General features: G+C 72.6%; 43 protein-coding genes and 2 pseudogenes. 14 read left to right on the top strand and 31 right to left on the bottom strand.

Going from position 1 to position 48546, the window contains the following annotated elements; genetic code table 11:
• A pseudogene (locus QM626_RS00025) lies at nt 1-331 on the top strand (monooxygenase); the annotation flags it as partial.
• 14 nt (nt 332-345) lie between these two features.
• On the opposite strand, the gene QM626_RS00030 reads toward QM626_RS00025, so the two are convergent.
• Nucleotides 346-1788, bottom strand: a complete 1443-nt coding sequence (locus QM626_RS00030; RefSeq protein WP_415072587.1) for a helix-turn-helix domain-containing protein — start codon at nt 1786-1788, stop codon at nt 346-348.
• A 121-nt stretch (nt 1789-1909) separates the two neighbouring features.
• On the opposite strand from QM626_RS00030, the gene QM626_RS00035 reads away from it, so the two are divergent.
• The gene (locus QM626_RS00035) at nt 1910-3775 is read left to right on the top strand and encodes a phosphoenolpyruvate carboxykinase (GTP) (protein WP_415072588.1); all 1866 of its coding nucleotides are present in this window, start codon (nt 1910-1912) and stop codon (nt 3773-3775) included.
• A gap of 104 nt (nt 3776-3879) precedes the next feature.
• Here the strand turns inward: QM626_RS00035 and QM626_RS00040 are convergent, their stop codons facing one another.
• The 8 genes from QM626_RS00040 to ribD all read right to left on the bottom strand — a co-directional run bounded on the left by QM626_RS00040 (nt 3880) and on the right by ribD (nt 11513).
• On the bottom strand, nt 3880-5781 hold the full coding sequence (locus QM626_RS00040) for an ABC transporter ATP-binding protein (protein WP_415072590.1): 1902 nt from the start codon (nt 5779-5781) through the stop codon (nt 3880-3882).
• Between the two features lie 32 nt (nt 5782-5813).
• Nucleotides 5814-6026 carry an AsnC family protein gene (locus QM626_RS00045; RefSeq protein WP_415072592.1) on the bottom strand — a complete coding sequence of 71 codons (213 nt, stop codon included), beginning with the start codon at nt 6024-6026 and terminating at the stop codon, nt 5814-5816.
• A gap of 177 nt (nt 6027-6203) precedes the next feature.
• Nucleotides 6204-7589, bottom strand: coding sequence for an MFS transporter (locus tag QM626_RS00050; protein ID WP_415072594.1), 1386 nt, complete (start codon nt 7587-7589; stop codon nt 6204-6206).
• A gap of 47 nt (nt 7590-7636) precedes the next feature.
• The gene (locus QM626_RS00055; RefSeq protein ID WP_415072596.1) at nt 7637-7990 is read right to left on the bottom strand and encodes a Fe-S protein; all 354 of its coding nucleotides are present in this window, start codon (nt 7988-7990) and stop codon (nt 7637-7639) included.
• A gap of 103 nt (nt 7991-8093) precedes the next feature.
• Nucleotides 8094-8570 (bottom strand): 6,7-dimethyl-8-ribityllumazine synthase, encoded by a 477-nt coding sequence (ribH, locus tag QM626_RS00060; protein ID WP_415072598.1) that lies wholly within the window; start codon nt 8568-8570, stop codon nt 8094-8096.
• Nucleotides 8567-9841: a GTP cyclohydrolase II gene (gene ribA, locus QM626_RS00065; RefSeq protein WP_415072600.1), complete on the bottom strand. Its 1275-nt coding sequence runs from the start codon at nt 9839-9841 to the stop codon at nt 8567-8569. Before ribA ends, ribH begins: the two co-directional genes overlap by 4 nt.
• Nucleotides 9838-10476 (bottom strand): riboflavin synthase, encoded by a 639-nt coding sequence (locus tag QM626_RS00070; RefSeq protein WP_415072602.1) that lies wholly within the window; start codon nt 10474-10476, stop codon nt 9838-9840. The genes ribA and QM626_RS00070 overlap by 4 nt, the downstream gene beginning before the upstream one ends.
• Nucleotides 10476-11513, bottom strand: a complete 1038-nt coding sequence (gene ribD / locus QM626_RS00075) for a bifunctional diaminohydroxyphosphoribosylaminopyrimidine deaminase/5-amino-6-(5-phosphoribosylamino)uracil reductase RibD (RefSeq protein ID WP_415072604.1) — start codon at nt 11511-11513, stop codon at nt 10476-10478. The genes QM626_RS00070 and ribD overlap by 1 nt, the downstream gene beginning before the upstream one ends.
• A 432-nt stretch (nt 11514-11945) precedes the next feature.
• Here ribD and QM626_RS00080 point away from each other — a divergent pair, with 432 nt between their 5' ends.
• Complete coding sequence (locus tag QM626_RS00080) at nt 11946-13643, top strand: glycerol-3-phosphate dehydrogenase/oxidase (RefSeq protein WP_415072606.1); 1698 nt, start codon at nt 11946-11948, stop codon at nt 13641-13643.
• A 7-nt stretch (nt 13644-13650) separates the two neighbouring features.
• On the opposite strand, the gene QM626_RS00085 is transcribed toward QM626_RS00080, so the two are convergent.
• On the bottom strand, nt 13651-14787 hold the full coding sequence (locus QM626_RS00085; RefSeq protein WP_415072608.1) for a tetratricopeptide repeat protein: 1137 nt from the start codon (nt 14785-14787) through the stop codon (nt 13651-13653).
• A 179-nt stretch (nt 14788-14966) separates the two neighbouring features.
• Between QM626_RS00085 and QM626_RS00090 the strand changes: the two genes are divergently transcribed.
• From QM626_RS00090 to glpK, 3 genes are all read left to right on the top strand, one after another.
• Nucleotides 14967-15230, top strand: coding sequence for a helix-turn-helix domain-containing protein (locus QM626_RS00090; protein ID WP_415072610.1), 264 nt, complete (start codon nt 14967-14969; stop codon nt 15228-15230).
• Between the two features lie 79 nt (nt 15231-15309).
• Nucleotides 15310-15693 (top strand): DUF6907 domain-containing protein, encoded by a 384-nt coding sequence (locus QM626_RS00095; protein ID WP_415072612.1) that lies wholly within the window; start codon nt 15310-15312, stop codon nt 15691-15693.
• Between the two features lie 44 nt (nt 15694-15737).
• The gene (gene glpK, locus QM626_RS00100) at nt 15738-17267 is read left to right on the top strand and encodes a glycerol kinase GlpK (RefSeq protein WP_415072614.1); all 1530 of its coding nucleotides are present in this window, start codon (nt 15738-15740) and stop codon (nt 17265-17267) included.
• Between the two features lie 5 nt (nt 17268-17272).
• On the opposite strand, the gene QM626_RS00105 is transcribed toward glpK, so the two are convergent.
• The 3 genes from QM626_RS00105 to QM626_RS00115 all read right to left on the bottom strand — a co-directional run bounded on the left by QM626_RS00105 (nt 17273) and on the right by QM626_RS00115 (nt 20080).
• Entirely contained in the window at nt 17273-18148 is an 876-nt protein-coding gene (locus QM626_RS00105) for an Fpg/Nei family DNA glycosylase (RefSeq protein ID WP_415072616.1), read from the bottom strand.
• Nucleotides 18149-18248: 100 nt separating this feature from the next.
• The gene (locus tag QM626_RS00110; protein WP_415072618.1) at nt 18249-18803 is read right to left on the bottom strand and encodes a GNAT family N-acetyltransferase; all 555 of its coding nucleotides are present in this window, start codon (nt 18801-18803) and stop codon (nt 18249-18251) included.
• Between the two features lie 20 nt (nt 18804-18823).
• Nucleotides 18824-20080 carry an alpha-hydroxy-acid oxidizing protein gene (locus QM626_RS00115; RefSeq protein WP_415072620.1) on the bottom strand — a complete coding sequence of 419 codons (1257 nt, stop codon included), beginning with the start codon at nt 20078-20080 and terminating at the stop codon, nt 18824-18826.
• Between the two features lie 101 nt (nt 20081-20181).
• Between QM626_RS00115 and QM626_RS00120 the strand changes: the two genes are divergently transcribed.
• Nucleotides 20182-20913 carry a FadR/GntR family transcriptional regulator gene (locus QM626_RS00120; RefSeq protein WP_415072622.1) on the top strand — a complete coding sequence of 244 codons (732 nt, stop codon included), beginning with the start codon at nt 20182-20184 and terminating at the stop codon, nt 20911-20913.
• Nucleotides 20914-21088: 175 nt separating this feature from the next.
• Here QM626_RS00120 and trpS read toward each other — a convergent pair whose 3' ends face one another.
• The 7 genes from trpS to sdhC all read right to left on the bottom strand — a co-directional run bounded on the left by trpS (nt 21089) and on the right by sdhC (nt 27886).
• Nucleotides 21089-22093, bottom strand: a complete 1005-nt coding sequence (gene trpS, locus QM626_RS00125; RefSeq protein ID WP_415072624.1) for a tryptophan--tRNA ligase — start codon at nt 22091-22093, stop codon at nt 21089-21091.
• A 63-nt stretch (nt 22094-22156) separates the two neighbouring features.
• Complete coding sequence (locus tag QM626_RS00130) at nt 22157-23005, bottom strand: exodeoxyribonuclease III (RefSeq protein ID WP_415072626.1); 849 nt, start codon at nt 23003-23005, stop codon at nt 22157-22159.
• A 34-nt stretch (nt 23006-23039) separates the two neighbouring features.
• On the bottom strand, nt 23040-24245 hold the full coding sequence (locus QM626_RS00135) for a YihY/virulence factor BrkB family protein (protein ID WP_415072628.1): 1206 nt from the start codon (nt 24243-24245) through the stop codon (nt 23040-23042).
• A gap of 113 nt (nt 24246-24358) precedes the next feature.
• The gene (locus QM626_RS00140) at nt 24359-25132 is read right to left on the bottom strand and encodes a succinate dehydrogenase iron-sulfur subunit (RefSeq protein ID WP_415072630.1); all 774 of its coding nucleotides are present in this window, start codon (nt 25130-25132) and stop codon (nt 24359-24361) included.
• Nucleotides 25132-26961 (bottom strand): succinate dehydrogenase flavoprotein subunit, encoded by a 1830-nt coding sequence (sdhA, locus tag QM626_RS00145; protein WP_415072632.1) that lies wholly within the window; start codon nt 26959-26961, stop codon nt 25132-25134. Before sdhA ends, QM626_RS00140 begins: the two co-directional genes overlap by 1 nt.
• A gap of 42 nt (nt 26962-27003) precedes the next feature.
• Entirely contained in the window at nt 27004-27450 is a 447-nt protein-coding gene (locus QM626_RS00150; protein ID WP_415072634.1) for a succinate dehydrogenase hydrophobic membrane anchor subunit, read from the bottom strand.
• Nucleotide 27451: 1 nt separating this feature from the next.
• Complete coding sequence (sdhC, locus tag QM626_RS00155) at nt 27452-27886, bottom strand: succinate dehydrogenase, cytochrome b556 subunit (protein WP_415072636.1); 435 nt, start codon at nt 27884-27886, stop codon at nt 27452-27454.
• Nucleotides 27887-28109: 223 nt separating this feature from the next.
• Between sdhC and QM626_RS00160 the strand changes: the two genes are divergently transcribed.
• The 4 genes from QM626_RS00160 (at nt 28110) to QM626_RS00175 (ending at nt 32231) form a co-directional block, all read left to right on the top strand.
• A complete protein-coding gene (locus QM626_RS00160; protein WP_415072638.1) occupies nt 28110-29225 on the top strand; it encodes a mannose-1-phosphate guanylyltransferase in 1116 nt (371 codons plus the stop codon).
• Nucleotides 29222-29623: a cytidine deaminase gene (locus QM626_RS00165; RefSeq protein ID WP_415072640.1), complete on the top strand. Its 402-nt coding sequence runs from the start codon at nt 29222-29224 to the stop codon at nt 29621-29623. Before QM626_RS00160 ends, QM626_RS00165 begins: the two co-directional genes overlap by 4 nt.
• 169 nt (nt 29624-29792) lie before the next feature.
• Nucleotides 29793-31085: a thymidine phosphorylase gene (locus QM626_RS00170; protein WP_415072641.1), complete on the top strand. Its 1293-nt coding sequence runs from the start codon at nt 29793-29795 to the stop codon at nt 31083-31085.
• 30 nt (nt 31086-31115) lie between these two features.
• A complete protein-coding gene (locus QM626_RS00175) occupies nt 31116-32231 on the top strand; it encodes an adenosine deaminase (RefSeq protein ID WP_415072643.1) in 1116 nt (371 codons plus the stop codon).
• Nucleotides 32232-32315: 84 nt separating this feature from the next.
• Here the strand turns inward: QM626_RS00175 and QM626_RS00180 are convergent, their stop codons facing one another.
• The 7 genes and pseudogenes from QM626_RS00180 to QM626_RS00210 form a co-directional block, all read right to left on the bottom strand.
• Nucleotides 32316-33005: an alpha/beta hydrolase gene (locus tag QM626_RS00180; protein ID WP_415072645.1), complete on the bottom strand. Its 690-nt coding sequence runs from the start codon at nt 33003-33005 to the stop codon at nt 32316-32318.
• Nucleotides 33006-33073: 68 nt separating this feature from the next.
• Nucleotides 33074-34222: a mannitol-1-phosphate 5-dehydrogenase gene (locus QM626_RS00185; RefSeq protein ID WP_415072647.1), complete on the bottom strand. Its 1149-nt coding sequence runs from the start codon at nt 34220-34222 to the stop codon at nt 33074-33076.
• Nucleotides 34219-34650 (bottom strand): PTS sugar transporter subunit IIA, encoded by a 432-nt coding sequence (locus QM626_RS00190; RefSeq protein ID WP_415072649.1) that lies wholly within the window; start codon nt 34648-34650, stop codon nt 34219-34221. Before QM626_RS00190 ends, QM626_RS00185 begins: the two co-directional genes overlap by 4 nt.
• 155 nt (nt 34651-34805) lie before the next feature.
• Nucleotides 34806-36452: a PTS mannitol transporter subunit IICB gene (locus QM626_RS00195; protein WP_415072651.1), complete on the bottom strand. Its 1647-nt coding sequence runs from the start codon at nt 36450-36452 to the stop codon at nt 34806-34808.
• Nucleotides 36453-36474: 22 nt separating this feature from the next.
• A complete protein-coding gene (gene ptsP / locus QM626_RS00200; RefSeq protein ID WP_415072653.1) occupies nt 36475-38148 on the bottom strand; it encodes a phosphoenolpyruvate--protein phosphotransferase in 1674 nt (557 codons plus the stop codon).
• 5 nt (nt 38149-38153) lie between these two features.
• Nucleotides 38154-38425: pseudogene (locus tag QM626_RS00205) on the bottom strand (HPr family phosphocarrier protein).
• Nucleotides 38422-38730: a PTS sugar transporter subunit IIB gene (locus QM626_RS00210; protein ID WP_415072655.1), complete on the bottom strand. Its 309-nt coding sequence runs from the start codon at nt 38728-38730 to the stop codon at nt 38422-38424. The pseudogene QM626_RS00205 and the gene QM626_RS00210 overlap by 4 nt, the downstream one beginning before the upstream one ends.
• A 355-nt stretch (nt 38731-39085) precedes the next feature.
• Between QM626_RS00210 and QM626_RS00215 the strand changes: the two genes are divergently transcribed.
• A complete protein-coding gene (locus QM626_RS00215) occupies nt 39086-40969 on the top strand; it encodes a BglG family transcription antiterminator (RefSeq protein WP_415072669.1) in 1884 nt (627 codons plus the stop codon).
• A gap of 26 nt (nt 40970-40995) precedes the next feature.
• On the opposite strand, the gene QM626_RS00220 is transcribed toward QM626_RS00215, so the two are convergent.
• Nucleotides 40996-42651: a phospho-sugar mutase gene (locus QM626_RS00220; RefSeq protein ID WP_415072657.1), complete on the bottom strand. Its 1656-nt coding sequence runs from the start codon at nt 42649-42651 to the stop codon at nt 40996-40998.
• On the bottom strand, nt 42648-43472 hold the full coding sequence (locus QM626_RS00225; protein WP_415072659.1) for a purine-nucleoside phosphorylase: 825 nt from the start codon (nt 43470-43472) through the stop codon (nt 42648-42650). The genes QM626_RS00220 and QM626_RS00225 overlap by 4 nt, the downstream gene beginning before the upstream one ends.
• 143 nt (nt 43473-43615) lie before the next feature.
• Here QM626_RS00225 and QM626_RS00230 point away from each other — a divergent pair, with 143 nt between their 5' ends.
• Complete coding sequence (locus tag QM626_RS00230; RefSeq protein ID WP_415072661.1) at nt 43616-45067, top strand: NAD(P)H-quinone dehydrogenase; 1452 nt, start codon at nt 43616-43618, stop codon at nt 45065-45067.
• 129 nt (nt 45068-45196) lie between these two features.
• Here the strand turns inward: QM626_RS00230 and QM626_RS00235 are convergent, their stop codons facing one another.
• Complete coding sequence (locus QM626_RS00235; protein ID WP_415072663.1) at nt 45197-46963, bottom strand: acetyl/propionyl/methylcrotonyl-CoA carboxylase subunit alpha; 1767 nt, start codon at nt 46961-46963, stop codon at nt 45197-45199.
• A gap of 78 nt (nt 46964-47041) precedes the next feature.
• Nucleotides 47042-47689, bottom strand: a complete 648-nt coding sequence (locus QM626_RS00240) for a Maf family protein (protein WP_415072665.1) — start codon at nt 47687-47689, stop codon at nt 47042-47044.
• Between the two features lie 253 nt (nt 47690-47942).
• On the opposite strand from QM626_RS00240, the gene QM626_RS00245 reads away from it, so the two are divergent.
• A partial coding sequence (locus tag QM626_RS00245; protein WP_415072667.1) for a TRAM domain-containing protein occupies nt 47943-48546 on the top strand: 604 nt, incomplete at its 3' end.

Consider the following 48546-nt stretch of genomic DNA (forward strand, 5'->3'; position numbering starts at 1 on the left):
GCTCGCCTGGCGTGCGGCGCCGGGCGACGCCGCACGCCGCGAGGCGGCGGCCGCGGCGGGCCTCGCCGAGATCCGCACCGCGCAGGCGCAGTCCTTCGCGACCGGTGCGGTGCAGCAGCTGACCTCGCGGCTGTTCGACGCGCTCGCGGCATCCGCCACCTCGACGACCAAGGGGCTCGACCGCTACTGGCGCAACGCCCGCACCGTGTCCAGCCACAACCCGGTGCTGTTCAAGAACCGGTGGATCGGGGAGTGGGTGCTCGGCGACGTGCTGCCCGACCCGCTGTGGGGGATCGGCGTGGACGCGGCCCGCGCCGCCCCCGCACGCTGACCCGCGCCGCCGGCTCAGCTCTGGGCGTGCCGGTCGAGGAACGCGTACACGTCGTTGTCGTCGACGCCGGGGAAGGCGCCCGAGGGCAGCGGCGAGAACATCTGCATGTGCACCCGGGCGCTCGGCCACGCCTTGCCCGTCCAGCGGGCGGCGGCCTCGCCGGAAGGACGGCGGCAGCACGACTCGTCCGGGCAGGTCGAGACGGCGCGCTTGGTGGTCTCCCGGCCGCGGAACCACTTCGCGTCGTCGAACGGCACCCCCACCGTGATCGAGAACTCGCCGTCGGAGGTCGTCCCGGTCTGCGACGAGCACCAGAAGGTGCCCGAGGGCGTGTCGGTGTACTGGTAGTGCTCGGTCGTGCGGTTCTGCTCCTCGAACGCGGAACGGGCCGCGAACCAGCGGCACACGATCTGGCCCTCGACCGCCCCGGTGACGTCCATCGGCAGCGGCAGCTCGTCGTTCTCGTACACCCGCGAGATCGCGCCCGATCCGTCGACGCGCAGGAAGTGCAGCGGGATGCCGAAGTGCTCCGTCAGCAGGTTCGTCATCCGCATCCCGGCCGCCTCGTGCGTCACCCCGAACGCGTCGCGGAAGTCCTCGACCGCGATGTCGCGGTCGCGCTTGGCCTCGTGCAGGAAGGCCAGCGCCGCGCTCTCGGGCATGAGAGCGCAGGCCGCGTAGTAGTTGATCTCCAGGCGCTGCTGCAGGAACTCCGCGTAGTCGGCCGGCGGCTGGTGGCCGAGCAGCCGGTGCGCCATCGCCTGCAGCGCCATGGACCGCAGGCCGTGACCGCCGGGGATGGACGCCGGCGGCAGGTAGATGCGCCCGTTCTCCAGGTCGGTGATCGACCGCGTCGAGTGCGGCAGGTCGTTCGCGTAGATCAGCTCGAAGCCGAGCTGACTCGCCATCACGCTGACGGTGCGGTGGGTGAGGGCGCCGGAGCCGTGCCCCGCGGCCTTCAGGTGCTTCTCGGCGAGCCTCTCGATGTCGGGCAGGTAGTTGTTCTTCTCCCGCATCCGCAGCCGCAGCTCGGTGTTGGCACGGCGTGCCTCCTCGGGGGTGGCGATCGCCTCGCTCTCACGACGGGCGAGCTCGCGGTGCAGCCCCAGGATCGTCTCGAGGGTCTCGTCGCTCAGCCCCTTGGACACCTTGACCGGCGCGACGCCCAGGCGCCGGAACACCTGGCTGGACTGCGCGCGCTCGAGCTCGATCTCCAGGGCCGCTCGCCGGCTCGGCGGCTCGCGGGACAGCAGCTGCCCGAGGTCGATGCCGGTGGCGGTCGCGATCTCCTGCAGCAGCGACAGCTTGGGCTCGCGCTTGCCGTTCTCGATGAGGCTCAGATGGCTGCCCGCGACTCCCACGCGCGCGCCGAGCTCGTCGAGGGTGAGCCCGCTTTCCAGCCGGAAGTGCCGGATGCGGTGGCCGAGGGTCGCGAGCTCGATCGTCGAGGGGGGCATTCCTTGAGCATACCGAAAGAATTCAAGTATTTTCACCCTGTGCGGCCGGAAAGACTCCGGCACACCCGGCGATAGTGGAGGAGAACCACCGTTCTCACCTGCTTGCCGACAAGGAGCACCCATGGCCATCGCCGACACCGCGCCTCGCACCCACACCGGACCGCTGAACGTCGCCTACGGCGCCCGCCCCGACGTGCAGGGCCCGGGCATGGACGCCCTTTTCGCCTGGGTCGACGAGATCGCCGCGCTCACCCAGCCCGCCCGCATCCACTGGGTCGACGGCTCCCGCGGCGAGAACGAGGCCCTCCTGCGGGAGATGGTCGAGGAGGGGAAGATCATCAAGCTCAACCCCGAGTGGCGTCCGGGCTCCTACCTCGCCCGCTCGCACCCGAGCGACGTCGCCCGCACCGAGGCGCGCACCTTCATCGCCGCCGAGAAGGAGGAGGACGCCGGCCCCACGAACAACTGGATCGCGCCGGCCGAGATCCGCGGCACCCTCGACGGGCTGTTCGAGGGCTCGATGCGCGGACGCACGATGTACGTCGTGCCGTTCTCGATGGGACCGGTGGGCGGCCCGCTCTCGCACATCGGCGTGCAGGTCACCGACAGCGCCTACGCGGTCGCCTCGATCGGCATCATGACCCGCGTCGGCGCCGGCGTGCTCGACCAGATCGCCGCCGGCGCCCACTGGGTCAAGACGGTGCACTCGGTGGGCGCCCCGCTCGAGCCCGGCCAGCGGGATGTCGCCTGGCCCTGCAACGACGAGAAGTACATCGTCCACTTCCCGGAGACGCTCGAGGTCTGGTCGTTCGGCTCCGGGTACGGCGGCAACGCGATCCTGGCCAAGAAGTGCTTCGCGCTGCGCATCGCCTCGGTCATCGGCCGCGACGAGGGCTGGCTCGCCGAGCACATGCTGCTCATCCGCGTCATCAGCCCGGAGGGCAAGGCGTACCACGTGGCGGCCGCGTTCCCGTCGGCCTGCGGGAAGACGAACCTCGCCATGCTGCGCCCGACGATCCCCGGCTGGCGCGTCGAGACCCTCGGCGACGACATCGCCTGGCTGCGGCCCGGCGAGGACGGACGCCTGTGGGCGATCAACCCGGAGGCCGGATTCTTCGGCGTCGCGCCCGGCACCGGCGAGTCGACCAACGTCACCGCGGTCGAGACGCTGTGGGGCAACACGATCTTCACGAACGTCGCGCTGCGCCCGGACGGCGACGTGTGGTGGGAGGGACTGACCGACGAGGCGCCCGCCGAGCTCATCGACTGGGAGGGCAACCCCTGGACACCGGACTCCGGCCGCCCCGCCGCGCACCCCAACTCGCGCTTCACGGTCGCGGCGTCCCAGTGCCCGCAGATCGCGGCCGACTGGGACGCCCCCGCCGGCGTCCCGCTGGACGCGATCCTGTTCGGCGGTCGCCGTGCGACCAACGTGCCGCTCGTGGTCGAGGCCACCGACTGGACCCACGGCGTCTTCCTCGGCTCGACGATCTCGTCGGAGCGCACCGCCGCCGCCGAGGGCACCGTCGGCGAGCTGCGTCGCGACCCGTTCGCCATGCTGCCGTTCTGCGGCTACAACATGGCCGACTACTTCGGTCACTGGGTGCGCGTCGGTCAGAAGCTGCGTTTCGACCGGGCCCCGCGCGTCTTCCAGGTGAACTGGTTCCGCAAGGGCGCCGACGGACGCTTCCTGTGGCCGGGCTTCGGCGACAACGCCCGGGTGATCGACTGGATCATCCGCCGGGTGGAGGGCAAGATCCCCGCGGTCGAGAGCCCGATCGGCCGGCTGCCGCGCGTCGAGGACCTCAACCTCGCGGGGATCGAGGTGCCCGCCGAGGACCTCGCCGAGCTGTTCGCGATCGACCGTGAGTCGTGGCTGGCCGAGGCGGACCTCACCGAGGAGTTCTACGACACCTTCGGCGACCGCGTGCCCTCCTCGCTGCGCGCCGAGCTCTCCTCGCTGCGTTACCGCCTCAAGCAGGCCTGACCCGAGCGCGGACGACGGATGCCCCGGGGCGATCGCCCCGGGGCATCCGTCGTCCCGCGCGCGGCGGTCGCAGACCCGGCGGGCCGGGGAGAGCCGAGCCGCCGTCACACCAGCAGCTGGTGCTTCGCGAGCTCGCGGTACAGCGGCGTCGAGGCGACGAGCTCGGAGTGCGTGCCGGCACCGACGACGCGCCCGTGGTCGAGCACGACGATGAGGTCGCTGTCGACGACGGTCGAGAGCCGGTGCGCGATGACCAGCAGGGTGCGGCCCGCGGCGACGGCGTCGATGGCCTCCCGCATCCGCTGCTCGTTCAGCCCGTCCAGCGACGACGTCGACTCGTCCAGCAGCAGGATCGGGGGAGCGGCCAGCAGCGCACGCGCGATCGCGAGACGCTGACGCTCGCCGCCGGAGAGCATGACGCCGCCCTCGCCGACCTGCGCCTGAAGGCCGAGATCGCTGCGGTCCAGCACGTCGCCGAGGTTCACCTCGCGCAGCACGCGCTCGCACTCGGCGTCCGACGCCGTGGGCGAGGCGAGTCGCAGGTTCCCGGCGATCGTGCCGGCCAGGGTCGGCGCGTCCTGCTCGACGTAGCCGAGGCGGGCGCGCAGGTCGGCCCGGTTCTGCGCGCGGACGTCCACGCCGTCCACGAGGATCGCGCCGCCGGTCGGGTCGTAGAAGCGCTCGATGAGCGCGAGGGTCGTGCTCTTCCCGGCGCCGGACGGGCCGACGAGCGCGACCCGCGACCCGCGTGGCACGCGGAACGAGACGCCGCGCAGCACCTCGCGGTCGTCGTCGGGCTCGTCGATCGCGTCGAGGGGGGCGACGTCGATGCGGGCGTCCGCGAGCGCGGCGCGGGCCTCCGACTCGGCCTTCTGCCGCGCGGTGACAGCGGCCTCCGGATACCGGAAGCGCACCTCGCGGAACTCGATCGCGGCATCCGGGGCCGGTATGACGCCGGCTTCGCGCGCGGCCGCGGCGATCGGCGCGTCGTCGGCGGTCTCGGCGGGGAGGTCGAGCACCTCCTGGATGCGGCCGAGCGCGCCGAGCGCCTGGTTCACGGAGGTGAAGGCGCCGAAGAAGGTGCCCAGCGGCGCGACGAGCATGAACAGCAGGATCACGAAGGTGACCAGGCTCGCGATCGTCAGGTCGCCGGCCGCCACGCGCACGCCGCCCACCCCCAGGACGACCAGCAGCGACACCTGCAGCGCGATGCTGGCCACCGGCACGACGAGCGCGGAGACCTTGGCGATGCGCACGCCGACGCGGTAGCTCTCCTGCGCGAGCCCGGTGATGGCGGCCTCCTCGCGCTCGCCGGCGCCGGCGGCGCGCACGGTGCGGATCGACCCGACGGCGCGCTCCACCCCCGAGGCGAGCTCGCCCACCTTCTCCTGCTGTTCGCGCGTGGCCTTGCGGATGCGACCGCTGAGCGCGCCGACGACCGCGATCGAGGCGACGATCACGACGAGGATCAGCAGCAGCAGCACCCCGTCGATGATCGCCATCGCGACGAGCGCGCCGAGGAAGATGAGGACGTTCCCGACGGCATCCGCGAGGCCCTGCGTCAGCACCGCGTACAGCAGCGTGGTGTCGGTGCCCACGCGCGAGACCAGATCGCCGGTGCGGCGAGCGTCGAACTGGGCGATCGGCAGGTGCAGGATGCGGGCGATGAGCCGGCGCCGGCTGGAGTAGACGACGGCCGTGCCGGTGCGCTGCAGCAGGTAGTGCTGATAGCCGGAGATCAGCGAGGACAGGATCACGAGCGCCACGAGCGCCCACACCAGCAGCCCGAGCGTCTCGCCCGACTGCACCCGCGTGATCACCTGGCTGACCACGAGCGGCTGCCCCAGGGTCGTGGCGGCGCCCAGGATGCTGAGCACGACGACGACGCCGAGCACGCGCCTGTGCTCGAAGACGTAGGGCAGCAGCTGGCGCAGGCTCGCGCGCGGCCCGTCGTCCTTCGACGGTCGGGCGAACGGGCTGCGGCGCGCGGGGGCGCTCGCGGACATGGCTCTCCTTCGGGATGGGGCGGCCGGACGGCTCACCGTCGACCGAACTTCTTGTGCGCTGCCTGTTTGCTGACTCCGAGCGCGCTGGCGATGGCGACCCAGGCGTAGCCCTGGAGGCGTGCCCGGCGCACCTGCGCCTCCTCGAGGCGGGCGATCTCGCGACGGAGCTCGCCGATGCGACGCAGCTCGGCGAGCGGCTCACCGCCGCCGACCGCGTCGATCGCGGTACGGATCTGGTCGGACATCCTGCCTCCTCTCGGCAGGTCAACGCTAGTTGACGCCGTCACGGCTGTCAACTCTCATTGACGTCCGCCGGGTCCTCTCCCGCGAGACCGCATGCCGGCGCCGAGGGAGTGGGGTCTCGCCACCGTCTCGGCGCCGGAATGCGGTCTCGCGGAATGCGGGGGCGGGCGACCGCGGGGTCAGAGCGAGCCGGTGGCGCCGAGGCCCAGGTCGCCGGAGTAGTCGACGTCCCGGGTCTCCCGGGACAGCAGCAGCGCGACGAGGGTCAGGACGCCGGCGCCCGACAGGTAGACGCCCACCAGCCACGGGGATCCGCCCGCGGCGGCCCACAGCGCGACCGCGACGATCGGGGCGAGCGCCGCGCCGAGGATCGAGGAGACGTTGTACGCGATCGCGGAGCCGGTGTAGCGGACGTTGGTGGGGAACAGCTCCGGCAGGAGGGCGCCCATCGGACCGAACGTGGCCCCCATGAGCACGAACCCGAACACGAGGAAGGCCTGCACCAGGGCGCCCGTGAACTTCGGGTCGGCGTAGGGGAGCAGGAACACGGTGAACAGGAGGCCGAACACGATGATGCCGCCCGTGACCCACAGCAGCAGCCGGCGGCGTCCGATCGCGTCGGCGAGCGGTCCCGACAGCAGGGTGAAGACCCCGAAGAAGACCACGCCGATGATCTGCATCACCACGAAGTCGGTGTAGGCGAAGCCGAGCCCCGGCACCGCGGCATCCGTCTTCGCCGTCCCGTACGACAGGGTGAAGCTCGTCATCAGATAGAACAGCACGTACGTCGCCAGCATGATGAACGTGCCGAGGACGAGCTGCTTCCCGTAGCGGCGCAGGACCTCGCCCAGCGGGAAACGGCGGATCGCGCCGACCTGCTCCGCCTTCGTGAACGTCGCCGACTCGACCAGGCGCAGCCGCACCCACAGGCCGACGATCACCATCACCGCCGAGAACCAGAACGGGACGCGCCATCCCCACGCGAGGAACTCCGCCGACCGCTGCGCCGTGCCGTCCGGGTGCGGCAGCGCGAAGTTGATGATCAGGAAGATCGCGTTCGCGATGATGAACCCGACCGGCGCGCCCATCTGCGGGAACGTGCCGTACCAGGCGCGCTTGCCGGCCGGCGCGTTCTCGGTCGCGACCAGCGCCGCCCCCGACCACTCGCCGCCGAGCGCGAAGCCCTGCGCCAGGCGCAGCGCGAGCAGCAGCAGGGCCGCCCACCAGCCGATGTCCTGGTAGGTGGGCAGACAGCCGATGAGGAACGTCGCGATGCCCATCGTCAGCAGCGAGGCGACGAGGGTCGCCTTGCGGCCGAACCGGTCGCCGAAGTGGCCGAACACCACGGCGCCGACGGGACGCGCGACCATCGCCGCGCCGAACACCGCGAACGAGCTCAGCAGCGCGGTGGTGTCGTCGCCGGTCGGGAAGAACAGCGACGGGAAGACCAGAACCGCCGCCGTCGCGTACGCGTAGAAGTCGTAGAACTCGATCGTGGTGCCGACCAGGCTCGCGAGGATGACGCGCGAGCGCGGATTGGCGGGGGCGGTGACGGCAGTGGACATGGACGCACCCTACCGTGGGAGGGCGCCGCGGCTCGGGCGGCGCGGCCTCACCGCCAGATGACGGCGATCGCGGCGTTCGCCAGGGTCAGGATGCCGATGAGCCAGAAGATCACCGGCGACAGGCCGCCGGCGCGGCGCTGACGGGCCGAGCCGATGCCGAGCAGGGCCGCGATCACGAGCAGGATGACGAGCTTGACGCCGAGCTTGACGTAGTCGAGGTCGTAGGAGATCCCCCACGGCGCCGCGAGCGCGAGTCCGGCCACGGCGGCGATCGTCATGCCCACCGTCATCAGGCGCGTGACGCGGACGCGGCGCGCGACGGCTTCGACCAGCCACGACCCGAACAGGATCGCGAAGCCGGTGATGTGGACGAGGACGACGACGCTGCGCAGGATCTCCATACCCTCAGCATAGCTGAAGGTATGGGTCTTCCCTCCGTCCATCTCCGTGGAAGTGTGCGCGGTCGGGCTCTCCGTGCCCGTCCACGGAGACGAAGCGTGGGGGTCAGGCGCGCAGCGTGCGCAGCACGAGCGCGGTGCGCACGGCCGCGTCGGCGGCTTCGGCGCCCTTGTCCTCCTTCGAGCCGGGGAGCCCTGCGCGATCGAGGCCCTGCTGCTCGTCGTCGAGGGTGAGCAGGCCGAAGCCGACCGGTCGCCCGGCGTCGAGGGCGACCCGCGTCAGACCGTCGGTGGCCGCGGCCGACACGTACTCGAAGTGCGGCGTGCCGCCGCGGACGATGACGCCCAGCGCCACGACGGCGTCCGCGCCGCCGGCGAACGCCGCCTGCGCGGCGACGGCCAGCTCGAACGAGCCCGGCACGCGCACGAGCGACCAGTCCGCTCCGGCGGCGTCCAGCGCGCGCGCCGCGCCCGCGATCAGGCCGTCGGTGATCCGCTCGTGCCAGGTGCCGGCGACCACGACCACGCGCACGTCGGCGGCGCCGTCGATCGTCCGCGCCTCGGGCGCTCCCTTGCCGCTCACTGGGCGTTCTCCTTCATCTTCTCCAGCGCGGCGGCGAACTCGGCGTCCGGGATGACGTGCCCCATGCGGTCGCGCTTGGTCTGCAGGTACTGGTGGTTGTTGGCGCCGACGCCCACCAGCAGCGGCACCTGCTCGACGACGTCCAGGCCGAGGTCGCGCAGCTGCGCGACCTTGTCCGTGTTGTTGGTGAGCAGTCGCACCTTCTCGATGCCGAGGTCGGCGAGGATGCCGGCCGCCGCCGCGTAGTCGCGGGCGTCGGCGGGCAGCCCCAGGGCCAGGTTCGCGTCCACGGTGTCCAGTCCCCGCTCCTGCAGGCTGTACGCGCGCAGCTTGTTGATCAGGCCGATGCCGCGACCCTCGTGGCCGCGCATGTAGACGACGACGCCGCCGTCCTGCTCGATCGCGTCCAGCGCGGCCTCGAGCTGCGGGCCGCACTCGCACTTGAGCGACCCGAAGGCCTCCCCGGTGAGGCACTCGGAGTGCACCCGCACCAGCGGCGCCTCCTCGTTCAGCTCGCCGGAGACGATCGCGAGGTGGTCGGTGCCGGTGGTCCGGTCCTTGTACGCGAGGAAGCGGAACACGCCGTGCGAGGTCGGCACCGTGGACTCGGCCCGCAGGCTCACCCGGCGCCGGTGCGCCGTGACGGCGCTGTTCTCGCGCGGCTCGGTCTCCTCCAGGTACGCGACCAGCTGCTCGATCGTGATGACCGGCAGGTCGTCGCGCTCGCCCAGCTCGATCAGGCCGGGCAGGCGCATCATGCTGCCGTCCTCGGCGACGATCTCGCAGATCGCGCCGACCGGCTGGAGCCCCGCGAGGCGCATCAGCTCGACGGCGGCCTCGGTGTGACCGCCGCGCTCGCGCACGCCGCCGTCGACCGCGCGCAACGGCAGCACGTGCCCGGGACGGATGACGCTGGTCGGCGTGGAGTCCGGGTCGGCCAGCACGTTCAGCGTGTGCGCGCGGTCGCCGGCGGAGATGCCGGTGGTCACCCGGTCCGCGGCGTCCACGCTGACGGTGTAGGCGGTGCCGCGGGCGTCCTCGTTGACGGCGACCATGGGGGGCAGGTCGAGCCGGTCCGCCCAGTCGGCGGGCATGGGGGCGCAGATGAAGCCGCTGGAGTGGCGCACGATCCAGGCGATCCACTCCGGGGTCGCCAGCTCGGCCGAGATGATCGCGTCGCCCTCGTTCTCACGGTTCTCGTCGTCGGCGACGATGACGGGACGGCCCGCGCGCAACGCGTCGAGGGCCGCGGGGATGGTGGACAGGCTCATCGCGAGCCTCCTTCGATGGGGGTGGGAGCCGGCGCGAACGCATGCAGCCGCTGCACGTGCCGGGCGAGGATGTCGGTCTCGAGGTTCACGGCGTCGCCGACGACGCGGCCGCCGAGGGTCGTGGCGGTGAGGGTCTCCGGGATGAGGGAGATCTCGAACCAGTGGCTGCCGGCATCCGCCGGGCTCACCGCGCTCACCGTGAGCGAGACGCCGTCGACGGTGATCGAGCCCTTTTCGACCACGAGCGGCGCCAGCTCGGCGGGAAGGGAGACGCGCACCACCTGCCACTGCGCGCCGGGACGCACCTCGAGCACGCGGCCGGTGCCGTCGACGTGCCCCTGCACGATATGACCGCCCAGGCGGCCGTGCGGGCTCATCGCCCGCTCGACGTTGACGGTGCTGCCCGCCGCCAGCGCGCCGGTGGTCGCGCGCTCGAGGGTCTCGCGCATGACGTCGGCGGTGAACCAGTCCGCGCCCTGCTCGATGACGGTCAGGCACACGCCGCTGATCGCGATCGAGTCGCCGTGCCCGGCGTCGGACACCGCGGTCTCGGCCTGCACGGTCAGCCGCACGCCGTCGCCCGACGGCGTCACGGCGGTCACGGTGCCGATCTCCTCGATGATCCCGGTGAACATCAGTCGTCTCCTTCGGTTCGGACGGGGGCCAGGCGCCCCACCACCAGCAGGTCGTCGCCCAGTCGTTCGATCGCGGCCACGGTCAGCCGTCGCGCCTGCGCGATCGTGTGCACCCCGATCTCGGTCAGCGCCGGGCGGGTGCCGCCCAGCAGCACCGGCGCGACGTAGGCGAGCACCTCGTCGGCCAGTCCGTCGCGCAGGAACGCGCTGGCCAGCGTCGGGCCGCCCTCCACGAGCACGCGCTGGACGCCCGTCTCCCGCAGCGCCTGCAGGACGGCGGTGAGGTCGTGCGTCGGGTAGACGAGCGGGGTGAGCGGATGCCGGTGCACCGCCGCGTCCGCCGGCACCGGGCTGCGCCCGATCACCACCGGGGCCGGCTGGTCCGGCAGCAGCGATCCGTCGGCGGCGCGCGCGGTCAGCGCCGGGTCGTCGGCGAGGACGGTGCCGGTGCCGACGACGATCGCGTCGGCGGCCGCGCGGCGACGGTGCACGTCGGCGCGGGCCTCGGGCCCGGTGATCCACTGGCTCGTGCCGTCGGCGGCGGCGGCGCGCCCGTCGAGGCTCTGCGCCCACTTCACGGTCACGTGCGGACGGCCGAGGCGCTGCACCCTCACCCAGGAGGCGAGCAGGTCGTTCGCCTCGCTCGTGCGCACGCTGCCGATCACCTCGACGCCGGCGGCGCGCAGCCGCTCGGCGCCGCCGGTGGCCACCGGGGTCGGGTCGTCGACGGCGTAGACCACGCGGGCGACGCCCGCCTCGATGAGGGCCTGCGCGCACGGTCCGGTGCGGCCGGTGTGGTTGCAGGGCTCGAGCGTCACCACCGCGGTGGCGCCGCGGGCGGCGCCCTGCGGCAGCTGGGAGAGCGCGTCCACCTCGGCATGCGGCGTGCCGGCGCCGCGGTGCCAGCCCTCGGCCAGCACCTCGCCGGCGGGGGAGAGGATGACCGCGCCCACCTGCGGGTTCACGCCGCGCGGGCCGCGGCGCGCGAGCGTCAGCGCGCGCGCCATCGCGCGCCGCTCTGACTGTGTCGCCGGCATCCGCTCTCCCTGGTCCCGTCCGGGGCACGGTCGACCAGCGGCGCGTCGGGCGACGCGCGTGCTGCCTCCCATCCGGACTCGCGATGCTGTCGCATCGCATCACCGTCGGTTCCGGAATTCCACCGGATCGGCATCGCATCCCTGCGGGGGACGCGACACTCGCGGACTGTCACCGCCGGTTCGGATTCTCACCGACCCCGGAGCACGTTGTTGCACTGATCCTAGTCAACGTGTCCGGGCCCGGTTCATTCCCCGCGTCATGCGGCGCAAAACGCAGGACGCGGGGGTCGACACGCCGCGACGACCCGGCTGGACGCCGGCATTGACCGTGTCGTCCTGTGTCCTGCGCCAGGGGGAGGAGCGCGGGTCCGCGAGCGGCGGCGCATGGGAGCATGGGAGAGGCGGCACAGGAGTGCCGGAGAGAGGCGCGACATGGCGGCGGATGCGGCGGCCCGGCCGGAATGGCGCGCGCTCGCCGAGCGGCCCCACGCCGACGTGCTCGTCATCGGCGGCGGCATCAACGGCATCGCGATCCTGCGGGACCTCGCGCTGCAGGGCGTCGACGTGCTGCTCGTCGAGCGCGGCGACATCGTCTCGGGCGCCTCGGCGGCGTCCTCCCACATGATCCACGGCGGCATCCGGTACCTCGAGAACGGCGAGTTCCGGCTCGTGCACGAGGCCGTCACCGAGCGCAACGACCTGTTGCGCACCGCACCGCACTACGTGCGCCCGCTGCCGACGACCATCCCGATCTTCTCGACGTTCTCCGGGGTGCTGGCAGCTCCCCTGCGGTTCCTGCGCCACGGCACCGGGCGCCCGCACGAGCGCGGCGCGGTGCTGATCAAGGTCGGCCTCCAGATCTACGACTCCTTCTCGCGCGGCGGCGGTCGCGTGCCGCGGCACGCGTTCCACGGACGGCGGCGGTCGCTGCAGATCCTGCCGGCGCTGAACCCCGGCGTGCGCTACACCGCGACATACACCGACGCGTCGCTGCGCGATCCGGAGCGGCTCGCGCTCGACGTGCTGCGGGATGGGCTGGACCCCGGTGGCCGGGCCGTCACCTACGCGGCCGCGGTGGGCGAGCACGACGGCGGCGTGATCGTCCGCGACGCCGAGACCGGAGCCGAGGTGCGGGTCACGGCATCCGTCGTCGTCGGCGCGACCGGCCCGTGGACGGACCTCACCAACGAGGCGCTCGACGAGCCGACCCGGTTCATGGGCGGCACGAAGGGCTCGCACATCGTGCTCGATCACCCCGAGCTGCTGGCCGCGACCGGCGGCCGGGAGATCTTCTTCGAGCACGAGGACGGCCGCATCGTGCTCGTCTACCCGCTGCGCGGGCGGGTGCTGGTCGGCACGACCGACCTCGAGCACGACATGGCCGACCCGGTCCGTTGCACCGAGGCCGAGGTCGATTACTTCTTCGAGCTGGTACGGCACGTGTTCCCCGCGATCGAGGTGACCCGCGAGCAGATCGTGTACCGGTTCGCCGGGGTGCGGCCGCTGCCGGGACACGGCGATCTCGCCCCGGGCTTCGTCTCCCGCGACTACCGCATCGAACGGCGGACGCTTCCCGGCGGCACCCCGGTGCTGAGCCTCGTCGGCGGCAAGTGGACCACGTTCCGCGCCTCCGCCGAGCGGGTCGCCGACCGTGTCCTCGACGAGCTGGGCCGGCACCGGCGATGCTCCACGTTCGGCCGGGCGATCGGCGGCGGCCGCGGCTACCCGCGCACCCAGCGCCGGCTCGCGCAGTGGCTCGACGCGCACGCGGGCGCCGTAGGGCGGACGCGCGCGGCGGCGCTGCTGGAGCGGTACGGCACGCGCGCAGCCGGGGTCGTCGCCGCGATCGAGGCGGATGCCGACGACGCGGCCCTGCAGACCGCCCCGGCGTACTCGACCGGCGAGCTGCGCCACCTCGCCCGCACGGAACGGGTCGTGCACCTCGCCGATCTGCTGCTGCGTCGCACCGGCCTGGCCTTCGAGGGCGCGGCGGTCGCCGCGGCGCGCGAGGTCGCCGAGACGGTCGCGGACGTGCTCGGCTGGGACGCGGCGCGGGTCGACGCCGAGGTGGACGCCGCGGTCGCGGCGGTGCGCGCGGCCGAGCCGGACGCGGCATCCGTGGTCCGCTGAGCGCCGGTCAGGCCCGCTCGGCCGTCGCATCCGGCTGCAGGCCGGTGCGTCGCACCGGCTCCGGCGCGTGCGCGCGTGCCCACCGCCAGCCCGGCACCCGATGGCTCGTGACGAACACGGCGGGGATGACGATCACGGCGGCGGCGCAGGACAGCGCGGCGAGCCATGCCGTGGCCGCTCCGGACCACACGAGCGCGAACGCGACGACCGCCCCGGTCAGCGCCGCGGACAGCGCGGCGAGGTAGAGCACGATGTCCGGCGAGGTGTGCCATCCGATCCGCTCCGCCTCGTCGACGGCCCGGGCGAGCCGGTCGACACGACGCTCGAGGCCCGGGTCGTCCACGCGCAGCTCCCGGATCCGACGCAGGTTTCTCCGGGAGGCGTCGAGCTGCGCCTCGTTGAGGATGCGCGGGGTGCCGTCGGCCTGCCGGGACCACAGCTGCGTCGTCACCGCCGCGAGCGCGGTCGCGTAGGAGAGCCGGGCCAGATCGTCGGCGGGGTCGGCTCGCACCGCCCGCTCCAGGACGGGCAGCGCGACGTCCGCGTCGCCGCGCGCGCAGGCCATCGCCGCGAGGGCGACGCGACAGTAGGGGCTGCGGGGATCGAGGTCGCCCGCGCGGCGATAGGCCGCCTGCGCGGCGGCCGGCAGCGCGGCGGCGGCGTAGAGGTCGCCGAGCTCGCAGTGATACGCCGGCTCGGCCGGGTCGAGCCGGATCGCCTCGGAGAGGGCGGACTCCGCGTCCGCCGTGTCGCCGAGCGCGTGCGAGGTGAGGCCGCGCAGATACCAGGCGTCCGGATCGGCGGGGCTTCTCGTCGTGGCGGCGTGGGCGGCCCGGCTCGCCGCCGCCACGCGTCCCGCGCGCAGGAGCTCCCACCCGTCGCGCCCGTGCGGGCCGACGATCATGGCCGCCGTCTCGTCCTCGGCGACCCGACCGTCGTACGCCCGGCGTCGCTCGACGTGGAGCAGCACCTCCTCGGCGCGGGCGATGTGTGCGCACACCTGCTCCGCGACGGCGCGCGTCCGGGCGCGGGGATGCCGGGCCCGGCGACGCCAGGCGTAGCGCTGCAGCCGGATCGCCTCCGCCACGGTCTCCGGATCGGCATCCGGTGCGATCCGGAGGAGCTCGTAGTAGTCGACGAACATATGGTGTGGTCGCGGGCCGCGTGAGCGCCGCCGGTGGCTCGCGGTGCTCCGCAGAGCGCACAGCCTGCCGCCTCCTCCGCCCCCAAGGCCTGGGAATTCCGCGCTCCGGCCGCCATAGTAGTGGAAATGAGCATGTTTACATGCCTATGTGCGAGATATGATCTTGCCAGGCTGGACGGATGCCGGGTTCGACGGATGTCTGGGAGCGTTACGCGCGCGAGCTGGGGGTGCGGCTGCAGCGCGCGCGAGCGGCGCGGGGGATCAGCCAGGAGCGCGCCGCCTATGCCGCCGGGATATCCGTGTTCACGTATCGCAAGCTGGAGAAGGGCGAGTCCAACCCGGGCACGCCGGCGAACCCCCGGCTGCGGACGCTCATCGGTCTGTGCGAGGTCCTCGGCGTCGCGCCCGCGGATCTGCTTCCCCCCGACCTCCCGACAGGGTGACCGGGCGCGGAAGATGTCGGTGGGCGCTGGTGTAATGACCGTGTGCCCGACCGACTCGCCCGACATGTGAGGGGTCCCGATGAGTCCGACGTGGCAACGCACCCCCTGTCCGCCATGGTGCGCCGGCGGACACCGCGAAGACGACCATCCCGAGGACCGGGTGCACCGATCGGCGGGCCTGACCGTCCCCGTGGTCAGCCGTCGCGTCCTGAGCGTCGATCCGATGCGATATCAGGTCGTGGCGCAGGAGTTCGAGGTGGGGCTCTCACGGCCTGACGACTCGGCCACGACCTGGCTGTACCTCGGGGCGGGCCCGGGCGAATGCGTGGAGGTCTCGCTGGGCAGCTGCGCGGATCTGGTGCGAGCGCTCGAGTCCACGGTGCGCCGGGCCGGGGTCGTGCCCGGCGCCGCATCGGCCGACGACGGCGACGCGTCGCCGCGGCCGGGCCGCGACCGGCGATAATCGACCGCGGCGGTTCTCCGCCCCGCAGCGAAGGGAGCGCCCGCGTGGCCGACCACCTCATCGCCCTGGACCAGGGCACGACATCCACCCGTGCGATCGTCTTCGACTCGGAGGGGCGGATCGTGGCGAGCGCCCAGCGGGAGCACGAGCAGATCTTCCCGCGCGCCGGGCGGGTCGAGCACGACGCCACCGAGATCTGGACCAACACGGTGTGGGCGCTGGAGAACGCGCTCGAGTCGGCGACGCTCGCCGCGACCGACATCGCGGGCCTGGGCATCACCAACCAGCGTGAGACGGTGATCGTGTGGGATCGGCGCACCGGGCTGCCGGTGCACAACGCGCTGGTGTGGCAGGACACCCGCACGCAGCCGGCGATCGACCGGCTCGCCGGCGAGCACGGCGACTATGCACGATACGCCGAGATCACCGGGCTGCCGCTGGCGACCTACTTCTCGGCGTCGAAGATCGCGTGGATCCTCGACCGCGTGCCCGGGGCGCGGGCCGGCGCCGAGGCGGGTGACCTGCTGTTCGGGACGCCGGACACGTGGCTGGTGTGGAACCTCACGGGCGGCCGCCGCCACGTCACGGACGTCAGCAACGCCAGCCGCACCCTCCTCATGGACCTGCGGACCCTCGACTGGTCCGACCCGATGCTGGAGGTGTTCCGCATCCCCCGCGCCATGCTGCCGGAGATCGTCCCGTCCTCCGCCGTCGTGGGCGAGATCGTCGACCCGGCGCCGCTGCGCGGCATCCCCATCGCCGGCATCCTCGGCGACCAGCAGGCCGCGACGTTCGGTCAGGCCGCGTTCGAGGCGGGGGAGTCGAAGAACACCTACGGCACCGGCAACTTCCTGCTCGTGGCCACCGGCGAGCGGATCGTGCACTCCCAGCACGGCCTGATCACGACGGTGGCCTATCAGCGCGAGGGAGAGCCCGCGCGCTACGCGGTCGAGGGGTCGATCGCCGTCACCGGCTCGCTCGTGCAGTGGCTGCGCGACAACCTCGGCATGTTCGCGGAGTCGAGCGACGTGCAGCGGCTGGCGGAGTCGGTCGACGACAACGGCGGCGCCTACTTCGTGCCGGCCTTCTCGGGGCTGTTCGCGCCGTACTGGCGGCCCGACGCCCGCGGCGCGCTCGTGGGCCTCACCCGCTACGTCAACAAGGCGCACATCGCCCGCGCGGCGCTGGAGGCCACGGCGTTCCAGTCCCTCGACGTGATCGACGCGGTGGTCGCCGACACCGGGCGCCCGCTGACCGAGATCCGGGTCGACGGCGGCATGACCCGCAACGGCCTGCTCATGCAGTTCCAGGCCGACATCCTCGGCATCCCCGTCGTGCGGCCCGAGGTGATCGAGACGACGGCGCTGGGCGCGGCGTACGCGGCGGGGCTGGCGACCGGTGTCTGGAGCGGATTCGACGAGCTGCGCGCGCACTGGCACGAGGGGCAGCGGTGGGAGCCGCGGATGGACCCCGGCGAGCGTGACCGCCGCATCCGGATGTGGCGGAAGGCGGTGCGCCGCTCCTTCGACTGGGTCGACGACGACGCGCGCGTGCTGATGGGCACCACCGAGTAGCGCCGCTATTTGAGCAGGCGCGACAGGCGACGGTCGGCCAGGAGCCTGCCGCCGGTCTGACACGTCGGGCAGTATTCGAGGCTGTTGTCGGCGAAGAACACGCTGCGCACCTCGTCGCCGCACACCGGGCAGGTCTCGCCGCGCCGGCCGTGCACCCTCATGCCGCGTCGTTTGGCGTCCTTCAGGTCGGCGGGCGGGCGACCGGATGCCGTCGCTACCGCGTCGGCGAGCGTGTCGCGGATCGCGGCATACAGCGTGTCGATCTCGCCGTCGTCGAGGGACGCCGCCGTGGCGTAGGGCGACATCCGCGCCACATGCAGGATCTCGTCGGAGTACGCGTTGCCGATGCCGGCGACCACGGACTGGTCGCGCAGCATCCCCTTGATGCGGGCGCGACGGCCCGCCAGCAGGCCCGCGAGCACGGCGCGGGTGAACGCCGCCTCGAGCGGATCGGGGCCGAGCCGGGCGATGCCGGGCACGTCGGCGGGGTCGCGGACGACGTACACCGCGAGCGCCTTCCGGGTGCCCGCCTCCGTCAGGTCGAACCCGGAGCCGTCGTCGAACGCGACCCGCAACGCGACCGGTCCGCGCCCCGGCTTCGCGGGCGTCGCCGGTGCGGTGTCGTACCAGCGCAGCCAGCCCGCCTTCGCCAGGTGGAACACGAGGTGCAGCGACTCGTCGGCGTCCGTCGTCGTCGCCACGTCGAGGAACTTGCCGTGCCGGGCGACGCCGCGCACCCGGGTGCCGACGAGCGCGTCGACCGGGGGGTCGAAGGTCCTCAGCGCGGAGATCGCCACCGGCTGCACCCGATCCAGGCGCAGACCGGTGACGCGCCCGTCGAGGAAGTCGACGAGCCCCTGCACCTCCGGCATCTCGGGCATGCGGCCATCCTGCCACTCGCCTCCGACACCCGCGCGTCGTACATGTCCCACTTCGGAGCGGTATGGCGAGCTCATAGCGCTCCGAAGTGGGACACGGCGATCAGACCGGCCACTGCTGCGGCGCGCGCGGATCGGTCGCCAGCAGGTCGGCGACCCAGGCGTCGCCCCGCACCCCGGTGCCGCTCACGAGCGACTGACGCAGCACCCCGGCGTAGCGGAAGCCGAGGCGCTGCGCGACCCGCGCCGACCCGGTGTTGCCGACCACGGCACGCCACTCGATGCGCACCAGCCCGAGCGGGCCGTCGAAGCCCCAGGCCACCACGGCGGCCCCCGCCTCGGCGGTGAGCCCGGCGCCGCGGAACCCGGGCGCGAGCCAGTAGCCGAGCTCGCCCGCGCCGCGTCGCAGCCCGTGCAGGCCGATCATGCCGGCCAGGGCTCCGTCAAGACGCATCGCCCACACGGCCTCCGTCTCCTCCGCCCATCCCGCCGCCGCAGTCCGCGGGAACTCGGCGGCATGCTCGGCCCGGTAGGGCGAGGGGACGGTCGTGAAGCGCTGGATGTCGGCATCCTGACACGCCGCCAGGATCGCCGCCGCGTCGGCGGCGACCGGCACCGACAGCGTCAGTCGTGCGGTGCGGAGGGTGACCGGCAGCATCCGGCCAGCCTACGGTCGCCTCAGATGCGCGCGCGAGCCCGCTCGCGGGGCACCAGTCGCTCCAGCTGCGTGACGTGCGCCGGGGTGAGCTCGTCGAGCGTCTGGACCTGCAGCAGCTTCATGGTGCGCACGATCTGCTCGGTGAGGATCTCGATCATGCGGTCCACGCCGGCACGTCCGCCGGCCATGAGCCCGTACAGATAGGCGCGGCCGACCAGGGTGAACTTCGCGCCCATCGCGATCGCGGCGACGATGTCGGCGCCGTCCATGATGCCGGTGTCGATCGCGACCTCGGTGTCGGCGCCGACCTCGCGCACGACGTCGGGCAGCAGGTGGAACGGCACCGGCGCCCGGTCGAGCTGGCGACCGCCGTGGTTGGAGAGGACGAGGCCGTCGACGCCGAGGTCGACGAGCTTCTTGGAGTCCTCCACGTTCTGCACGCCCTTGATCACGATCTTGCCCGGCCACAGCGACCGGATGATCTCGAGGTCGTCGAACGAGATCGAGGGGTCCATCGCGGCATCCAGCAGCTCGCCCACCGTGCCGCCGGTCGAGGACAGCGAGGCGAACTCGAGCGGGGGCGTGGTGAGGAAGTCGAACCACCACCAGGGCCGCGGGATCGCGTTGATCACGGTGCCGAGGCTGAGCTGCGGCGGGATCGAGAAGCCGTTGCGCTTGTCGCGGAGGCGCGCACCGGCGACCGGCGTGTCGACCGTGAAGAACAGCGTGTCGAAGCCGGCGCGGGCGGCCCGTTCCACCAGGCCGTAGGAGATCTCGCGCTGACGCATCACGTACAGCTGGAACCAGTTGCGCCCCGCCGGGTTCGCCGCCTTGACGTCCTCGATCGAGGTGGTGCCCAGGGTGGACAGCGTGAACGGGATGCCGGCGGCGCCTGCCGCGCCGGCCCCGGCGATCTCGCCCTCGGTCTGCATCAGGCGGGTGAAGCCGGTCGGGGCGATGCCGAACGGCAGGGCGGAGGGGCCGCCGAAGATCGTGGTCGAGGTGTCCACGTGCGACACGTCGCGCAGGATCGAGGGATGGAACTCGATGTCGCGGAACGCCTGGCGGGCGCGGGCGAGGGAGATCTCGGCGTCCGCCGCGCCGTCGGTGTAGTCGAACGCCGCCGCCGGGGTGCGGCGCTTCGCGATCCGACGCAGGTCGGCGATCGTGAGGGCACGGCTCAGACGCCGGCGCTTGCCGTCGAGGTCCGGGCGGCGGAACTGCATGAGCTCGAGCAGCTCGGCGGGGTTCGGCAGCTGGCGGCGGATCGTGCTCATCGGCGTCCTTCTCGAGGGGGGAGTGCGCTGGCCAGTGGTCTGACCTCTGAGTATGCTAGGCGGGGGGAGCAGCGACGGTCAAGACGGCGGAGGAGCGAGCGATGAGCGGGAGCGGCGAGCCGGTGTGGGAGCCCGTCGCCCGGCCGCGGGCGCACGAGCTCGTCATCGCCGCGATCGAGGCGCAGATCACCGGCGGGATGCTGCGTGTCGGCGACCCGCTGCCGCCCGAGCGCGAGCTGGCCGCGCGCCTGGCGGTCAGCCGCGCCGGCGTCCGTGAGGCCGTGCGCGTGCTCGAGGGTCAGGGGGTGCTGCGCTCACGCGTGGGCTCGGGCACCGAGGCCGGCACCTTCGTCGCCGCGCTCCCCGACGCGGCGCTGACCCGTTTCCTACGGCTGCACGTGGCGCTCGCGAACTTCCCGGTGGCCGACGTCGTCGCCTCCCGCGTGGGCCTCGAGCGCACCGCGGCGGCGTCCGCCGCCTCGCACGGGGACGACGCGGCCTTCGACGCGATGGCCGACCTGCTCGATCGCATGGAGGCGCCGGGGATCACGCGCGCCGAGTTCAACGACGCGGACGCGGACTTCCACATCGCGATCGCGGCGGCATCCGGCAACCGCCTCGCCGCCTCGATGACGACCGCCATCCGGGGCGCGCTGCGCGACCCGCTGCTCGAGGCGATCGTCGCCGTGGCCGACTGGGACGCCGTGGCCGACGAGCTCCGTCGCCAGCACCGCGCGATCCTGGCGGCGCTGCGCGCGGGCGAAGCGGCCGGGGTGGCCGAGCTGACCGAGCAGCACATCCGCTACGCCGCCGACGCCCTTCCGCTCGGCTGAGCCCGGCCTCCTCCGCGGTTCCTGCGCACGGGATCAGAACTCAGGACATCACGACCGACACGCCGGTCAGTGACGTCGCGGACGCCGCATCCGCCCGATCGTCCTGTGTTTCGCGCCGACAGAGGGCGAGGGGCGCGCGAGAGGCCGAGAGGCCGCGCCGGCGCGGGCCGCCGCCTCAACGCCGGCGCAGCAGTCCGATCCGGTCGTACACGGTGTCGAGCGTCGCATCCGCGACGGCGGCGGCGTCGCCGGCGTTGCGCGCGAGCACCCGATCGAGCTCCGCCGGGTCGTCCAGCAGCGCCAGCGCACGTTCGCGCACCGGGCCGAACTCGCTGACCACGACCTCGGCGAGGCCCTTCTTGAAGTCGCCGTATCCGCGTCCGGCGTACTCGTCCTCGATCGCGGGGATCTGCCGGCCGGTGAGGGCCGCGTAGATCACGAGCAGGTTGGAGACGCCGGGCTTGCTCTCCCGGTCGTACCGCACGGAGCCTTCCGAGTCGGTGACCGCTCGCATGATCTTCTTCGCGTTCGCGGCCGGGTCGTCGAGCAGCCACAGCACCCCGGCGTCCGACTCCGCCGACTTCGACATCTTCGCGGTCGGGGCCTGCAGGTCGTAGATGCGGGCCGTGTCCTGCTGGATCATCGGCACCGGCACCCGGAAGGTGTCGCCGAAGCGGGAGTTGAACCGCTCCGCGAGGTCGCGGGTGAGCTCGACGTGCTGCTTCTGGTCGTCGCCGACCGGCACGACGTCGGTCTGATACAGCAGGATGTCGGCGGCCATCAGGATCGGGTAGGTGAACAGCCCCACGCTGGTCGCCTCGGACCCGTAGCGCTGCGACTTGTCCTTGAACTGCGTCATCCGGCCCGCCTCGCCGAAGCCGGTGATCGTGCCCAGCACCCATGCCAGCTCGGCGTGCGCGGGCACGTGCGATTGGACGTACAGCGTCGACCGCGACGGCTCGATGCCCGCGGCGATGTACTGCGCCGCCGTGCGCCGGGTCTTGGCGCGCAGCTCCGCCGGGTCGTTCGGCTGCGTCAGAGCGTGCAGGTCGACGACGGAGAAGAACGCGTCGTACGACTCCTGCAGGTCGCGCCACTGCAGCAGCGCCCCGATGTAGTTGCCGATCTGCAGGGAGTCGGCGGAGGGCTGCATTCCGGAGTACAGGCGCGCTTTGGTCACCGATCGATTCTAGGCAATGGATGCCGTCGGCCCGCGCGGCTACGCCCTCGGCGGGAGCGTCTCTCAGCGTCCGATCGCGTAGTCGGCGACCACCGGGGCGTGGTCGCTCCACCGCTGTGCGTACGCGGCGGCGCGGGCCACCCGGTAGCCCTGCACGCGTGCGGCGAGGGCGGGGGTGGCGACGTGGTAGTCGATGCGCCAGCCGGTGTCGTTGTCGAAGGCCTGGCCGCGGTTCGACCACCACGTGTACGGACCGTCGACCTCGCCGGCGAAGCGCCGGCCGACGTCGACCCATCCCAGCCCGGTTCCCACCGAGCCGTCGACTCCGGTGACCTCGGCGCCGGCGTCGGCGAAGAACCTGTCGAAGTACGCACGTTCGCGCGGCAGGAACCCGGCCTTCTTCACGTTGCCGCGCCAGTTCTTGATGTCGAGCTCGCGGTGGCCGACGTTCAGGTCGCCCATGACCAGCGCCAGGGCGTCGCCCGCCGCCAGCTGCGGCAGCCGCTCGCTCATCGCGTCGAGGAAGCCGTACTTCGCGATCTGCTTGGGTGTGCCGTCCTCGCCCGAGTGCACATAGGCGCTGACCACCGTCAGGCGTTCGCCGCCGACCTCGACATCGGCCTCGAGCCACCGGCCCTGCGAGTCGACCGTGTCGTCGCCGAGCTCGGTGCGCCATGCCGCGATCGGCAGGCGGCTCGCGACGGCCACGCCGGAGCGGCCCTTCGTGTGGGACTCGTCGTGCACGAGCTCCCAGCCCGGCAGCGCCGCCTCGAGGTGGACGCGCTCGGCGCGCACCTCCTGCAGCGCGAGGATGTCGACGTCCGCCGCGTCGAGCCAGCCCGCCATGCCGTTGCGGACGGCCGCGCGGATGCCGTTGACGTTGACGGTGGCGATGCGGAGAGTTCGAGGCACGCGCTTCAGCCTAGGGCGCCCCTCCGACATCGGACTACCGGAGCAGCCCCCGCGCGGCCGGCGGGGGCGGAGCGGCCTCGATCCGCGCCAGCTCGTCCTCGGCGCGGCGGACGGCGCCGGCCAGCAGCGGGCGACGCCACCAGGGGGCGGTGTCGCGCACCAGCCGCGCCTCGCGCAGTCGCACCCGTGCCGCGGTGTGCAGCGCGTCGTACTCCTGCCGCAGCCGCTCGGCCTCGCTGAGCTCCACCAGCGGCAGGTCACGGTCGCGGGTGGCGAGGGCGATCCACGCCGCCGCCACGAGGATGACGATCCCGTTGAGCCGGAACCACAGCATGAAGCCGATGAAGATCGCGAACGTCGCCAGCAGCGGGTTGCTGGGGGAGTAGACCAGCAGGACGCCGGCCGCCAGCTGCAGCACGGCCAGCGCGGCGCCGCCCAGCAGCGAGCCCGGCCAGATGCGGCGCCAGCGCAGCGACGTGCCGGTGAGGAAGCGGAACAGCAGCGCCAGGGCGACCGCGTTGATGCCGAACGCGACGAGCATCGTCAGGGTCCGCACCGCGACCGTGGACCAGATGCCGTCGACGCCCCAGCCGACCAGCGAGAAGACCAGGTCGAGGGCCCACAGCGTCATCTGCACGAGCGCCCAGCCCAGCACCAGCGCCACCCCGAACAGGAACGCCGCGAGCAGGTCCCGTGCCTTCAGCATCAGGTAGCTGCGACGGTCGTACTCGAGCCCGAACGTGTCGCGCACCGCCCGCCGGGCATAGGTGACGAAGCCGATCGCGGTCCAGACGACGACCACGAGGGCGACGAGCCCGGTGATGGTCACGATGCTCCCGCCGGACTGGGCGACGGCCGCCTCCACCTGCGACGGCGTGATGAGGCCCTCCTCGCTGATGAGGTTCGGGATGTAGCCGTTGATCAGGTCGATGAGGCCGTCCACCGCGTGCGCGTCGCCGCCCAGCCACAGCCCGGCGACGGCGGCCGCGAGATAGATGCCGGCGAAGATCGTGAACAGCGACTGGTAGCTGATGCCCGCCGCCAGCAGGAAGCCGTTGTGCTGCAGGAAGTGACGCCACACCCGGATCGGGAACCACGCGAGCGTGCGGCGTGTCAGATCCGTGGCCCGACCGATCGGCTCGTCGAAGCGCTCCCGCAGCGCGGCCTGCGCCATCTCCCAGCGTGCCCGCAGGGTGTCGTCATCGGACGCCGCCGCGTCCGCCGCCCGTTCCCGTCGCACGCTCACCCTACCGACGACCGCGAGACCGCATCCTAGCGCCGAGACCGTGGCATGACCCCACGGTCTCGGCGCGGAGATGCGGTCTCGCCGGGAGGGAGGGGCGGGGCGCGCGATCAGACGCCGCGCAGCACCGCCTGCTTGACCTCGGCGATGGCGCGGGTGACCTGGATGCCGCGGGGGCAGGCCTCGGTGCAGTTGAAGGTCGTGCGGCAGCGCCACACGCCCTCCTTGTCGTTGAGGATGTCCAGGCGCACGTCGCCGGCGTCGTCGCGCGAGTCGAAGATGAAGCGGTGCGCGTTCACGATCGCGGCCGGGCCGAAGTACTGGCCGTCGGTCCAGAACACCGGGCACGACGAGGTGCACGCGGCGCACAGGATGCACTTGGTCGTGTCGTCGAAGCGCTCGCGGTCGACGATCGACTGGAAGCGCTCCTTGCCGGGCTCGGGCGCGCTGTTCGCGATGAGGAACGGCTTCACCTCGCGGTACGCGGCGAAGAACGGGTCCATGTCGACGACGAGGTCCTTCTCCAGCGGCAGGCCCTTGATGGCCTCCACGTAGATGGGCTTCGAGATGTCGAGGTCCTTGATCAGCGTCTTGCAGGCCAGCCGGTTGCGACCGTTGATGCGCATGGCGTCCGAGCCGCAGATGCCGTGGGCGCACGACCGGCGGAAGGTCAGCGTGCCGTCGACCTCCCACTTGATCTTGTGCAGCGCGTCGAGCACCCGGTCGGTCGGGTACATCTCGACGTCGTAGTCGACCCAGCGCGGCTCGTCGTCGACCTCGGGGTTGAAGCGACGGATGTTGAAGGTCACCAGGTAGGACTGGATCGGCGCCTCGCCGCCCTCCGGCGCGGCGGTGACTTCCTCTTCGACGATGGCGGCGGACATCAGTACTTCCTCTCCATCGGCGGGTAGTTGAACTCGCCCTGCTCGTTCTTGGTGAAGACGACCGGTTTCCAGTCGAGCTTGATGTGGTCCTCCGGGTCCGGCGAGTGCGAGTCGCCGGTGAGGTAGGCCATCGTGTGCTGCATGTACTGCTCGTCGTCGCGGTTCGGGTAGTCCTCGCGCATGTGGCCGCCGCGGCTCTCCTTGCGGTTGCGGGCGGCGTAGGCGACGATCTCCGCGAGGTCCAGCAGGAAGCCGAGCTCGACCGCCTCGAGCAGGTCGGTGTTGAAGCGCTTGCCCTTGTCGTCGACGTGGATGTTCTGGTACCGCTGGCGCAGGTCGTGGATGGTGCCCATGACGTTGGTCAGGGTCTCCTCCGTGCGGAACACCTGGGCGTTGGCGTCCATCTCCTCCTGCAGCTTCTTGCGCAGGACCGCCACGCGTTCGGTGCCCGGGTTGTTGCGGAGGCTCTCGAGCATGTCGCGCACCTCGGCGGCGGGGTCCGCCGGCAGCGGCACGAAGTCGGCGGTCTGGACGTACTCGACCGCGTTGCGGCCGCTGCGCTTGCCGAACACGTTGATGTCCAGCAGCGAGTTGGTGCCCAGGCGGTTGGCGCCGTGCACCGAGACGCATGCGCACTCGCCGGCGGCGTACAGGCCCGGCACGACCGTGGTGTTGTCGGCCAGCACCTCGCCGTCGTTGTTGGTCGGGATGCCGCCCATGGCGTAGTGGGCGGTCGGCATCACCGGCACCGGCTCGACCACCGGGTCGACGCCCAGGTAGGTGCGGGCGAACTCGGTGATGTCGGGGAGCTTGGTCTCGAGCACCTCCGCGCCCAGGTGGGTGCAGTCCAGATACACGTAGTCCTTGTGGGGGCCGGCGCCGCGACCCTCGAGCACCTCTTTGACCATGCAGCGCGCGACGATGTCGCGGGGGGCGAGGTCCTTGATGGTGGGGGCGTAGCGTTCCATGAAGCGCTCGCCGGACGCGTTGCGCAGGATCGCGCCCTCGCCGCGGGCTCCCTCGGTGAGGAGGATCCCGAGACCGGCGAGGCCCGTCGGGTGGAACTGGAAGAACTCGATGTCCTCCAGCGGCAGGCCCTTGCGCCAGATGATGCCGACGCCGTCGCCGGTGAGGGTGTGGGCGTTCGAGGTCGTCTTGTAGATCTTGCCGAATCCGCCGGTCGCGAAGATCACCGCCTTGGAGTGGAAGACGTGCAGGTCGCCGGTGGCGAGCTCGTAGGCGACGACGCCGGCGACCTGGGTGCCGCCGTCGGGGCCGTCCACCGTGATCAGGTCGAGCGCGTAGAACTCGTTGTAGAAGTTGATGCCGAGCTTGACGCAGTTCTGGAACAGCGTCTGCAGGATCATGTGGCCGGTGCGGTCGGCGGCGTAGCAGGCGCGGCGCACCGGGGTCTTGCCGTGGTCGGCGGTGTGGCCGCCGAAGCGGCGCTGGTCGATCTTGCCCTCGGGGGTGCGGTTGAACGGCAGGCCCATGTTCTCGAGGTCGATGACCGCGTCGATGGCCTCCTTCGCGAGGATCTCGGCGGCATCCTGGTCGACCAGGTAGTCGCCGCCCTTGACGGTGTCGAAGGTGTGCCACTCCCACGAGTCCTCTTCGACGTTGGCCAGCGCCGCGGCCATGCCGCCCTGCGCGGCGCCGGTGTGCGACCGCGTCGGGTAGAGCTTCGTGATGACCGCGGTGCGCGCGCCCGGGCCCGCCTCGATCGCGGCCCGCATGCCGGCGCCGCCGGCGCCCACGATCACGATGTCGAACTGGTGGTAGTAGACGCCGTCCTTGACGACGGTGTCCTCGGTCGAATGAGTGCTCACAGAATGCCTCTTGTCGTTTCCTCGTCGCTGGTCAGCTGCGCACTACGCGGTGCACATCTCCCACAGCGAGCTGTCGCTGGTCACGCCCAGGCACGGGTCGAACGTGGTGATCACCAGCGTGCCGAGCAGGATCAGGAAGGCGGCGACGATCCAGATCACCCAGACCAGCACACGACGCACACCGCCTCGAGTCACGTAGTCGTTGACGATCGTGCGCATGCCGTTGGCGCCGTGGATGAGGGCCAGCCACAGCATCAGGCCGTCCCACACCTGCCAGAAGGGGGAGGCGTACTTGCCGACCACGAAGGCGAAGTCGATCTGCTTGACGCCCTCGCCCAGCACGAGGTTGACGAACAGGTGGCCGAAGATGAGGACGACCAGCAGCACGCCGGAGGCGCGCATGTAGACCCAGCCCCACTTCTCGAGGTTGAGGCCCTTGCGCCGCGGCGGGTACGGAGTACGCGGATCGGCGATGGTGTTCGCGGTCATCTCAGTTGCCCCCCGTGAACTCGCTCACGATGACGATGATCTGGCGTGGCACGAAGCCGAGCATCGTCACCAGCCACAGCCCCAGCACGATCCACCAGAGCTGGCGCTGGTACCGCGCGCCCTTCGACCAGAAGTCCACCGCGATGATGCGCAGGCCGTTGAACGCGTGATACGCGATCGCGCCGACCAGGGCGATCTCGCCGATGCCCATGATCGGGTTCTTGTAGGTGCCGATCACCGCGTCGTACGCCTCGGGCGACACGCGGATCAGCGAGGTGTCCAGGATGTGCACAAGAAGGAAGAAGAAGATCGCCACACCGGTGATCCGGTGCAGGACCCAGGACCACATCCCCTCGTTGCCGCGATAGAGCGTTCCGCGCGGCGTCTTCGAGGTGGTCTGACTCAGCTGTGGTGTGACGCGTGCTGGTGCCGACACGGTCGTCCTCCCTGATCGTCGCGATGGGGCAGCCATGGGGCCCCGGACCGGAGGCATGGCACCTCCTGCGCCACGCAGGCGCTGTCAGCATCTTAGAACCGCGCGGGTTCAGTCGCTCTTAAGGCCTGCCTTACTATCTCGCCGCCGAGAGAACGCCGTCGGAGGGATGCCGCGCGCGGCGGTCGTGACACGCGGCGCCGCCCCGCCTCGGTACGCTGGCCGCATGGCGCAACCCCTCGACGACTTCTACGCGGTGATCCCGGCGGGCGGAATCGGCAGCAGGCTCTGGCCGCTCTCGCGGGCCGAGGCGCCGAAGTTCCTCCACGACCTGACCGGCTCGGGGCAGACGCTGCTGCGCGACACGTGGGATCGGCTGGAGCCGCTGGCCGGTCCCGAGCGCATCGCGGTCGTGACCGGCCGCGCGCACCGCGCCGCCGTGGAGGCGGAGCTTCCCGGCATCCCGGATCACAACGTGTTCCTCGAGTCGGAGCCGCGCGACTCGACCGCGGCCATCGGCCTGGCCGCGGCGGTGCTGGTGCGTCGCGAGCCGGACGTGGTGATCGGCTCGTTCGCGGCCGACCACGTGATCCGCGGGGCGCGCGTGTTCGACTTCGCCGTGCAGCAGGCGGTGGAGGTCGCACGGGCCGGCTACATCTGCACGATCGGCATCCAGCCCTCGGAGCCCTCGACCGGGTTCGGCTACATCAAGCGCGCCGACGAGCTCGTCATCGACGGTGCGCCGGAGGCGGCGCTGGTGGAGCGGTTCGTGGAGAAGCCCGACCTCGAGACCGCGAAGGCCTACTTCAACGACCGTGCGTACTCGTGGAACGCCGGCATGTTCATCAGCCGGGCCGACGTGCTGCTCGCCGAGATCGCCGCGAGCGAGCCGGACCTGCACGCGGGGCTGACCGAGCTGGCGGCGGCGTGGGACGACCGGCAGCGGCGCGGCCCCGCGGTCGACCGCATCTGGCCCGAGCTGAAGAAGATCGCGATCGACTACACGGTCGCCGAGCCGGCAGCGGCCAAGGGGAGGCTCGCGGTCGTGCCCGGCCACTTCGACTGGGACGACGTGGGCGACTTCGCGAGTCTCACCAAGCTCATGTCGAACGGCCGCAAGAACGATCTCGCGATCCTCGGCGAGCACGCCCGCATCCTCGCCGACGCGTCCAGCGGCATCGTGGTGTCGCAGACGCAGCGGGTCATCTCGTTGATCGGCGTGCAGGACATCGTCGTGGTCGACACCCCGGATGCGCTGTTGGTGACCACCAACGAGCACGCGCAGCGGGTCAAGCAGGTCGTCGACGCGCTCAAGCTCACGGGACGCGGCGACGTGCTGTGACCTCGGTCGACTGGGCGGGGCTGCGGGCGGCGGCGCGAGCCGCGGCCGACCGTGCCTACGCGCCGTACTCCCGCTACCCGGTGGGAGCGGCGGCGCTGGTCGACGACGGTCGCGTCGTCTCGGGCTGCAACGTCGAGAACGCGTCGTACGGGCTGACCCTGTGCGCGGAGTGCACGCTGGTCGGCGAGCTGCGACAGACCGGCGGCGGCCGGCTCACCGCGTTCGTGTGCGTCGACGGCGCCGGCGGGCTGATCATGCCGTGCGGGCGCTGCCGGCAGCTGCTGCACGAGTTCGCCGCGCCCGGGATGCTGCTGCAGACGGCATCCGGCGTCCGGACCATGCCGGACGTGCTGCCGGACGCCTTCGGCCCCGACGACCTGGCGTCCGCCCGGCCATGACCCCGCCGGAGCCCGCGATGTCCCACTTCGGCGCGGTTGATGTCCCAGTTCGGCGCGGTATGCGCGCCGCTTACCGCGCCGAACTGGGACATGCTCGGCGGAGGTGCGAACACCGACTGGGACATGCGTGGGGGGAGCCCGGCGCGGGCCGTCGGGGGAGGGATGCCGCATGAGCGCCCCGGAGCCGTTCGACGCGGTCCAGCTCATCCGTCTCAAGCGCGACGGCGGCGAGGTGCCCGCGGCGGGGATGCGCTGGCTCGTCGACGCGTTCACCCGTGGCCGCGTCACCGACGCCCAGATGTCCGCGTTCGCGATGGCCGTCGTGCTCAACGGCTGCTCCCGCGGCGAGGTGCGGGCGCTGACCGCGGCGATGACGGCGTCCGGGTCGCGGATGGACTTCTCGACGCTGGGCCGGCCCACCGTCGACAAGCACTCGACGGGCGGGATCGGCGACAAGATCACGCTGCCGCTCGTGCCGCTGGTGGCCTCGTTCGGCGTCGCGGTGCCGCAGCTGTCCGGCCGCGGCCTCGGCTACACCGGGGGCACCCTCGACAAGCTCGAGTCGATCCCGGGCTGGCGGGCGCAGCTGTCGGCCAGGGAGCTGACGGCGCAGCTCGGCGCGGTCGGCGCGGCGATCTGCGCGCCCGGGGCCGAGCTCGCGCCCGCCGACCGGCGACTGTACGCCCTGCGGGACGAGACCGGCACGGTCGAGTCGATCCCGCTGATCGCCGCCAGCATCATGTCGAAGAAGATCGCGGAGGGCACCGGTGCGCTCGTGCTCGACGTCAAGCACGGCTCGGGCGCCCTCATCCCGCCGCTCGAGGGCGCGCGGGACCTCGCCCGCACCATGGTCGAGCTGGGCGCCGACGCCGGGCTCACGACGACGGCGCTGATCACCGACATGGCGACCCCGCTCGGCCGCACCGTCGGCAACGCGAACGAGGTGCGGGAGGCCGTCGAGGTGCTCGCCGGCGGCGGCCCGGCCGACGTCGTCGAGCTGACGCTGGCGCTCGGGCGCGAGATGGCGGCCGCCGCCGGCATCCCGGACGCCGACCTGGCGTCGGCGCTCGCCGACGGCCGCGCGATGGACACCTGGCGGGCGATGATCCGTGCCCAGGGCGGTGACCCGGATGCCGCGCTGCCGGCCGCCCGCGAGGCCCACACCGTCCTCGCGCCCCGCGCCGGATTCCTCGCCCGTGCCGACGCGCTCGCCTTCGGCGTCGCCGCGTGGCGCCTCGGCGCCGGCCGCACGCGGGCGACCGACCGGGTCGTGCCCGCCGCCGGCATCGACCTGCACGCGGTGCCGGGCGACCCCATCGTCGCCGGACAGCCCCTGTTCACCTTGTCGGCAGACGATGAAGGGCGCTTCGCCCGCGCCCTCGACGCCCTCGAGGGGGCGTGGGAGATCGCGGACGCGCCGCCGCCGGCATCCACTCGCGTCCGTGAGCGAATCACCGCCTGACCCGACCCACCCTGCCCTGAGGAGAACCCCATGCCCATCGACCAGTACGGCGACGCGCGTCTCGACGGCGTCTCGATCCGCAGCCTGCCGAAGATCTCGCTGCACGACCACCTCGACGGCGCCGTGCGTCCCGACACGATCGTCGAGCTCGCCGACGATGCCGGCGTCGAGCTGCCGGCAGGCGACGCCGACGACCTCGCCGACTGGATCGCCGAGCAGTGCGACTCGGGCTCGCTCGTCGAGTTCCTGGCGCCGTTCGAGGTCGTGACCGCCGTGATGCAGAGCGCGGAGGCGCTGCGGCGCGTCGCACGCGAGTACGTCGAGGACCTCGCCGCCGACGGCGTGATCTACGGCGAGGCGCGGTGGGCGCCGGAGCAGCACGTCGCCGGCGGGCTGTCGCTGGAGCAGGCGGTCGAAGCCGTGCAGCAGGGCCTCGAAGAGGGTGAGGACGCCGCCGCCGACGCCGGCCATGACATCCGGGTCGGGCAGATCCTCGCCGCGATGCGGCAGGGCTCGTCGTCGGCGCGCATCGCACGGCTCGCGGTCGGGTTCCGGGATCGCGGCGCGGTGGGCTTCGACCTCGCCGGGCCCGAGGACGGCTTCCCCCCGGCGGGGCACCGGGAGGCGCTCGACCATCTGGCCGCGGAGTTCTTCCCGGTGACGATCCACGCCGGCGAGGCGGCCGGGCTGGCCTCGATCCGCTCGGCGCTGCTGGACGGCCGGGCGCTGCGGCTCGGGCACGGGGTGCGCATCGCCCAGGACCTCGACGTCGTGTCGCGGTCGGGGGACACGGTCGAGGTCGTGTTCGGCGATCTGGCGCGCTGGGTGCGCGACCGCGAGATTCCGCTGGAGCTGTCGATCACCTCGAACCTGCAGACCGGTGCCGTGGCCGCATGGGGCGAGGACGTCGCCGACCACCCGTTCGACCTGCTGTATCAGCTCGGCTTCGCGGTGACCGTCAACACCGACGACCGCACGATGTGCCGCACCTCGCTCACCCGCGAGCTGGCGCTGCTCGCCGAGACCTTCGACTACGGGCTCGACGACCTGGAGCGGTTCCAGCTCAACGCGGCCGCCGGCGCGTTCCTGCCGGTGGAGGAGCGCGAGGAGCTCATCGACCTGATCAGCGACGGCTTCGCCCTGTAGCCCTCACCCGTCTCCGGCAGCCCGGTCGAGTGGCCGCAGCAGGGCCCGGTGGGGCAGGGGCCGCCGGGGCAGGGGCCGCCGGGGTCAGGGCAGGGAGGCGGCGAAGCCGCCGACCAGCGTGGTGATCTCGGCCGTCATCTCCGGGTCGGAGATCGTCGCGGTGCCGTCACCGGACTGCGTGCCGTAGTCGCCGAACGACGCGTGCGAGGCGCCGGCGATCTCGTCGAACTCGGCGCTGGCCGGCAGCAGATGCGCGGCGTCCGCGATCTTGTCGGGCGTCGACAGGCCGTCGTCGCTGCCGGAGATGCTGAGCACGGGCAGGTCCGTGCCGCTGATGTCGGTCGCGCAGTACGAGGCGAACAGCACGAGAGCGTCGGCATCCGTCGCGAGTTGGCACGCGCGGACCCCGCCGAGCGAGTGCCCGCCGACCAGCCACGTCGTCACGTCGGGCGCCAGCGCGGTGAAGGTCGTCAACGGCCGCAGGTCGAAGAACGCGATGTTCAGCCACGGCTTGGTGATCACGACGGTGATGCCGTCGTCGGCCACCAGCCCCGACAGCCGGGAGGCGTAGGCCCACGGATCGACCTTCGCTCCCGGGATGAAGACGAGCCCGCTCGTGCTGTCGCCGGATGCCGGCGTCATCACGATCCCGGCCGCGTCGTCGGTGATCGCGATGGCGGTGTCGGCGCGCACCGCCGCGAGCGGAGCGGCCTCGGCCGACATGACCCCGACCTGGGTCCAGATCACGACACCCGCGACTGCGAGGACCAGCACCGCGACGATCGTCCCGGACGTCCAGACCAGGACACGGCGGATACGGCGGCGTCCGCGCGCCGGAGGGATCACAGGGCCTGCTGGCGGGCCGCCACGGCGCGGGCGACCGGGGCGAACAGCGGATGCTGCGCCTCCAGGCCCGTGACCTGCGCGGTGAAGGCGTCGGCGTCGAGCTCGTGCAGCAGCCGCTGCAGCTCCACCGCCTCGGGGTCGTCGGGGGAGGAGAACTCGAGCGCGGCAGCCACCGTCGCCACCAGCGCCGCGGTCGACAGGCCGCGTTCGGCGGCCTCCGCCGCGGGCCCGATGAACCGCTCGTGCCGGGAGAGCTTGCGCAACGGCTGACGGCCGACGCGCCACACCGTGTCCGGCAGCTGCGGGTTGCGGAACCGCCCGATGATCGTCTCCCGGTAGCGCGCCAGCTCGTCGGCGGCGAACCCGTGCTTGGCGATCAGCATCGCCGAGGTCTCGGCGAGGGTCGCCGAGACGGCCGCCGCGATCTCGGGCACGGCGAGCGCGTCGGAGATCCGCTCGACGCCGGCACGGGCGCCGAAGTACGCGGTCGCCGCGTGGCCGGTGTTGACGGTGAAGAGCTTGCGCTCGATGTAGGGCGTGAGGTCGTCGACGAAGTGCGCGCCGGGGATCCGCGGCGGTCGGTCCCCGAACGGTGCCCGCTCGATCGCCCACTCGAAGTACGGCTCCACGACGACGTCGATCCCGATCCCCTCGGGCTGTCCGGGCACGATCCGGTCCACGGCGGTGTTCGCGAACACCGCGCGCTCGGCCAGCGCCGGCCAGTCGGCGCCGGCGTCTGCGGCGGCGAGCTCGCGCAGCGTGTCCGTCGCCCCGATCGCGTTCTCGCACGCCATCACCTGCAGCGGGGGGAGGGACGCGGGTCGCGCCCGCAGCCCCGCCACCAGCGTCGGGGCGACGAAGCGCAGCACCGTCGGTCCGACCGCGGTGGTGACGACGTCCGCCGTCGCGATCTCGTCGACGACCGCCTGCGGGTCCGCGGCGCTGTTCAGGGCTCGGAAGCCGGTGACCTCGACATCCGTGCCGCCGTCGCCGACCTCGTGCACGGTGTAGCGGGACGCGGCGTCGATCGCGTCGACGAGGGGAGCTGCGACATCCGAGAACACGACCTCGTAGCCGCCCTCGTGCAGCAGCAGCCCCACGAACCCGCGACCGATGTTGCCGGCGCCGAAGTGGACGGCCTTCATTCGATGCCCTCCGACAACAGGGCGAACAGCTCCTCCGGGGTCGCCGCCGCCGCGAGCCGGGCGACCTCGTCCTCCTCCGAGAACAGGATCGCGATCTGCGACAGGATCTCCAGGTGCTCGTCGCCGCGCCCGGCGATGCCGATCACGAACCGCACCGGGTTGCCGTCCCAGTCCACCCCGCCGTCATAGCGGATGACCGCGAGGGCCGAGGCGAGGATGTCGTCCTTGGCCTCGTTCGTGCCGTGGGGGATCGCCAGCTCGTTGCCCATGTACGTGGACACCGTCTGCTCCCGCTGCAGCATCGCGTCGTAGTAGGCGGGGGTGACCGCACCGGCCGCCTCCAGGATGTCGGCGGCCTCGCGGGTGGCCTCCTCGCGGCTCACCGACCCGGGGTGGATGCGGACCTGCCCGATGTTCAGAACTGCCATGATCTCTGTCCTTCCTCTGGGTCGTCGTACCCTCCGAGCATGTCCCACTTCGGACCGCTTCGGTGGCCGTTTTCCGGTCCGAAGTGGGACATCACCCGGTCCGAAGTGGGACATGGGAGGCCGGGGTGGGCGCTGGGCGCCGCCCCGGCCTCCTGTCACTGCGTCGGCTGCTCCTTGACCAGGTCGACGACCTCGTCGTACTTGGGCGAGTTCATGAAGTTGTCGACCGAGACGTGCACCGCGTTCGGAGCCTGCCCGCGGGCGCGGTCGGTCAGCTGGTTCTGCGTGATCACCAGGTCGGCGGAGCCATCGAGGTTCGCGATCGCCTTGTTGACGACGGTGACGCCCTCGATCCCCGCCTTCTTGATCTTGTTGCGCAGGACGCTGGCGCCCATCGCCGAGGATCCCATGCCCGCGTCGCAGGCGAACACGATGTTGTGGATCGGCTTGGTCGCGGTCACGGTGCCTGCCCCGACGGCGTCGGCGGCCCGCGCGCCCTCGACACCCAGCTGCTCGCCCTCCGCGTCGGCGCCCGCCACCGCCCGAGCCCGCAGACCCGCGAGCGCGTCGGAGGACTTGCCCTTGTTCGCCTCGGTGCGGGCGATCGCGGCTTCCAGATCGCCGGCGCCGGCGAGCTCGCGGTCGCGCTTGCGCGTGCGCAGCAGGAAGAAGGAGGACACCAGGAACGAGACGGTCGCCGCAAGCACCACCGACAGGATCACGCCCACGTAACTGTCAGGGGCGGCCGCCAGCAACACGGCGATGATGCTCCCCGGCGCGGCGGGGAAGCGGAGGCCGCTGTTGAAGATGGTGTTCGTCGCCACGCCCGTCATGCCGCCGAGGATCGCCGCCAGGAACAGCGCGGGCTTCATGAGCGCGTAAGGGAAGTAGATCTCGTGGATGCCGCCGAAGAACTGGATGATGATGGCGCCCGGTGCGCTGGCCTTGGCGGCCCCCACCCCGAAGAACGAGAACGCGAGCAGGATGCCGACACCCGGGCCGGGGTTGGCCTCGATCAGGAACAGGATCGACTTGCCGGTCTCGGCGGCCTGCTGGATGCCGAGCGGGGTGAACACCCCGTGGTTGATCGCGTTGTTGAGGAACAGGACCTTCGCCGGCTCGACGATGATCGACAGCAGCGGCAGCAGGCCGAGGCTGACGAGCCAGTTGACGACGTTGCCGAGCGCGTCGCTGACGACGCTGATGATCGGGCCGAAGGCGAAGAACCCCGCGATAGCCAGGAGCATGCCGAGGATGCCGGCGGAGAAGTTGTTCACGAGCATCTCGAAGCCGGGCCGGATCTTGCCGTCCCACAGCTTGTCCATCTGCTTGGTGATCCAGCCCGCCAGCGGACCCATGATCATCGCGCCCAGGAACATGGGGATCGTCGTGCCGACGATCACGCCCATCGTGGCGATCGTCGCGACCACGCCGCCGCGTTCGCCGTAGACCATACGGCCCGCGGTGTTCGCGATCAGCAGCGGCAGCAGGTACGTGATCATCGAGTTGACGAGACCCACGTACTCCGGGAAGGTCGTGCCGTCATCGGCCTGCGCCAGCTGGGTGAGCGCATGCTGCCAGCCGACCTCGTCGGCGTTGCCGAACCCGCCGAGCATGTCGGCGACCGGATACCAATGGCCGAGCCATCCGGCCGCGATGAACAGGGTCGTGATGAGGCCCCAGGCGATGAACGCCGGGATGTTCGGCATGATCATCCCGGAGAGGAATGTGCCGAACCGCTGGATGCCGACCCGGGCCCGGCTTCCGCCGGAGGCCGGTGCGACTGCTGACGTCGTCGTCATTGCTGTCTCTTTCTGCTCGTGTTTACCGGAGGGATGCCGCGGCCTGCGCGGCCGCGCGTGCCGACGCCGCGTCGTCGGCGGCGAGGGCGGCCTCGGCGATGCGGCGCGCATCGTCGAGGGAGTGCGTCTTCAGCGACTGGCGCACGTCGGCCAGCGCGGTGGGGGCCATCGAGAGCGAGGTGGCGCCCAGGCCCACGAGCACGACGGCCAGCAGCGGATCGGCCGCCGCCTCGCCGCAGATGCCGACGGGCTTGCCGCCTGCCGCGCCGCCGTCGCCGGTGGCCCGGATCAGCCGCAGCACCGCGGGGTGCCACGGATCCTGGAACGACGCGACCGAGCCGAGCAGCCGGTCGGCGGCCATCGTGTACTGCGTGAGATCGTTCGTGCCGATCGAGGCGAAGTCGGCGTCGCGCAGGATCCGGTCGGCGAGGAGAGCTGCGGCCGGCACCTCGACCATGACCCCGGCGGTGCGGATGCCGTACTCCCGCGCGAGAGCGACGAAGTACCGGGTCTCCGAGACCGTGGCGACCATCGGCGCCATGACCCACAGGTCCGCGGCCTCCCCGGTCGCGGCGACGGCGGCGTCCGCCTCGGCCAGGGCCGTGAGCTGCTCGCGCAGGATGTCCTCGTTCGCGCGCAGCGCGCGCAGGCCCCGCAGCCCGAGAGCGGGGTTCTCCTCGTGCGCGTCGTTGAGGAAGGCGAGCGGCTTGTCGGCCCCGGCGTCCAGCGCCCGCACGACGACCTTCCTGCCACGGAACGCTGCCAGCAGCTTCTCGTACGCCTCCCGCTGCTGCGCGACGGTGGGCGCGTTCTGCGAGCTGAGGAACAGGAACTCGGTGCGGAACAGGCCGACGCCCTCCGCGCCCAGCGCCACGGCCTCCGCGGCGCCGTCGGGACTGCCGAGGTTCGCGAGCAACGGCACCGCGGTCCCGTCGGCCAGCGCCCCCGGAGTGAGGGGAGCGGACGCCGCAGCCGCACGGGCATCCGCCCGGTGCTGTGCGCGGGTCAGCTCCTCGGCGCTCGGGTCGGTGATCACGACGCCCGCGGCGGCATCCACGATGACGGTCTCGCCGTCGGCCAGGCCGGCGGCATCCGCTGCTCCCACGATCGCGACGATGCCCTTCTCCCGGGCGAGGATCGCGGTGTGCGAGGTCGGGCCGCCCTCGCTGGTGACGAGGGCCAGCACCTGGTCGAGGTCGAGCAGCGCGGTGTCGGCGGGGGCGAGGTCGGTGGCGACCAGCACGAAGGGGTGTCCCGGGTCGGGGACGCCGGGCGCGGCCACGCCGCGCAGATGCGCGATGACGCGCTGGGCGACGTCGTCGAGGTCCGCGGCACGCTCGCCGAGATACCCGCCCACGGCCGTCAGCTGGTCGCGGAACGAGGCGAACGCGTCGGCGACCGCCCACTCCGCGGTGCGGCCGGTCGACAGCCGGGTCGTCACCTCGGCTTCCAGCGCCGGGTCCTCGGCCATCATCGCCTGGGCCTCGAGCACGTCGCGCGCCGCCCCGCCGGCGACCTGGCCGCGGGCCTCCAGCTCGCGGGCGACCGCCGCGACCGCCTCTCTCGCCCGGGCCGCCTCGGCCTCGGCGCCGATGGCGCTGGGCTCCTCGGTGGGAAGGGCGAGGGGCCCGGACATCCGGGCCACCCGGCCCTGGGCGACGCCCAGGCCGATGCCGACTCCGTGGATCTGGTTCATGGTGCTCACTCCGCGTCGTGGTCGGTGGACAGCAGGTCGGCCAGGTCGTCCAGCACGGCCTCGGCGCTCGCGCCCTCCGCGGTGAGGGTCACGTAGTCGCCGTGCTCGAGGCCCTGCGCGATCACCGCGAGGATGCTGGTCGCGTCGACGGGCGCGCCGGCGTCCTTGGCGATCGTGACCGGCACCCCGGCATCCTTCGCGCGCTGGACGAACAGCTTCGCGGGCGGGCGTGCAGGCCGTGCGACGAGCCGATGCGGACGGTGCGGGAGGCGGTCATGGGGTTCCTCTCGGAGCGGGCTGGACGAGGGCGAGGATGCGGGTGCCGTCGGTGTCGGCGAACACGTCTTCGGGCAGCGTGATCGCGAGCGCGCCCGCGGCCTCGGACTGCGTGCGGACGTCGTCGACGTCGGGCAGGTGCGGCCCGATCAGCACGGTGTCGGTGCCGGCCAGCCGGTCCGCGAACGCCGACCGCGCCGACGCGGCGACCTCCAGCTCGAGGCCGGCCGCGTGCGCCGCCTGCCGCAGCCGGTGAGCCACGAACGTGCTCGACGCGCCCGCGCCGCACACCACGAGGATCCGCATCGATCCGCCTCCTTCTGCTCCATCCTGGGAACCCGCCGAGAATTCCACAACCAGAGCTTCTTCCGCCCCCGCGGAAATCCGGCTCCGGATGCCGCCGGCCTCTCACGCCCGGCCGGCGCAGGACACAGGACCGCCACGGCGCAGGCCCCCGTCCCGCGCAGCTGCCGCGGCGTGTCGGCCCCGGCGTCCTGTGTTCTGCGCCGGCTGCGGCACGTCGTCCGCCCCGGGCCGCCGCCGCACGTCGCGCCGGATGCCGCGCACACGAGCGGCGGGACGACGGGCCGTGGTGGAATGGGGAGTCGGCCGCAGCGGGCCGGCGTCGGAGGACCCCGTGACGCGAGCGAGACAGGACAGGATGCTGGCGCTCCTGGTGCGGCACAACGACTGGGTGACGGCGGGGTCGCTGGCCGACGCGCTGGGCGTCACGCCGCGCAGCATCCGCTCCTACGCCACCGCGTTGAACGCCCGCGCGGGCGGTGTCGTGGAGTCGGGGCCGCAGGGGTATCGGGCCGGGTCGGAGGCGGGCGCCGCGCTCCGGACGGCGCCTGCGTCGACCACGCCCCGCGACCGGCTGCACGCCGTCGTGCGCGCGCTGCTGGACGACGCCGACGGCATCGACGTGTACGAGTTCGCCGAGAGCTCGTTCGTCAGCCCGGCCACGATCGAGTCCGATCTCGCCCGCGTGCGGGGTCTCCTCGGCGGCACCGAGCTGACGCTGGAGCGCTCGGCGTCCCGCGCCCGCCTGACCGGGACGGAGGCCGCCACCCGGCGCCTGCTGTCACGGCTCGTGCACGACGAGATGGACGACGGCGCCTTCGACCTGCTCGCGCTGCGCCGCACCCTCGGCGCCGGATCGGTCGCACCGGCCGCGTTCGGGGAGTTCAAGGAGGCGCTGGTGGCCGAGCTCACCGGTCTCGGATACTTCGTGAACGAGCTCGGCATCACGGATGCCGTGATGCACATCGCCATCGCCGCCGACCGGGTCTCCGCCGGCCGCGGGCTGGAGCAGACGCCGGTCGTGCCCACGCCGGCGCAGCAGTCCGTCGCCGCCCTCATCGACCGGCTGGCGACCGAGCACCTCGGCGTGCGCCTGGGCGCCGGGGACCTGCTGCACCTGGCGGTCCTGGTGCTCACGCGCGTGGTCGCGCCGGGCGCGGTCGACGAGGCGCGGGCGCCGCTGGACCCCGAGGTGGAGCAGGTCGTGCGCGAGGTCGTCGCGGACGCGGCATCCGAGTTCCTCGTCGACATCGTCGCGCCCGACTTCACGCTCCGGCTCGCGCTGCACGTGCAGAACCTGCGCGCCCGCGCGCGGGAGCACGCATGGAGCCGCAACCCGCTCACGAAGTCGCTGAAGGCGACCTACCCGATGATCTTCGAGGTCGCCGTGTACATCGCCAGTCGCCTGCAGGCGCGCCTCGGCATCCCGCTGCCCGACGACGAGATCGCCTACATCGCGATGCACGTGGGCGGCCAGCTCGAGCGCAGCCGGCGCGGCGACCGGCTGCTGACGGCCACGATCGTGTGCCCCGGCTACTACGAGCTGCACGATCTGCTGCGATCGAGCGTCGACCGGTCGCTCGGGCAGGCGATCGAGGTGGTCGAGGTGACCACGCGCGTGGACCCGGACTGGGCGGCGATCGACACCGACCTCGTGCTGACCACGATCGACGCGCCGGTCGGCGGCGACCGGATCGTGCGCATCCAGCCGTTCCTGACGCCCGCGGACGTGGAGCACGTGCAGGCGGCGGCCGCCCGCATCCGCCGTGCACGACGTCTCGCCCGGCTGCGGGCCGAGCTCGAGCGGTACTTCGACGAGGCGGCGTTCGTGCGGGGGATCGACGGCTCCGGCGGCGAGGAGGGCACGATCCGCGAGCTCGGCGGCCTGCTCGTCGCGCAGGGCGTGATCGACGAGGACTACCTGCACCGCGCGGTCGAACGCGAACGGCTCTCGTCCACCGCGTTCACCGACGCGCTCGCGGTGCCGCACGCGCTGGGGATGACGGCGTCCCGCACCGCGATCGCCATCGGCATCGCCGACCCGCCGATCGTCTGGGGCACCGGGCGGGTGCAGGTCGTGGCGTTCGCCGCCTTCGCGGAGGACGACCGTGAGGCGTTCCAGACCGTGTTCGAGCAGTTCGTCGAGGTGTTCAGCGAACGGGACAGCGTGCAGCGGATCGTGCGCCGCGGCACCGACTTCTCGTCGTTCCTCGACGAGCTGGTCGCCGTCATCGACGGCTGACCCCCGCGCCCCGCGTCACCCCGCGGTCACAGCGCGTCGAGCAGCGCGCGGGCGCCGGCGGTCAGCGAGGCGAGGCGCGCGGATGCCGCGTCCGCCGTCTCCGCCCGCACGTCCAGGTAGAGCTTCAGCTTCGGCTCGGTGCCGCTGGGGCGCACCAGCACGCGCGACCCGTCGGTCAGCCACAGCCGCAGCACATCGCCCGGCGGCAGGCCGTCGAGCCCGTCGAGCAGATCGTCGACCCGGTCGACGGGGACGTCGCCGACCGCGGCCGGATGCTGTGCCCGCAGCGCCGCCATGAGGGTCGCGACCGCGGCGGTGTCGGCGAGACGCACCGACACCTGCCCGCTCGCGAAGACCCCGAACGTGCGATCGAACTCGTCCAGCAGGTCGGTGAGGCTCCGGCCGGCGCCGCGCGCCTCGGCGACGAGGCCGAGGACCGCGACGGCCGCCGACAGCCCGTCCTTGTCGCGCACGGTGTCGGGGTTCACGAGATAGCCCAGCGCCTCCTCGAACCCGTAGACCAGTCCCGGGGTGCGGGAGATCCACTTGAAGCCGGTCAGCGTCGCATGGAAGCCGAGCCCGTAGCGGGCGGCCACGGCCGCCAGCCCGGGCGAGGAGACGAGCGAGCAGGCCAGCGTCGCGTCCGCGGCGCCGGACGCCGCGGCCAGCCGCGCCGCCCGCCACCCGAGCAGCAGGCCGATCTGGTTCCCGGTCAGGGCGCGGAATCCGCCCGCGCCGTCCGGCATCGCGACGGCCAGCCGGTCGGCATCCGGGTCGTGCGCGATCACCAGCTCGGCGTCCGCGGACTGCGCCAGGGCGAACGCGAGATCGAGCGTGCCCGGCTCCTCCGGGTTGGGGAACGCGACCGTGGGGAAGGCCGCGTCCGGATGCAGCTGGGCGTCGACCGTGACCGGCGTCGGGTAGCCGGCCCGATCGAGCACGCGCGCGAAGGTCTCCCACCCGACCCCGTGCAGCGCCGTGTACGCCCAGCGCAGCCCGGACGCTCCCGGCGGGGCGGGGGACACGGCGGCGGTCGCGGCGACGTACGCGTCCACCACCGTCTCGGGAGCGATCTCGTACCGGTCGCTGCGGGGCAGGTCGCGGATGTCGCCCGCGGCGACCCGCTCGATCCGCGCGGCGATCCCGGCATCCGCGGGGGAGACGATCTGCGACCCGCCGTCGGCGCCGCCGAGGTACACCTTGTAGCCGTTGTCGCCCGGCGGGTTGTGGCTCGCGGTCACCATGACGCCCGCGTCGGCGCCCAGGTGCCGCACCGCGAACGCCAGCACCGGGGTCGGCAGCGGCCGCGGCAGCAGCAGGGCGCGCAGCCCGGCGCCGGCGAGGATCTCCGCCGAGTCGCGGGCGAACACCTCGGAGTTGCGGCGCCCGTCGTACCCGATCACGACGGCGGGGACGTCGTCGGCCTGTGCTCGCAGGTAGCCGGCCAGTCCCGCGGCGGCCTGGGCCACGAGCACGCGGTTCATGCGGGTCGGGCCGGCGCCGAGCGCGCCGCGGAGCCCTGCCGTCCCGAAGGCCAGGCGGGAGGCGAACCGTTCGTCGATCTCCTGCCGCGCCCCGGCGTCCCCGCCGGCCGCCGCGTCGATCAGGGCGTCCAGCTCGGCCCGGGTCTCGGCGTCCGGATCCTGATCCCGCCACGCCCGCGCGGCCTCGAGCGCGCTCACAGCGCTCCGATCACACGCGCGAGGAGGGCGGAGATGACGGGTTCCGCGGCCTGCCCGGCCTCGATGACCTCGGCGTGGCTGAGCGGGGTGGTCTGGATGCCGGCCGCCAGGTTCGTGATCAGCGAGAACCCGAGCACCTCCATCCCCGCCTGGCGTGCGGCGATCGCCTCCAGAGCGGTGGACATGCCGACGATGTCGCCGCCGATCGCGCGCGCCATCCGCACCTCGGCCGGCGTCTCGTACTGCGGGCCGCGGAACTGGCAGTACACGCCCTCGTCGAGGCCGGGGTCGACGGTGCGGGCGATGTCGCGCAGACGCTGCGCGTACAGGTCGGTGAGGTCGACGAAGGTGGCGCCCTCCAGCGGTGAGGCGGCGGTGAGGTTGATGTGGTCGGCGATCAGCACCGGCTGACCCGGCCGCCAGCCCTCACGGATGCCGCCGGCGCCGTTGGTGAGCACCATGATGCGCGCGCCGGTCGCGGCGGCGGCGCGAACGCTGTGCACGACGCGGCGCACGCCGTGACCCTCGTAGAAGTGGGTGCGCGCCCCGATGACGAGCACGCGCGCGCCGCCCGGGGTCAGGATGCTGCGCAGCGTCCCGGAGTGGCCCTCCAGTGCGGGCCGGCTGAAGCCGGCCACCTCCTCGGCCGGGATCGTCGCCGTGGTCTCGCCGATCAGGTCGGCGGCCTTCCCCCATCCGCTGCCGAGGGTCAGCGCGACGTCGTGGCGCGGGACGCCGGTCTCGCGCGCGATGTCGGCGGCGGCCTGCCGGGCGATCTCGAACGGGTCGGATGCGGGGTCGTCGAGGGGGCCTGTCGTCATGCCCACACTTTAAGCGCGATGGCTCGCGCGGCGGGCACCGTCGTTGCCTGCGACGGGACGCCGCCGCGGCAGGCGACCCGCGCGGGTGCGCGTCCGGGCCCGCCGATGTGCGTCCGGGGTGCCCGTCGCGGAAGAATGGACGCATGTCCCTGAGCTTCGAGCATGCGCAGCGCGTCGCGATCATCGGCGGCGGTCCCGGCGGGTACGAGGCGGCGCTGGCTGCCGCGCAGCTCGGGGCGGAGGTCACCCTCGTCGAACGCGCCGGGGTGGGCGGCTCCGCCGTGATCACCGACGTGGTGCCCTCCAAGACCCTCATCGCCACGGCGGACGCGGCGGTCGCCATCGCCGGCGGCGGCGAGCTGGGCGTGCAGCTGTTCGCGCGGGGCGCCGACGGCCGGCCGCTGCAGCCCGAGATCGCCATCAACCTCGCGGCGGTCAACAAGCGGCTGCTGGCCCTGGCCCGGCAGCAGTCCGACGACATGCGCACCTCGCTCGTCGACGCGGGGGTGCGGATCATCTCCGGCCACGGCCGGCTCGACGGCCGCGACGCCGTGATCGCCGCCACCGGTCCCGGCGGCACCGACTTCGACCGCATCGAGGCGGACACCCTGGTCGTCTCGGTCGGCGCCTCGCCGCGGCAGCTGCCGACCGCGATGCCCGACGGCGACCGCATCCTGACCTGGACCCAGCTCTACGACATGAAGAGCCTGCCCGATCACCTCATCGTCGTCGGGTCGGGCGTGACCGGCGCCGAGTTCGCCTCGGCGTACATGAACCTCGGCGCGAAGGTGACGCTCGTCTCCAGCCGCGACCAGGTCCTTCCCGGCGAGGATGCGGACGCCGCCGCGGTGCTGGAGCGGGTGTTCCGTCGCGGCGGCATGACCCTGCTGTCCAAGGCGCGCGCCGACCGGGTCGAGCGCACCGCCGACGGCGTGCTCGTGACCCTCGGCGACGGTCGCACCATCGAGGGCAGCCACTGTCTGCTCGCGGTCGGGTCGATCCCCAACACCGCCGGCATCGGGCTGGAGCAGGCGGGCGTCGAGATGACGGCGTCCGGCCACATCCGCGTGAACCGCGTCGCCCGCACCTCGGTGCCCAACATCTACGCCGCCGGCGACTGCACGACCTTCGTGCCGCTCGCGTCGGTCGCCTCCATGCAGGGGCGCACGGCGGTCTTCCACGCGCTCGGCGACGTCGTGATCCCGCTGGAGCAGCGCCGGATCGCGGCGAACATCTTCACCGCGCCGGAGATCGCGACGGTCGGGTACCAGGAGAAGGACGTGCTGGACGGCAGCATCAACGGCACGGTGCACAAGCTGCCGCTGTCGGCCAACCCGCGCGCGAAGATGATCGGGATCACGGAGGGGTTCGTGAAGCTGATCGTCCACGCCGGCAGCGGCACCGTGATGGGCGGCGTGATCGTCGGCCCCCGCGCCTCGGACATGATCTACCCGGTCGCGATCGCGGTGGAGCGGCGTCTCACGGTCGACCAGGTCTCCCGCGTGTTCGCGGTGTACCCGTCGCTGTCCGGCAGCATCCAGGACGCGATGCGCGCGCTGCACCTGGTCGAGAACTCCGACGGCGAGGAGAACTAGCCGCCGGCTTCCCCGTTCTCGTTCCCACGACCGAGACGATTTCGTGCGAATCGACGCCACAAATGCGCACCGATTCCACGAAATCGTCGCAGTCGCGGTGAGGGGGAGGCGGCGGCCGTGGCGGGCGTGTCAGCTGATGGTCAGCAGCTGGTGCCCGGCCGACACCGTGGCCCCGGGGTTCGCATCGACCTGGCCGACGACGCCGTCCTTGTGGGCCTGGATCGGCTGCTCCATCTTCATCGCCTCGAGCACCACCACCAGGTCGCCCTTGACGACCTGCTGACCGGTCTCGACGGCGACCTTGACGACCGTGGCCTGCATCGGGGACTTGACCGCGTCCCCGGACGCGCCCGCCAGCGTGCTCGTCTGGTGCGAGCGGCGCGAGGGCGGCACGGCCGCGGGACGGCCGACGGACGCCGCGGGCGCGGCGATCCGGTCGGGCAGGCTCACCTCGAGGCGCTTGCCGGCGACCTCCACCACGACCGTGTGGCGGTGCTCGGCGGGGCTCGGGTCGCCGAGCTCGCCGTCCCATGCCGGGATGTCGTTCACGAACTCGGTCTCGATCCAGCGCGTGTAGACGCCGAACACGCCGTCCTCCGCGGTGAAGGCCGGATCGCGCACCACCCTGCGGTGGAAGGGCAGCACGGTGGGCAGCCCCGCGACCTCGAACTCGTCGAGCGCCCGTCGTGCGCGTTCGAGCGCCTCGTCGCGGTCACGGCCGCTGACGATGATCTTCGCCAGCAGCGAGTCGAACGCGCCGGAGACCGTGTCGCCGGCGGTGACGCCGGAGTCGAGGCGGATGCCGGGGCCGCCGAAGGTCTTGAACACGTGGATCGGGCCGGGCTGGGGCAGGAAGTTCCGGCCCGGGTCCTCGCCGTTGATGCGGAACTCGAAGGAGTGGCCGAGCGGCGCCGGGTCGTCGTAGTCGATCAGGCCGCCCTCGGCGATGCGGAACTGCTCACGCACCAGGTCGATGCCGGTGACCTCCTCGGAGACCGGGTGCTCGACCTGCAGGCGGGTGTTCACCTCGAGGAACGAGATCGTGCCGTCGGCGCCGATGAGGAACTCGCAGGTGCCCGCCCCGACGTAGCCGACCTCGCGCAGGATCGCCTTGGAGGACTCGTACAGGATGCGGTTCTGCTCGTCCGACAGGAACGGCGCCGGCGCCTCCTCGACGAGCTTCTGGTGGCGCCGCTGCAGCGAGCAGTCGCGGGTGGAGATGACGACGACGGTGCCGGCGGCATCCGCGAGGCACTGGGTCTCGACGTGGCGCGGCTTGTCGAGGTACTTCTCCACGAAGCACTCGCCCCGGCCGAAGGCCGCCACGGCCTCGCGGGTCGCCGACTCGAACTGCTCGGCGACCTCGTCGAGCTCCCGCGCGACCTTGAGGCCGCGTCCGCCGCCGCCGTACGCCGCCTTGATCGCGATCGGCAGGCCGACCTCGCGGGCGAAGGCGACGACCTCGTCGGCGTTCTCCACCGGACCGGGGGTGCCCGGCGCGAGCGGCGCGCCCACCTTCTCGGCGACGTGGCGCGCGGTGACCTTGTCGCCGAGGGCCTCGATGGCCTCGGGGGACGGGCCGATCCAGGCCAGTCCGGCGCCGATGACCGCCCGTGCGAAGTCGGCGTTCTCGGCGAGGAACCCGTAGCCCGGGTGCACGGCGTCCGCCCCCGAGCGGCGGGCGATCGAGAGGATCTTCTCGATCGAGAGGTAGGTCTCGGCGCTGGTCGAGCCCTGGAGCGCGTAGGCCTCGTCGGCGAGGCGCACGTGCAGGGCGTCGCGATCCTGGTCGGCGTAGACGGCGACCGTCGCCCGTCCGGAGTCGCGCGCGGCGCGGACGATGCGGACGGCGATCTCGCCGCGGTTCGCGATGAGGACCTTGGCGATTTCAGGCATGACTGTCAGCCTACCGACGCGCATCCCTGCGCTTTTGAGCGCCTTCTACAAGAAGCGGCCGTCATCGTGTGCGATGGTCTACGAGCGGTTCCAGAGCGAGGTCCAGTCCACGCCGAGCTCGCGGACCAGGCTCCGCAGCGTCGAGAGCGACATCCCCACGACGGTGGACGGGTCACCCTCGACGCGGGTGATGAACGGGCCGCCGAGGCTGTCGACCGTGAACGCGCCGGCGACCAGCAGCGGCTCCCCGGTGGCGACGTAGGCCTCGATCTCGGCATCCGACACGTCCGCGGCGAAGGCGACGGATGCCGCGGCCACGGCGTGAGCCTCCGCCGGTGCGGTGGTCGGCCGCAGCCGCACGACGGCGTGGCCCGAGTGCAGGATGCCGGTGCGTCCGCGCATCGCGTGCCACCGGGCGATCGCGTTCTCCGGCGTGTACGGCTTGCCGAGGATCTCGCCGTCGAGCTCGAACATGGAGTCGCCGCCGAGGACGAGCCCCGCGAACTCCGGCTCCTCGGCCTCGATCACGGCGGCGACGGCGGCCGCCTTTCGCCGCGCCAACAGCAGCACGTGCTCGGTCGGGCTCAGGCGGCGTCCCTCGCCGCGCTCGACGGCGGCGATCACCGCGTCCTCGTCGACGTCCGGCGACCGTGTCTCGGGCTCGACGCCCGCCTGGCGCAGCAGCATCAGCCGGGCGGGGGAGGTCGAGGCGAGGACGACGCGCATCCCGCCACGCTACCGTCCCGGCCGGCCCTCGCCCCGGGTGCGCTCCGCCCTTTCCGGTCCCGCCCCGCTCCGCTCCGCCCTCAGCATGTCCCACTTCGGCGTGGTTCATGTCCCAGTTTGGCGCGCTTACGAGTCCTGTAAGCGCGCCAAACTGGGACATGCTCGCCGTGGGGGCGACGGTGGTGGGGCGGGAGCCGTGGGGGCGACAGCGGTGCCGGAGGGCGCCCGGCAGCGGGTATGGCAGGCTCGGGGGGTGGATGCCGCGGCCGAGATCGACCTGGACGTCACCGGTGTCGCGCACGGCGGCGTGTTCGTGGGCCGGCACGAGGGGCGGGTCGTGTTCGTGCCCGACACTCTGCCGGGTGAACGCGTGCGCGTGCGGCTGACCGACACGCGCAAGAAGAGCTTCTGGCGCGGCGAGGTCGTCGACGTGCTCGACGCGTCGGCCGACCGCCGCCCGCACGTCTGGCCGCAGGCGGGACTCGACCGGCCCGCCGCTGAACGCCCCGGGGGCGCGGACTTCGGGCACATCCGGCTGGAACGCCAGCGCGAGCTGAAGCGGCAGGTCGTCGCCGACGCGCTCGCGCGCATCGGCCGGCTCGACCTCCCCGCCACGATCGAGGCCGCCGCCCCGGTCCTGGGCGCGGACGGCGAGGTGCTCGCCGCCGAGACCGCCGACGCGACCGGCTGGCGCACCCGCGTGAGCCTGCACGTCGACGCGGAGGGACGTGTCGGGCCCTACGCCGCGCGCAGCCACCACGTCGTCCCGGTCGACGACCTGCCGTTGGCGACGCCGGCGATCTCCCGGGCCGCGGCGCGCCTGGCCGGCGCCCGCCCCGGCCGCCTCGACCTCGTCA

Origin of the sequence: Microbacterium sp. (assembly GCF_047606385.1) — a bacterium.
Classification (GTDB): Bacteria; Actinomycetota; Actinomycetes; order Actinomycetales; family Microbacteriaceae; genus Microbacterium.

Bases quoted from the DNA above. Each gene is read 5' to 3' on its own strand.
- QM626_RS00055 (WP_415072596.1), bottom strand. From the start codon at position 7,990: ATGGAGATCCTGCGCAGCGTCGTCGTCCTCGTCCACATCACCGGCTTC.
- QM626_RS00210 (WP_415072655.1), bottom strand. From the start codon at position 38,730: ATGCGGATCCTCGTGGTGTGCGGCGCGGGCGCGTCGAGCACGTTCGTG.
- QM626_RS00150 (WP_415072634.1), bottom strand. From the start codon at position 27,450: ATGACCGCGAACACCATCGCCGATCCGCGTACTCCGTACCCGCCGCGG.
- QM626_RS00050 (WP_415072594.1), bottom strand. From the start codon at position 7,589: ATGTCCACTGCCGTCACCGCCCCCGCCAATCCGCGCTCGCGCGTCATC.
- QM626_RS00030 (WP_415072587.1), bottom strand. From the start codon at position 1,788: ATGCCCCCCTCGACGATCGAGCTCGCGACCCTCGGCCACCGCATCCGG.
- QM626_RS00040 (WP_415072590.1), bottom strand. From the start codon at position 5,781: ATGTCCGCGAGCGCCCCCGCGCGCCGCAGCCCGTTCGCCCGACCGTCG.
- ribD (WP_415072604.1), bottom strand. From the start codon at position 11,513: ATGCCGGCGACACAGTCAGAGCGGCGCGCGATGGCGCGCGCGCTGACG.
- QM626_RS00120 (WP_415072622.1), top strand. From the start codon at position 20,182: ATGAGCGGGAGCGGCGAGCCGGTGTGGGAGCCCGTCGCCCGGCCGCGG.
- QM626_RS00110 (WP_415072618.1), bottom strand. From the start codon at position 18,803: ATGCTGCCGGTCACCCTCCGCACCGCACGACTGACGCTGTCGGTGCCG.
- QM626_RS00070 (WP_415072602.1), bottom strand. From the start codon at position 10,476: ATGTTCACCGGGATCATCGAGGAGATCGGCACCGTGACCGCCGTGACG.
- QM626_RS00230 (WP_415072661.1), top strand. From the start codon at position 43,616: ATGTCCCTGAGCTTCGAGCATGCGCAGCGCGTCGCGATCATCGGCGGC.
- QM626_RS00115 (WP_415072620.1), bottom strand. From the start codon at position 20,080: ATGAGCACGATCCGCCGCCAGCTGCCGAACCCCGCCGAGCTGCTCGAG.
- QM626_RS00095 (WP_415072612.1), top strand. From the start codon at position 15,310: ATGAGTCCGACGTGGCAACGCACCCCCTGTCCGCCATGGTGCGCCGGC.
- QM626_RS00035 (WP_415072588.1), top strand. From the start codon at position 1,910: ATGGCCATCGCCGACACCGCGCCTCGCACCCACACCGGACCGCTGAAC.
- QM626_RS00140 (WP_415072630.1), bottom strand. From the start codon at position 25,132: ATGTCCGCCGCCATCGTCGAAGAGGAAGTCACCGCCGCGCCGGAGGGC.
- QM626_RS00160 (WP_415072638.1), top strand. From the start codon at position 28,110: ATGGCGCAACCCCTCGACGACTTCTACGCGGTGATCCCGGCGGGCGGA.
- QM626_RS00085 (WP_415072608.1), bottom strand. From the start codon at position 14,787: ATGTTCGTCGACTACTACGAGCTCCTCCGGATCGCACCGGATGCCGAT.
- QM626_RS00195 (WP_415072651.1), bottom strand. From the start codon at position 36,452: ATGACGACGACGTCAGCAGTCGCACCGGCCTCCGGCGGAAGCCGGGCC.
- QM626_RS00225 (WP_415072659.1), bottom strand. From the start codon at position 43,472: ATGACGACAGGCCCCCTCGACGACCCCGCATCCGACCCGTTCGAGATC.
- QM626_RS00185 (WP_415072647.1), bottom strand. From the start codon at position 34,222: ATGAAGGCCGTCCACTTCGGCGCCGGCAACATCGGTCGCGGGTTCGTG.
- QM626_RS00240 (WP_415072665.1), bottom strand. From the start codon at position 47,689: ATGCGCGTCGTCCTCGCCTCGACCTCCCCCGCCCGGCTGATGCTGCTG.
- QM626_RS00170 (WP_415072641.1), top strand. From the start codon at position 29,793: ATGAGCGCCCCGGAGCCGTTCGACGCGGTCCAGCTCATCCGTCTCAAG.
- ptsP (WP_415072653.1), bottom strand. From the start codon at position 38,148: ATGAACCAGATCCACGGAGTCGGCATCGGCCTGGGCGTCGCCCAGGGC.
- QM626_RS00105 (WP_415072616.1), bottom strand. From the start codon at position 18,148: ATGCCCGAGATGCCGGAGGTGCAGGGGCTCGTCGACTTCCTCGACGGG.
- QM626_RS00080 (WP_415072606.1), top strand. From the start codon at position 11,946: ATGGCGGCGGATGCGGCGGCCCGGCCGGAATGGCGCGCGCTCGCCGAG.
- QM626_RS00215 (WP_415072669.1), top strand. From the start codon at position 39,086: ATGCTGGCGCTCCTGGTGCGGCACAACGACTGGGTGACGGCGGGGTCG.
- QM626_RS00045 (WP_415072592.1), bottom strand. From the start codon at position 6,026: ATGTCCGACCAGATCCGTACCGCGATCGACGCGGTCGGCGGCGGTGAG.
- QM626_RS00235 (WP_415072663.1), bottom strand. From the start codon at position 46,963: ATGCCTGAAATCGCCAAGGTCCTCATCGCGAACCGCGGCGAGATCGCC.
- QM626_RS00190 (WP_415072649.1), bottom strand. From the start codon at position 34,650: ATGGCAGTTCTGAACATCGGGCAGGTCCGCATCCACCCCGGGTCGGTG.
- QM626_RS00175 (WP_415072643.1), top strand. From the start codon at position 31,116: ATGCCCATCGACCAGTACGGCGACGCGCGTCTCGACGGCGTCTCGATC.
- ribA (WP_415072600.1), bottom strand. From the start codon at position 9,841: ATGAGCCTGTCCACCATCCCCGCGGCCCTCGACGCGTTGCGCGCGGGC.
- QM626_RS00090 (WP_415072610.1), top strand. From the start codon at position 14,967: ATGCCGGGTTCGACGGATGTCTGGGAGCGTTACGCGCGCGAGCTGGGG.